The sequence below is a fragment of the Aeromonas sp. SG16 genome (genome assembly GCF_024436135.1).
GTDB classification, from domain to species: domain Bacteria; phylum Pseudomonadota; class Gammaproteobacteria; order Enterobacterales; family Aeromonadaceae; genus Aeromonas; species Aeromonas jandaei.
This window is the reverse complement of the sequence record NZ_JANFNW010000002.1, coordinates 516,745-573,510: the sequence shown is the minus strand read 5'-3', so window position 1 is coordinate 573,510 and position 56,766 is coordinate 516,745. Positions and strand designations below refer to the sequence as shown.

Here is a 56,766-nt window from a genome sequence, read left to right as displayed (position 1 = left end):
AGCCCATCGTGCAAGGGGCTGGCGGCATGCGCTTCTACCATCCCCGCTATCTGCAGTGGGTACGCGCCCTGTGCGACGAATTCGGCGTGCTGCTCATCGCCGACGAAATTGCCACCGGCTTTGGCCGCACCGGCCAGCTGTTTGCCTGCGACTGGGCCGGCATCACTCCCGACATCATGTGTCTGGGCAAGGCGCTGACCGGCGGCTATCTCACCCTCTCGGCGACCCTCACCACCGAGCATGTCGCCCGCACTATCTGTGACGGCAAGGCAGGAGTCTTTATGCACGGCCCCACCTTTATGGGCAATCCGCTCGCCTGCGCGGTGGCCAACGCCTCCATCGAGTTGCTGCTCGCCTCGCCGTGGCAAGAGCGGGTGCGCGCCATCGAACATCAACTGCGTACCGAACTGGTGGAGCTGACCCTCAACCCGGCGGTCGCGGATGTGCGGGTGCTCGGTGCCATCGGGGTGGTGGAGATGAAGAAGCGGGTTGACGTGGCGCGCATCCAGCGCAAGTTTGTCGAACTGGGCGCCTGGATCCGCCCCTTTGGCAAACTGGTCTACCTGATGCCTCCCTTCGTTATCACCCCCGAAGAGCTGCGGGTATTGACCGGTGCCATCAGCCAGGCGATTGCCGAGGGCGAGTTTTAAACATCATCGCGGGCGGCCTCACCGGTCGCCCGTCAGTGGCATCCCCATTTGATATATAAAGAGGGCAAGTTTATGCACCTCACATCCCGTTCACTTGCCGGAATGTGAGCAAAACACCAGACCTGAGGCGCCAAGAGGGGTAGACTGCTGCGGTTTTACCATCAAGAAAGATTGCCCATGCGCCTCTCCATTGCTGCCAAAATCAACTTTTTCCTGCTCTTCATCTTCTCCATGGTACTGGTCTTCTCCGCCGCCTATCAGGCGGTGCGCGAGCGCGATCTCATCCTGAGCCTCATCAAGGAGCAGAGTCAGGAGCAGACCGAAGCCTACTTCGACGGCCTCAACATGCTGATGCTGACCGGTAAGATGGATGCCCGCGACACCCTGCGCGCCAAGTTTCTCGAGCACGCTCATGTGGAGGATGCCCGCATCGTCCGTGGCGACGCGGTAAGCAAACAGTTCGGGCCGGGACGCCCCGCAGAGCAGGGCAAGGATGACTATGACCAGCTGGCGCTGGCGGGTAAAGGGAGCCTGGAGGTGGTGCACAACGGCATGCACAGCCGGCTGGTAGTGACCCGTCCGCTGCTGGCCAAGAAGGATTTTCGCGGCACCGACTGCACCAGCTGCCATCTGGTACCGGAGAATACCGTGCTCGGCGCAGTCCGTTTTGATTACTCTCTCGACTCCCTCTTTACCCGGGTCGAGCAGAATATCCTCACCTCGGCGCTGATCCTCACCGGTATCTTCGGGCTGGGACTGCTGCTGACCCTCTGGGTCATCCGCACCTGGATCGTCCGCCCCCTCAACCAGCTGACCCGCTCGATGGAAGAAGCCACCGACATGCATGACTTCGGCCACCGGCTGGAGGGAGACGATGGCGACGAGATTGGCCGGCTGGCGCTGGCCTACAACCAGATGCTCGACAGCGTGGAGCGCCAGCTTGGCAAGCGTCCCGCTTGCAGCAAACGGGATCATGAACAGACCCGAACTACGGGCCAACCAGAAGACTAGAGATAGTAGAAGAGCAGGCTGGCGATAAGGATAAGCAGGAGGATCGCCAGATGGACGTGCCGGGCATCCTCCCGGCGGCGATGGCGCTTGCGGCCAACAAATAGCGCAACCAGGGTCAGCAGGCAGCAACCCCACAGCCCGTGCAGCAGCCAGGGGGTAAAAACCGGATCCCATCCGGCCCGCACGCTCTCGCCGCCATAGACCAGAAAACCGTAGGCTCGCTCGGGGCGGGCGTGGTGATAGATAGAGAGCAGCACGATAAAGCCACCCCAGCAGAGCAGTACCAGCCCCTGCAACAGCCGTGTCAGCCAATCGGGCCCCTGCCGCCGATCTTTCACTCGCCTCTCCTGCCCCGCGACCCCATATCGGGTGAACCATGCCGAAAACCCCACCAGAGTCCGACATTTTTGCTTGTTTATCAAACCCGCGCGGGTAAGATTAACGGCTTAGTCTGCCATCATGGGCCAATGATTGCCCGGGCCAGACCCATAGCGCTGCAAAGAACAAGCTGGAGACAATATTTCGATGACGCACGCATCCGTAGTTGATGTGCTGACCGGTAAACATGCGGTTGGCACCACCCTGACTGTACGAGGGTGGATCCGGACTCGCCGTGATTCCAAGGCGGGGATCTCATTTTTGGCCATTTCCGATGGCTCCTGTTTCCATCCGGTACAGGCCGTCGTCCCCAATACCCTGGCCAATTACGAGAATGAAGTGCAGCGTCTGACCACAGCTTGCTCCGTGGAAGTGACTGGCGTCGTGACCGAATCTCAGGGCAGCGGCCAGGCGTTCGAACTGCAGGCCACCGAAGTCAAGGTTGTCGGCTGGGTCGAAGATCCGGACACCTACCCGATGGCCGCCAAGCGCCACAGCATCGAGTACCTGCGTGAACAGGCTCACCTGCGCCCGCGCACCAACATCGTTGGCGCCGTGACCCGGGTTCGTCACTGCCTGGCTCAGGCCATCCACCGCTTCTTCCACGAAGAGGGTTTTGTCTGGGTAGCGACCCCGCTCATCACCGCCTCTGACACCGAAGGTGCCGGCGAGATGTTCCGCGTCTCTACCTTGGACATGGAAAACCTGCCGCGCACCGACGCCGGCAAGGTGGACTACAACGAAGATTTCTTCGGCAAAGAGGCCTTCCTGACCGTATCCGGCCAGCTGAACGCCGAAACCTATGCCTGTGCCCTCTCCAAGGTCTACACCTTCGGCCCGACCTTCCGCGCCGAAAACTCAAACACCAGCCGTCACCTGGCCGAGTTCTGGATGGTGGAGCCGGAAGTGGCTTTCAACAATCTGGAAGATAACGCCGCGCTGGCCGAAGCCATGCTGAAGTACGTCTTCAACGCCGTACTGACCGAGCGCCGCGACGATCTGGAGTTCTTTGCCCAGCACGTGGACAAGGATGCCATCGGCCGTCTGGAGCGTTTCGTCTCCTCCGACTTCGCCCAGATCGACTACACCGACGCCATCGAAGTGCTGCAGAACTGCGGCAAGAAGTTCGAGTTCCCGGTCTCCTGGGGTATCGACCTCTCCTCCGAGCACGAGCGCTATCTGGCCGAGGAGCACTTCAAGTCTCCGGTAGTCGTGAAAAACTACCCGAAAGATATCAAGGCCTTCTACATGCGCCTCAACGACGACGGCAAGACCGTTGCCGCGATGGACGTACTGGCTCCGGGGATCGGCGAGATCATCGGTGGCTCCCAGCGTGAAGAGCGTCTGGAGGTGCTGGATGCCCGCTTGGCCGAGATGGGCCTGAAGCAGGAAGATTACTGGTGGTATCGCGACCTGCGTCGCTACGGCACCGTGCCGCACTCCGGTTTCGGTCTGGGCTTCGAGCGTCTGGTGGTCTACGTGACCGGTATGGGCAACGTCCGCGACGTGATCCCCTTCCCGCGTACCCCGCGTACCGCCGAGTTCTGATAACGACAACCTGTCGCACAGATCTGAAAAGCCGACCTTCGGGTCGGCTTTTTTATTGCCCGCTTTATGGCGATACTCAGGATCAATCGGCACAAGGGATCTGTAGCCCATGGGATATCGTCTGCTTCTGTTACTGTTACTGCTCTCTCCCCTGCGGCTTATGGCCGAAACCGTCCGTCTGACCACGCTGGAGTGGCCCCCGTTTACCACCCAAAGCCTGCCCGATGGCGGCCTCACCGGTCATATCGTCAAGCGCGTCTTTGCCGAGGCGGGGCTGGAGGTGGAGTTCGATTTTTTCTCCTGGCAGCGGACGGTGTGGCTCGCCTCCGATCCGGCCCACGGCTATATCGGCTACTTCCCCGAGTATCTGGCCGACAACCAGAGCGACAAGTGGCGCATCTCCGCCAGCGTGGGGGACAGCGTGCTGGGGCTGGCGCAGAAGGCGGGCAAGCCCATCCCCTGGCAACGGCTTGAGGATCTGGTGCCCTACCGGATCGGCGTGGTGGCGGGCTACGTCAACACCCGGGAATTTGACGCCATGATGGCGAGCCAGCAGCTCCACACCTTTGCCGTGGATGGCGATCATCTCAACCTGCGCAAGCTGCAGCGCGACCGGCTCGATCTCGCCGTCATCGACCGGGATGTCTTCTATTGGCTGATCCGCCACGATGACAAGCTCCATCCCGAGCAGCTCCAGTTCAATCCGAAGATCCTCGAGCACAAGAGCCTGCACATCATGTTCCGCCCCGATCAGCAGGCATTGCAACAGCGGGTGGACAAGGCACTGGCCAGACTCGATATCCTGAAACTGAGCGAGGAGTACCAGCGCCGCTATCTAGCCGATAAATAAGGACTCTTTCGGAATGAGCGGCAAAAGGCCGCCACTGCCGAAAAAAACATCCGAAGAGCCCCCTTTTTACCCCTCTTGTCCTCCTGCCAACCATCTGCAACCCGTTTTCATTTGTCTCCCTTCTTCCATGCTTTTACACCACCCCATCGGGCAAGCTGCCCCTGCTTAAGGGATGGCAACCGGATGAAAAATGATGGATTTGTTATTAGGTGGTTTTTAAGTGGTTTAATCAAAAATTCATCGAGTTATTGAAGTAACTCAATTTTTTCACTTTTGCAGGGGAGCAAAATAATAACTAACCCTTTTGGGCTAATTAAAAACAGACAATGACAATTCATGGTTCAGGCTACCCGCGGCAACATGGGTTGAATCACACGAGGTAATGGAATGATCTTGATGGAATTTTTGGTGGTACTCGGCTGCTTGCTGCTCGGTACCCGCTTTGGTGGCATGGGGCTTGGTCTCATCAGTGGTATTGGTCTCTTCCTGCTGACCTTCGTTTTCGGTCTGGTTCCGGGCGAACCGCCGGTGCAGGTAATGCTGACCATTCTGGCGGTGATCGGTTGTGCCGCCACCCTGCAGACCGCCGGCGGTCTCAACCTGATGATGCAGGTAGCCGAGCGTCTGCTGCGCCGTCACCCGCAATACATCACTATCCTGGCACCGCTCACCACCTGGACCCTCACCTTCCTGTGTGGTACCGGCCACGTGGTCTACACCATGTTCCCCATCATCGCCGACATCGCGCTGCAGAAGAACATCCGTCCCGAGCGCCCGATGGCTGTCGCCTCCGTTGCTTCCCAGATGGCCATCTGCGCTTCACCGGTATCGGTTGCCGTGGTCTCCATGGTCTCCATTCTGGCGGCTGGCCACGGTATCGGTCAGGCCTATGGTCTGCTCGACATCCTGATGGTCGCCATCCCCTCCTCCCTGACCGGTGTCATCGTGGCAGCCCTGTGGAGCCTGCGTCGCGGCAAGGATCTGGACAAGGATGAGGAGTTCCAGGCCAAGATCCAGGATCCGGAGCAGCGCGCCTTCATCTACGGTGGTGGCGAGACCCTGCTCAACACCAAGTTCCCGAAAGAGGCCTACTGGTCTACCTGGATCTTCTTCGCCGCCATCGCTGCCGTGGTGCTGCTGGGTGCCGATGAGGCGCTGCGTCCCGTCTTCACCATCAAGGACAAGACTGGCCCGCTCTCCATGAACCTGGTGATCCAGATGATGATGCTGATCGCCGGTGCCATCATCCTGATGCGCTGTAAGGTCAAGCCGGGCGAGATCGCCAACGGCGCCGTCTTCAAGGCCGGCATGGTCGCCATCTTCTCCGTATTCGGGGTTGCCTGGATGAGCGAAACCTTCTTCCAGGCCCACATGCCGCTGCTCAAAGAGACCCTGGCCCACGTGGTACAGGCCCAGCCCTGGACCTACGCGCTGGTGCTGTTCCTTATCTCCAAGCTGGTGAACAGCCAGGCCGCCGCCCTCACCGCCATCGCCCCCATGGGTCTGGCACTGGGTGTGGAGCCGAAACTGCTGATCGCCTTCCTGCCGGCAAGCTACGGCTACTTCGTGCTGCCGACCTACCCGAGCGACCTGGCCTGTATCGGCTTTGACCGCTCCGGTACTACCCGCATCGGCAAGTTCATCATCAACCACAGCTTCATCATTCCGGGGCTGATCGGGGTGGTGACCTCCTGCTCGCTGGGCTTTATCCTGACCAGCATCCTGCTCTGACCGGCGATCGCTGATCAATCACTGCCACAGGCCCCCGCACGGGGGCCTGTGCTTTTGTGGCGCACACCATACTGCTTTGCCAACCGCCCGCACTCTGGGTAGCATGACCCCTCTTTTCTTTGCGGAATCTTCCCCATGTCTCGCGTCATCGTGCTCTGGAGCGGCGGCAAGGATGCCATGCAGGCCCTCTGCCATGCCCGTGAAGCGGGCCATCAGGTGGTGGCACTGGCTACCTTTGCCCCCCCTGCCCCCCGCTTTCTGGCCCATCCCCTGTCGCAAGTACGTCGGCAGGCGGCAGCCCTCGCGCTGCCCCATCTGCTGGTCACCATAGAGGCGCCGTTCGATCTCGGCTATGAGCGGGCGCTGGCCAAGCTTAAGGAGGAGTGGCAACTCGATGGGGTAGTCACCGGCGATATCGACAGCGTGGGCGGCGCGCCTAACTGGATCCGCGAGCGCTGCCGCCCGCTTGGTCTCACCGTGCATACGCCGCTCTGGCAGCTATCCCGCGAGGCGCTGCTGGCGGATCTGCTGGCCCGCGGCATCGTCGCCCATCTCTCCTGCGTCGATACCCGGGAGCTGGCCCCCGAGTGGGTGGGACGCACGCTCGATGCCACTACCCTCGCCGAGTTGCAGCAGCTGGCGACAAGCCAGGGCTTCGATGCCTGCGGCGAGCAGGGGGAATACCACACCATGGTGACCGACGGCCCGGGCTTTGCGGCGCCGCTGAAACTCGGCCACTGGCAGCTTGCCCGTCAGGAGCAGCTTGCCTATCTGCTGGAGGATGAGGGTTGAGGGTGCAAGAAAAACTGCTCTGCGGGATGAATCTTCGCAGGCACGGCAGATAAAAAACGGGAGGCAATGGCCTCCCGTTTTGCTTGTCCTTAACGCCGACCTATTTGGCCAGCTTGCCCAGCACCCGCTTCAGCAGGCGGATGCGCGGCTCGATGCTGTCGAGCAGCAGGAACTCCGCCTCCGAGTGGAAACCGCCGCCCATGGGGCCGAAGCCATCCAGCGACGGCACACCCGCCGCTGCGGTAAAGTTGGCATCCGAGCCGCCACCGGCCTCCAGCCAGTTGAAGGTGATCCCCTCCTCCTTGGCTGCCGCCTCCACCAGCGCCATCACGGCCTCGGTGTCGCCACTCGGGCGCATCGCCGGCTTGAAGGTCTGGCGATCCACCTCGACCCGACAGCCCGCAAGGAAGGGGTTATTGGCCATAAAGGTGAGCCGCTCGTGCACCGCTGCGGCCTCTTCGTTGCTCCAGAAGCGCAGATCGACGATCGCCTCGGCAAAGTCGGGCACCACGTTGACGCCGGTGCCGCCCTGCACCACCCCCACGTTCATGGTGGTGCCGGTCTCCATATTGACCTGTTCGTTGATGGCCAGCACCCAATGAGCGAGCTCCGTGATGGCGGAGACCCCTTCGGTCAGCGCCGAACCGGCGTGAGAGGCCTTGCCGTGGAAAGTAATACGGTACTTGGCATTGCCCTTGCGGGCGCTGATGAGATCGCCGCTCGGGCGCGCCGCTTCGGCCACCAGCACGCAGCCGCTCTGCCTGGCTTTTTCCACCAGCCAATCTTTGGACCAGGGGGAACCAATCTCCTCGTCGCAGTTGCAGCAGACCAGCACCTTGAGCTTGGCCAGCTGCGCCGGATCCATCTCTTTCAGGGCATACCAGGTGGAGAGCAGGCCGCTCTTCATGTCCGAGACGCCGGGGCCAAAAGCCTGATTGCCTTCAATCTTGAGCGGGCGCTTGGCCGCCGTCCCCTCGGGGAAGACGGTGTCCATGTGGCCCACCAGCATCACATCGTAGTGATCGGCCCCCGGGGCATTGGTTGCCTCAAGGCAGGGGCCGCACTCGGCGGCGAACTGGTGACGAGTCACCTGCCAGCCGATGGCCTCATATTTCTCGGTCATGATGTCGGCCACTTTGGCCACCCCGGCCGGGGTGCGTGTACCGCAATCGAGATTGATGAGCGGGGCCAGATCGGCCAGATAGGTATCGAGGGAAAACGGGCCCGTGAGGTTGGTCATTATCTTCTCCATGAAACAATCTGCGATAAAAGCAGCTTGTTTTTGCAACAATGCGGAACGGCGGGCTGTTACACCCGCCTTGCCAACAGCGGTCGACACCAGCCCGAACCGGGTGGCCGACCGCCCTGTAAACCACAGCTTTTACATGAACAGCAGATAGTTGAGGGTCAATGCCGTCACCAGCGCCCCCGCCATGGGCACGCAGGTGCGCTTGACCACCACGAAGGGGGAGACCTTGGCGATGCCCGCACAGGCGATCAGCACTGCCGCAATCGGGGAGACGGTGCGGCCGATACTGGAGGCGAGCTGCATCGGCAGCAGCATGGTCACCGCCGGTACGCCGAACTTGGCTGCCACGGCAGGAGCCAGAGTCGAGAAGCTGAGGAACGCCGCGTTGCCGGAGCCCATGATCACCGCTGCCACCATGATGAGGCCCACCATCACCAGGGTCATCAGGCCGCTGCCGATACCGGCATTGCTGGCTGAGTGCAGCAGGGTATCGATGGCGCCGATGGCTTTGAGAGATTCGGCAAACAGCTCGGCACAGACGATCAGCGCCACCACAGGGCCAAACACCTTGCCCATGCCGTCGAGGAAGCTCGACAGCCCGGCAAAAGTGGTGCGCACCGAGCGGGTACGCAGCAGCTCACACAGCATGCCGATAAAGACCGACAGCAGCATGGCCACTTCCACACTGACGCTGATGGTGGTCACCAGCAGTTTGGAGAAGGTCATCATCAGTACGAAGGGGATGATGGGCAGCAGGGCATACCAGGTGGGCGCCGCTACCGCGTCGGTGCCCTTCTCATCCAGCTCGGCGTGTTCGCCGCGATGCAGGGCCGGATCCCAACCATCCTTGCGGTCACAGTGCCGCTGCCAGAAGAAGTGCAGCACCATGGTCACCAGCAGCATGGGAGCCACCAGCCAGATCTGGTAGTCAACGAAATAGCTGGTGGGATCCATGCCGGATTGGCCGGCGGAGAAGATAGCGTTGGTCTGGGTCGGGCTAATCTCGAACGCCTGGGAGGTGGCGATGACGCCGCAGGCGGAGGCCGGGCTGATACCGAGGTTGCGCATCACCGGATACATGGTGACCATCAACAGCAGACCAAGGCCGGTGGCGGAGGTGACGAACAGGGAGACAAAGACCGCCACCAGATAGCAGATGGAGAGCATCAGGTAGCTGGACTGAATGCCTGCCACCGGTTTGACCGCCACCCGCACCAGCGCCTGGGAGGCACCGATATGGGACATGTAGGTGGCAAAACCGGCCACCGCCATGATGGTGAGGCCGAGGCCCGCCGCACGGTAGGAGAAGATCCCCTTGAACACTTCGAACAGATCGAATAGGGCGAAGCCGGTGCTCTTGTCAGCGGGCAGAATGGGGTGCAATCCCAGCCAGTAGGCCAGGGTGAAAATGGCCATACCGGCCAATGCCAGCACCGCCTGCGGGTTGTAATCCTTGATGATGCCGTAGACCACGGCCACCAGTACGAGCAAGACGAAGACGAGTTCCAATATTCACTCCTGATAAATTTATCGAAGAGCGAAATCTAGTGATCTGACCAGAACTTGCCTTTGATCCCCATCAATAAAGGGGCCATCACCGTCATCAGACAGCATAATATGTCGAGCAGGTAACACTTTTTCATCATTCACACTACCGAGAACCGTTTTACACGGTTTAATCGGGAATTGTGTAACGCGACTCCCCTCTTTTTTGCGTTGGATCAACATAAGCCGCCCCCGAAGCGGCCAAGATGCGCATCGACAAGAGCGACCATTTCGCGCCGGAGAGAGTTATGACAAACCAAGCCACCGCAGGTGTCTCGACCTGCGATTATCAGCTGTGGGATATCCTCGTCGAGTCTGCAAAGGAACGCACCACCATTCGTTACTCCAAACTGGCCAAACTGGCCGGACTGGAGCAGCGTCAGGACGAACTGCGCACCCTGCTGCAGCGCGTTCGCATGTACTGCACCGAAAACCATCTGCCAATCCTCTCCGCCATCGTGGTGGACGATGTGGGCAAATACAGCGGCCTCTCCTCCAGTCTGCCCGACGCCCCCTGGGAGCGCGCCCGGGTTTTTGATCACCCCTGGCATCCGCTGCACTGATCCCGGCTGCCCCCGGCAGCACAGAAGAGACACTCTTCTGCCTCTCCAGAGCGCGCCACCCGGCGCGTTCTGGCTATCTGGCTCCCCGCTTTTCCTCCTCTCGCCCCCTTCCGACAGCGCCATCAGCGTTGCCATGGGATCGCCACAATGCCAGAATCGGGCCCTTGCACTCTGTTGATTCGGATTTTCGGGCGTAGCCCATGGCTAGCGCCCACAAGAGAAGGACTCCCTATGGCCACCACCCTCTATGGCATCAAGAACTGCGAGCAGTTTTTTATGAAAGAACCAAAAAAAAGCTCAAGTTACCCTTGAGCTTCACAAACAGTATTTGTAGAAACTATTTCGTTCAGCGAATCATTCTGAGGTGGTGCAACTAACCCCCCCGTTCCTCTCAACACAATTAGTTTGAGATGTACGTCGATTTTTTTGAGCCTCAACACTCTCCCTTTGTTGATCTAGGCGAATATTGTGAATAACTTCAGCATCATACGATATTTTTTGACATTCATCTTTTTTAGGTTCGGTTGTATTAAAAGCTTTTGTATATGCCTCTTGTTCCAAAGCGTTATCAATATATTTCACATACCAAGATATATCTGACGTGTATAATCCGAACTGTTGTGGCGATAAGTATTCTTTGCATATCTCCAACGTTTTTGCATATTGCCCCAATGCAGCTGCTGACTCAGGGGAAGAAATATAATCCTTACCTAGGACACCTTCCGTAGCCCCCTTTACATATGAATCAACAAACCCAGATGCACACCCTTGAGTAAACAGTGCATACAATATTGCCAATATGGCTCGACTATTTACAATCCAATTTGCTGCCATTTATTCTCCCACTGTACAATTCTTTTCTTAGCGATTGCATGGTGTTTTGAAAAGACATTGTTAGGCCGCCTACCATCATGCCCATTTAAATATTTTCCATGATGATAGGCGATGTCGTTCTTCATCCACCACATTGGTACAACATAGAAGTCAGAGTCATCGTTTGATATATCAACAAAAACCCAATACTCATCCTCATTTTTATTTTCACAACATACTTCGCCATAAGTAATCGAAGTTTGCCATGTTCCACGCATCTTAGCTCTAGTCGTAACACGGTACACTCTGCCATTATCAGAGGTAAAGACTATAGCTCGCCTATTACCAGTTTTGATTTCACAAATATCTTTAGCTCCAAGGGATTTTATTTTTTGATAAACCTTTGAAAATCCAATGTCTTTTGTTTGTTCTTTCAAAACCAACCTCCTTATCAGCTATATGACTAAGAAGTGACATGCTGTTCAACCAAGTCAAGCTATTGAGTCGGTTTTGTAACAGCAATCCGATGGATACTCGACACACTGATACCTAGCCGCTTTGCCACTGATGCCTTAGCGATGCCTTGTGATAGAAGATGCAGCACCTCCTCCCGCTTCTCCATCGCTGTCGGCTTGCGGCCCTTGTAGACCCCTTTTGCCTTCGCCAAGGCGATCCCTTCTGCCTGACGCTCTAGCATGATTTCCCGCTCGAACGTGGCGATGGCTCCGATCATGCTCAACATCAGCTTACCTGTCGGGGTAGCCGTATCGATGCCCTGATTCTGAATTTGCAATGTTACCCCTTTGACGTGTAGCTAGTCTGTGATCTCCAACAAGTGCTTTTGTTCCGAACGCGACGGACCAACCCGCATGAACTCCGAAAATCCCCTCTCGTTTTCATAAATGATGTTCACCTGTATGCTACTGACCAATGTACGGAACAGGCTGAATATCCATGGATAACATTCAAGCGCCCGAGGCCATCCTCTACGGGATTAAAAACTGCGACACCATCAAGAAAGCCCGCAAGTGGCTGGATGAGGCCGGCATCGATTACCGCTTTCACGACCATCGCGCCGATGGCCTGAGCCCGGACGATCTCGACCGCTGGCTGGCCAAGCTCGGCTGGGAGGCGCTGCTCAACAGCCGCGGCACCACCTTCCGCGCCCTGCCGGATGAGGCCAAACAGGGGCTCGACACCGCCAAGGCGCGCGCCCTGCTGCTGGAGCACCCGGCGATGATCAAGCGCCCGCTGCTGGATCGTGACGGCGAGCTGACCCTGGGTTTCAAGGCCGATCACTACCAATCCCTCTTCTCCCGTTAAGGACAACTAAGGACAACTGATGTCGGATGTCATCGCACTGGCCAAGGATCTGATCCGCCGCCCCTCCGTTACCCCGCTGGATGAAGGGTGCCAGACCCTGATGGCGGAGCGCCTCGCCAAACTCGGCTTTGTTATCGAGCCCATGGTGTTCGAAGACACCACCAACCTCTGGGCCCGCCGCGGCAGCGAGGGGCCGCTCTTCTGCTTCGCCGGTCACACCGACGTGGTGCCCGCCGGCCCGCTGGACAAATGGCACACCCCGCCGTTCGAGCCGACCATCAGGGATGGCGTGCTCTACGGCCGTGGTGCCGCCGACATGAAGGGCTCGCTGGCTGCCATGGTGGTGGCGGTCGAGCGCTTCGTGGCCGAGCATCCGGATCACGCCGGGTCCATCGCCTTCCTTATCACCTCCGATGAGGAGGGGCCCTTTATCAATGGCACCACCCGGGTGATCGATACCCTGGAAGCGCGCCACGAGAAGATCACCTGGTGCATCGTCGGCGAGCCCTCCTCCACCGCCGTGGTCGGGGATGTGGTGAAAAATGGCCGCCGCGGCTCCATCACCGGCGATCTGCTGGTGCGCGGGGTGCAGGGGCATGTCGCCTACCCCCATCTGGCGGACAACCCCATTCATAAAGCAGCGCCAGCACTGGCTGAACTGGCCGCGACCGTGTGGGATGAGGGCAACGCCTACTTCCCGCCCACCAGCTTCCAGATTGCCAACATTCAGGCGGGCACCGGCGCTTCCAACGTCATTCCGGGCGAACTGCACGTCCAGTTCAACTTCCGCTTCAGCACCCAACTGACCGACCTGGATATCCGCGAGCGGGTCGAGGCGTTGCTGGATAGACATGGTCTCGATTACCAGCTGAACTGGACCCTCTCCGGCCAGCCGTTCCTCACCGACACCGGCAAACTGCTGGCGGCGGCAGTCTCCGCCATCGAGGCGGTCAATGGCCAGCAGCCAGCCCTGCTCACCACCGGCGGCACCTCGGACGGGCGCTTTATCGCCCCCACCGGTGCCGAAGTGATCGAGCTCGGCCCGGTCAACGCCACCATCCACAAGGTGAACGAGTGCGTGAAGGCGGACGATCTGGATCTGCTGGCCGATATGTACCAAGGGGTGCTGGAGCGACTGCTGGCATGACGCAGGAACAACTGATGGGGCTCGACGAGAGCCACCTTATTGTGGTGGGGCGCGGCCCCCACCGCCTGACCCCGGCGGCGGCAGCCTCCTTCAACGACATGCAGGTGGCAGCCGCCCACGCCGGTTTCAACCTGCAACCGGCGTCCAGCTGGCGCGGTTTTGATCGCCAGCTCGCCATCTGGAATGGCAAGTGGCGCGGTGAGCGGCCGCTGCTCGATGCCAACTGCCAGCCCATCGATGCCTTGCAGCTGAACGATGAGGAGCGGCTGCACGCCATTTTGCGCTGGAGCGCTCTGCCCGGCACCAGTCGCCACCACTGGGGCACCGATCTCGACATCTATGACCCTGACTGCCTGCCCGCCGACACCAAACTGGCGCTGGAGCCCTGGGAGTATGAAGCCGGAGGCTGGTTTGCCGACTTGAGCGAGTGGCTCACCGACCATATGGGGGATTTCGGTTTCTTCCTGCCCTATGCCAAACCGGTCGGTGCAGGCAGCGGCGTCGCCTACGAGCCGTGGCACATCAGCTTCGCCCCCGAAGCGGGCGAGCAGCAGCTCGACCCGGCGGCGCTGGCACTTTGCCTGCAACAGGCGGATATTGAAGGCAAGGCGACCATTCTGGCCAATCTGGACAAGATCCTGGCTCGTTACGTCACCTTGCCATCCACTGAATTGCCCTGCGATGAAAGGAGTAGCACATGAATCTCTGGCTCTGGATAGGGCTGCCACTGCTCTTTCTGCTCGGGCTGTTTCTCAACGCCATCAAAGACATGAAACGGCTGGAGAAGCAGTTGCCCAAATACAAGGACAAGATCCGTGAAGTGAAGGACGATGACGACGACTGAGTCGTGCCATCCGGGGAGCACCAGTGTGCTCCCTTCTCTTTTTCTGCTGTTTATCTTCTCCCCTTGCCTCTACGCCCCCGGCGTCAGGTTTCCATATGACCATCACCGCCAACATCCCCTCTCACCCACTCTGCGGGGTCAGAAGATGGCGCGCGAGTGGTGAAAAAATGTCAAAAGATGCAAATTAATGCACGATTAAACCACACAAGGGGGTCTTAACTGCATATAATGTGCCTACTTTGCCGTTAGTCAGAAAGGAGTTCGCCCTTGGATGCAGTGACCATCAACAGTTTCTTTTTTGTCGGTGCCCTGTTGGTTGGAGCCAGTGTCCTGCTAAGTGCGCTCTCTTCCCGTCTCGGTATTCCCATTCTGGTCATCTTCCTCGCCGTCGGTATGCTGGCGGGGGAAGATGGCCCCGGCGGCATCCACTTTGCCGACTACTCCATCGCCTATCTGGTGGGCAACCTGGCGCTTGCCATCATCCTGCTCGACGGCGGCATGCGCACCCGGGTCTCCTCGTTCCGGGTGGCGCTCTGGCCAGCCCTGTCGCTGGCGACGGTCGGGGTAGCCATCACCACCGGCCTGACGGGGCTCGCCGCCGCTTGGCTGTTTGACCTCAACCTGATGCAGGGGATGCTGATCGGCGCCATCGTCGGCTCCACCGATGCCGCAGCAGTCTTCTCCCTGCTCGGCGGGCGCAGCCTCAACGAGCGGGTGAGCGCGACGCTGGAGATAGAATCGGGCAGCAACGACCCCATGGCGGTCTTTCTCACCGTCACCCTGATCGAGGTGCTGGCCAGCAGCCAGCAGGATCTCAACGCCGGTTTTCTGCTGCTGCAGCTCATCAAACAGTTCGGCCTTGGTGCCGGGATCGGCCTTGCCGGTGGCTGGCTGCTGTGGCGGCTGATCAACACCGCCCGCCTGGCACCGGGGCTCTATCCGCTACTCACCGTGAGCGGCGGCCTGCTCATCTTCGCCCTCACCACGGCGGTGGGTGGCAGCGGTATCCTCGCCATCTATCTCACAGGTCTCTTGCTCGGCAACCTCTCCCTGCGCAGTCGCAGCACCACCTTGTCGGTGCTGGATGGCCTGACCTGGCTCAGCCAGATCGGCATGTTTCTGGTGCTGGGGCTGCTCGCCTCGCCCCACAAGCTGCTGCCCATCGCCCTGCCGGCGCTGGCACTGGCGATGTGGATGATCCTCTTTGCCCGCCCCATCTCGGTCTGGATCGGGCTGCTGCCGTTCAAGAACTTTGCCCCGCGCGAACGCTGGTTTATCTCCTGGGTTGGCCTGCGCGGCGCGGTGCCCATCATTCTGGCGGTCTTCCCCATGATGGCGGGGCTGCCCAACGCCCAGCTCTACTTCAACGTCGCCTTCTTCGTGGTGCTGGTCTCGCTGATTTTGCAGGGCAGCTCGCTGCCGCTGGCCTCAAAACTGGCGCGGGTGGAAGTACCTGCCCCACCGTCGCCCATCAATCGCTCCGGGCTCGAGATCGATCTCGACAGCCAGTGGGAGACCTTCGTCTACCAACTGGGGGAAGAGAAGTGGTGCATCGGCTCGCCGCTGCGGGATCTGCGCATGCCTGCCGGTACTAGGGTCAGCGCCCTGTTTCGCGGCCGCGAGCTGCTCCACCCCTCGGGCAGTACCTGCCTGCAGGCGGACGATATCCTCTGCGTCATCGGCCACGAGCGCGATCTGCCCGCCCTTGGCCAGCTCTTTAGCCAGGCGCCAGAGCAGGATCTTGGCCCGCGCTTCTTCGGTGACTTCCAGCTGGATGCCGCGGCGCGACTGGTGGATCTCGCCCCTATCTACGGGCTGGATGTGAGCGAGGTGGCGGATCAGACACTGGGCGATTTTATTGCCAGCCAGCTTGGCGATAATCTGGTAGTCGGTGACAACATCGAGTGGCAGGGCCTGATCTGGACCGTGGCCGAAATGGATGAGAGCATTCCCGTCAAGATCGGGGTTCGTTTTCAGGAAGAGGATCCGGTCTAGACGACCGGCCCGTATCAAGTCCCCCAGCAAGAAGGGAGAGAGTTATGCCATATCAGAGTTTGCAGTCCGGTCTGCTGCCCCCCTCTGCCAATCTGGGGGTGATCGAGGGCTTTTTTGGCAAGGGATGGAGCTGGCAGGCCCGTGCCCGCTACGCCCAGTGGCTGCCGCGCCACGGCTACGGCTTCTATATCTACGCTCCGAAAGAGGATGGCTATCTGCGCAAGCACTGGGCCCTCCCCTGGCCCGAGCAGCAGCTGGCGGATCTCGCCGAACTGGCGCGCCAGTGCCGCGCCAACGGCCTCGCCTTCGGGGTGGGCTTGAGCCCCATGGGGGCGCATCACGACTATGATCGCAAGCGCCCGGCGCTGCTCGAGAAGGTGCGCCTTATCGATGAAGTGCTGCAGCCCGACATTCTGGCGGTACTGTTTGACGACATGAAGGGGGATACCCCGGACCTGGCCCGGCACCAGCTCACCATCGCCCACGACATTGCGGCCCACAGCAAGGCGAGCCGCCTCATTTTCTGCCCCAGCTACTACTCGACCGATCCGGTGCTGGAGAAGGTGTTCGGCGCCATGCCACCGCGCTATCTGGAGGAGATTGGCGAACAGCTCGACCGCCGTTTCGAGATCTTCTGGACCGGCCCCAAGGTCTGCTCGACCGAGTATCCGGCGGTACACCTCAAGCAGGTGACCGAGCTGCTCGGCCGCAAGCCCTTCCTGTGGGACAACTACCCGGTCAACGATGGCAGCAAGGCAAGCAGCTACCTCTATCTGCGCGCCTTCGAGAACCGCCCCGCCGAGCTGGCGGAGCTGCTCTCCGGCCATGCGGTCAACCCGATGAAGCAGGCGGCACTCTCCGCCCTGCCACTCGCAACCTTGCCGATGAGCTACAAGCTCGGCAAGCAGTATGATCCCGACAAGGCGCTGCACGCCTCCCTCAACGCCACCTGCGGCCCGCAGATCTCGGCGATGATTGAGGCCGACCTGCCGCTGTTTCAGGATCTGGGGCTGGCCCGACTCACTCCCGAGCAGATTGCCGCCCTCAAGGCGCGCTACCTGCCGTTTCGCGATCAGGCTTGCGTCGATGAAATCGTGCGCTGGCTGGACGGCGAGTATGTGTTCGACCCGGACTGCCTGACCGATTAAACCGCCCCGCGGGGCTGGAAGGAGGTTGTATGGATGCACACCTGCTTTATCAGAATCTGGCGGTGATCGCCGCCTTTTTACTGCTCTACAGCCTGATCGCGGGGCGCTTCGAGTCAAAACTGGTCAACGGCCCCCTGCTCTTTCTGCTGACCGGCTGGCTGCTGGGGCCGGGAGGGCTGGAGCTGCTCTCCCTCTCCATCGACAGCGCCGGCATCAAGCTGCTGGCAGAGCTGACTCTGGTGATCGTGCTGTTCAACGATGCCGCCAACACCAACTGGCAGGTGCTGCTGGCCAACCGCCAGCTCCCCATCCGGCTGCTGCTGATCGGCCTCCCCCTCACCCTGCTCTGTGGCGCCCTGTTTGGCCACTGGATCTTCCCCGACCTGCCGCTCCTGGAGATGGCCATCCTCTCCACCATTCTCGCCCCGACCGATGCGGCGCTCGGCAAGGCGGTGGTGAGCAATCCGGCGGTACCGGCACCACTGCGCGAAGGGCTCAATCAGGAGAGTGGCCTCAACGACGGCATCTGCGTGCCTGTGCTGCTCCTGCTGCTCGCTCTTATCGCCCCCACCGAGGAGCACACCGGCACCGCAGCGCTGGCCATCACCCTGATGCTGGAGGAGATCGGTATCGGTCTTTTGGTCGCCTTCGTGCTGACCGCCCTCACCGTCCGGCTGCTGAAAGTCTCCTATCTCAACGGCTGGCAACTGCCGCTCTGGCGTCAGCTCACCATGCCGGGGCTGGCGCTGCTCTGCTTTGCGCTGGCACAGACTCTCGGTGGCAGCGGTTTTATCGCCGCCTTCGTCGGTGGCCTGCTGATGGGACGGCGCCTTGGCGAGCACAAGCACGCCTATATGGATAGCTGCGAAGGGTATGGCGACCTGCTCTCGGTGGTGATCTGGATGGTGTTTGGCGCCACCCTGATGCCCATCCTGCCGGAGCTGCTGCACTGGCAGTTCTGGCTCTATGCGGCAGCCAGCCTCACCCTGCTGCGGATGGTGCCGGTCTGGCTGAGCCTCATCGGTACCGGCCTCAAACCGGAACTCAAGCTCTTTATCGGCTGGTTCGGGCCGCGGGGCCTTGCCAGCATCGTCTTTGCGGTGATGGTGCTGCAAAACGAGCCGGCCATTATCGGCCAGCGCCCCATCATCGCCACCGTGCTCTGCACCATCATATTGAGCGTCATCCTGCATGGCCTCACCGCCAACCCCTGGGTCGAGCGCTTCAAACCGCGCTGAGCCACCCGGCGCCCATAAAAAATGCCACCTCGCGGTGGCATTTTTCTTTGGTGGCGTGTGCCACTGATGGCTCTTACCCGAGCGCCAGCCAGACTCCCACTCCCAGCATCAGGGTACCGGCAATGCGGTTCATCAGGGTGACGTTGCCGCTCTTGGCGAGGAAGTGGCGCAGAGTACGGCCACCACTGGCGTAGAGCAGCAGGCAGGAGAACTCGATGACCAAAATCAGCGCCACCAGCGCGGTGATCTGCGGCGCCATCGGTCGGCTGGCCGAGATAAAAGGAGGCAGCAGGGAGATCATGAAGGCCCACCCTTTGGGGTTGGCGATGGCGGTGACAAAGCCCTGCAGCGCCAGCCCCATGGGGCTGCTCTGCTGCCCGGCCGCGAGATCGGCCGGAATGGCCATCTTCCCCTTGGCCTGCCACATCTGGATACCGAGCCAGATGAGATAGGCACCGCCCACATATTTGAAGGCGGCGAAGATAGCCGGGTAGTTAAGCATGATGGCCGCGACCCCGATCACCGAGAGCACCGACACCAGCCCGACGCCGATCAGCTCCCCCCACATCATGTGCAGGGTGCGGCGCACGCCAAGACTCATCCCCAGCGTCATCGCCAGAGTCATGCACATGCCCGGGGTGACGGAGACAAAGAAGAAGGTGGGGATAAAGAGCGCCAGAATGGCCGGATCAATCCAGCTGGACACGACAAACCTCCATGGCAAAACAGGGTAGCAAACGAGGATCTGGCAGCCGTAAACAGCGCCGGATTGTTATTTGAGCAAGCCTGTCATCTTGCCCATCCCGCGCTTTTCAGACAAGAAAAAACCTTTGCTTTCAGCATATTTCAGCAACAAAAGGCTGTGACACCCCCTGTCGCGGCTGTGTAAGATAACGCCTCCTTCATTTTCGGGGTTACGTCTCATATGTCATTGAATAATCTATCAATAAGAATTCAGGTACTGATACCGCTGCTGCTGGCCAGTCTGCTGATGATGGTGATGATTACCATCAGCAAACAGGGTCTGGACGAAGCCATTAGTGACATAGATGAGACGACCCAGAGCGTGGTGCGCAACAAGGACGACATTGCCAAACTGATCCACGCCACCTACCGGCTGCGCACCAGCGCCATCTACGGCCTCTACGACGCGGCCCAGTTTGCCGCCCTGCCCGCCAACCTCAACAGTGCCGAGCAGGAGATCACCACCATCCTCGGCCGTCTGGTGATCCCGGGCGCTGAGCAGGATAACCGTCAGGTGGCGGCTGCCCTGCAGGCCTACCTTGGCCACACCCGCAACAACATGCTGCCGCTGCTGACTCAAAAGCATCAGGGGGGTGGCGATGCCGCGGCGTATGAGGCCGCCCGCCTCCAGTTCCGCGAGCTGGGCGAACAGCTCATCAAAGAGATCGACACCATGTCGGCCCACATCAACCAGCTGACCCAGAGCGAGCTGGCACAGGAGCAGGCCCACTACCATGCCACCCTGCTGCGCACCCTGCTGCTCACGGCCGTCGCCCTGCTGGCGGCACTGCTGTGTGGCTGGTGGCTCTCCGGCCGCATCGTCAGCCCCATCGGCCAGCTGCAGAGCGTGATGCATGCCGTCGCGCAGGGTCGCTTCAACGTCCGCGCCAAGGTCGAGGGTGACAACGAGCTGGCCCAGCTGGCCAAGGATATCAACCTCACTCTGGGGCAGCTTGGCAGCACCATCGAAACCCTGACCGGCATCAGCAACAACGTCGCCTCCGCCGCCACCGAGCTGGCCGCGGTGATGACCCAGGCCGAAGCCAACGCCCAGCAGCAGCGCGGCGAGATTGAGCAGGTTGCCTCGGCGGTGACCGAGCTCTCCAGCACCGCCGACAACGTCAACCACAACGCCGCCGTGGCCGACGAGCTGGCGCGCGATGCCAACAGCCGGGTTGAACAGGGGCTCGCCCTGTTTGGCGAGAGCATTGCCGCCAACAGCCGGATGGCGGGCAGTCTGGAAGATGCCGCCGCCATCGTCGCTCGCCTCAAGACCCAGTCCGAGCAGATCGGCAAGGTGATTGAAGTGATCCAGGGGATCTCCGAGCAGACCAACCTGCTGGCCCTCAACGCAGCCATCGAGGCGGCCCGTGCCGGCGAAACCGGACGCGGCTTTGCCGTCGTCGCCGACGAGGTGCGGATGCTGGCGGCCCGAACCCAGGACTCCACCAAGGAGATCCAGGCCATCATCGAGCAGTTGCAGAGCCAGTCCCAATCCGCCAATCAGGGGGTTCAGGAGACGCTGGAGATCCTCGAAAACAACCAGCGCCTCTCCGCACAGGTACAGGATCTGTTGAGCGGTATCACGGGGGCGGTGCGCCAGATCAACGATGCCAACGCCCAGGTGGCTACCGCCGCCGAGGAGCAGTCCTGCGTCACTGCCGACATCAACCGCAACATCACCAACATCCACGAGATCGTGAGCCAGAGCTCCGCCGGCATCAGCCAGAGCGCCAGCGCCAGCCATGAGCTTTCGGAGCTGGCCGAGCAGCAGCGCAAGCAGCTCTCTCACTTCCAGCTCTGATACGCGGCCGGAAAGATAACAAGAGGCCTTCACAGGTCTCTGGATAACAATAAAGCCCCTTATTTTATAAAGAAGGGGCTTTATTTATTCGGCCACATATCCCTTCACACACGCCCCTTACGCCTCCATACAGTGTCAATCAACACGTTTTTCCCCTCCTCCGATAACCGTCCGAACAACGCATTACGACAGGTTTAACCACGATGTGTGGTGCAGGAGGCAGTTGTTTTAAACGCCATTTTTTGGCAGTTGGTGCCATAAGGGGCTGGGCTGTGGGGGCAAATGTGAGTATGGTAGAGGCACGTCACTCCCCCTCACGTGAGACCATCATGAGCCTGAGATTCAAGAAACCCGCTTTTATCGCCCTGGGGCTCATTGCCCTCGTTTCCGCCACCTGGCTCGACTACTACCTGCCGGAGCACACCATCGCTACCATTACCGGGGTGGAGGTGAAGCGCACCGACAAGGATGGCCCCATCAGCCAGAAGAACCCGGCTGACGGCCCCACTACCGATGTCTACTACATCTACACCGAGCGCCCCGGCGAGAAGATCCGGGTGTTCCGCAACGAAGATACCGAGTGGGGCTGGCCCTTCTACTTCAAGTTCAACGCCGCCGACGTACAGGCAAAGGCCAAGTCGATGGAGTTTGAAAAACGGCTCGCCATCATCACCTCCTACGGCTGGCGCATCAACATGTTCTCCATGTTTCCCAACGTCACCAAAATTGAGAGCACCGAGCCTGACGCCTCCACCTGGAGCTTCTTCCGCTGGTTCTGGTTCGGCCTCTGGGCACTGGTGATGGGCAAAGCCGCCATCGCAACCTGGCGCTACTTCGATCGTCTCGAGGACGAGCTATGAGTGAGCCGAGCAAGACCCGCACCAGCTTCTACCGCCGCCTCTACGTGGCCTGGCTGATCAGCCAGGGCACGGATACGGTGCCGGCCATCATGGAGGCGACCGGCATGCCGCGCCGCACCGCGCAGGATACCCTGACGGCGCTGGCCGAACTCGATATCAGCTGCGCCTTCGAGCAGACCGAGGGGGCTCGCCACCTGCAGGGGCACTACCGCATCAGCGACTGGGGCCCCATCAATCCGGCGTGGATCAAGGCCCAGCTGCCTCTTATCAAGGAGACGCTGAGCTACCCCTGATCCTTCATGAGAGCGGCTATGCATCGACAAACAAGGCCCCTTCCGGCCCACATCAGGTGGCACTAATGAAGGCTATACGCATCATTTTGCAACTCGTGATTCTTGCCACCGGGAGTATCATGCTTGCTGCTCTCTTTGCTGGGCCCGCACCAGACTTCACGGCCATTGTCGTTTTACTTGGCTTTGTGGCACTTCTCCTTGCTCTGACGCTGGTACTAAAAGAGCACACGGAAAACCGCTTAAGCCCTGACCATAGGTTAAGTGTCAAACCAATGGGAATGGTTCTGATCTTGTCTGGTGTGTTTGCCATGATCTACGGCATGAGCATTCTCAGCGGATATCAACCTCTACCTAATGGCAGCGATACATGTCGTGCTATGTGCGGGATCATCTTGTTAGCATCCGAAGCATTTGGCCAAGCAGTTGCCAAACTGTTTGCCTTCGGCCTGTGGTCAGGAGTGGGACTATTTCTTTGCTTTATTGGTTACCACTTGGTGAGGGGAAGAAGATAGCCTTACTGAATGCAATCATGTAAGCCTTGTTAACTCATTGTCTTCATGGAAAAAGAGGGGCCAGCCGGCAAGGCTGGCCCCTCTTTATTCAGGCCGATGGCGTGACAGGTCGCCCTACTCGGGCATGGCCGAATCCTCAAGCTCCCCGTCAGACTCGCCGCGGGTGCAGTCGATGATGGAGCGCTTGGGGTTATTGGGATCGCGCAAAAGCAGGGGGGCAGAGCCCTCGTTGTGCTTCTGCTCGTCGCTAAACTCGCTGCCGTAGGCGTTGTGGGTCAGCCGGCGGGCATTGGCGATGGGGGTATCGACAAAGAGGGCGTGCACTTCGAAGCTGGAGGCCGGCACGATAAAACCGACCACCGGCAAGCCGTGCAGCTCCTCGTGCACCTTGTACCAGGCAAAGCCGTCGCTCACCTTGTAGGGGGTGTAGTTGTTGAGCTGCAGATTGGCCGGCCGTTCCGTCTCACCGTCGATGTAGAGATCGTTAAAATCACAGGTCGCCAGCCCCTGCCACATCCGCTCGAATGGCGTCGCGCAGCCCGTCAGTTGCAACCCGGCCAGCAGCGCCAACCCTGTCTTCCACATTCCCTGCCCCTTCTTGCAAAAAGTGAATCGGCGCTCAGCCAAAGGCCCGCAGCCGCTCGACCAGCAGATCAATAAAACCTGCCCGATCCAGCCCCAGCAACACCAGCGCATTGGCTGGTTTGCCGGAGAGACCATAGCGGTCCACCACCGTCATCCCCACGGTATGCTCGCCCCGGGTCTCGATATCGACCCGGCACTCCACGCCATGGAACAGGGCGGGATTGAGCAACCAGGCAATGGTACAGGGGTCGTGCAGCGGCGCGCCAGCAAATCCCCACTTGGGATCCCGATGGTAGATCATGAAAAAATCGAGCAGGCCGGCCACACACTGGGCCACCGGATTGGTGATGGCGCGTACCCGTTCGATATCCTCGTCCATTACCTGCGCCTCGTGGGTCACATCGAGGCCGCACATGGTGATGGGGATGCCCGACTTGAAGACCATATCGGCCGCTTCCGGGTCCACATAAATATTGAATTCCGCCGCTGGTGTCCAGTTACCGGCCCCTGCGGCGCCCCCCATCAGCACGATGCGGGCAATCTTGCTCTTTAACTCGGGGTGAGCCGCCAGCAGCAGGGCGATATTGGTGAGCGGGCCGGTCGGCACCAAAGTCACGGGCTCCGCGCTCTCGCGCAGAGATCTGGCCATCAGCTCGATCCCCGTCATCGCTTGCGGGGCAAAGGCGGGATCCGGCAGTTTGGGGCCATCGAGACCCGATTCGCCATGGACGTTGTCGGCGATAATCAGCTCGCGGGCCAGCGGTTTCGGCGCCCCGGCCGCTACCGGAATATCGTCCCGCCCCAGCAAGGTGAGGATGCGCAGGGCATTGTTGAGGGTCTTGTCCGGTGTCTGGTTGCCCGCGCTGGTGGTGACCGCCAGCACCTTCAGTTCAGGACTGGCCAGCGCCAGAATCAGGGCGATGGCGTCGTCGTGGCCGGGATCACAATCAAGAATAACGGGCAGTGCCATGGAGAGACTCCTTACAACATCAAAGGGAGCCCTACCTTAGCAAGCTCGCGGCGGCTGAACTCGGGAGGGGGTCACAAAACGGTTCCTGATTTTTTTCAATCAGTTACCTTCGTACTGTCACAGCCGACCAGCAGCAGGCCGCAATGAGGGGATGGTGTGGCGAGCGCATCCGCTACGCCGATTCGCGCCTTACCCGCCACTTGGGTATGATGGCCCCCCGTTTCCAGCCCGTGCGCCCTATGTCTGTTATCGTCGACACCTTTATCGCCCCGCCCTGCAAGGCCGCCATCGAGATCCTGTTCGAGGATGAACACCTGCTGCTCATCAACAAGCCGAGCGGCCTGCTGAGCCTCTCTGGCAAGAATCCGCAAAACCTCGACTCGGTGCACTATCGCCTGGTGCAGGATTACCCCGGCTGTACCCTGGTGCATCGCCTCGACTTCGGCACTTCTGGCATCATGGTGGTGGCCAGAAACAAGGCCATCAATGCCCTGCTCTGCCAGCAATTCAGCCAGCGGGCGGTGAGCAAGGCCTACAGCGCCCTGCTCTGTGGCCATCTGATTGACGACGAAGGGCTTATCGATGCCCCCATCGCCAAGGATCCGACCATTTTCCCGCTGATGAAGATCTGCGCCGCCAGTGGCAAACCCGCCCGCTCCCGCTATCAGGTGATTGAGCGGCTGGAGCAGCAGATGCAGGGACAAACCGTGCCTTTGACCCGGGTACGACTGGAGCCGGAGACCGGCCGCACCCATCAGCTGCGCATCCACAGCCAGCTGCTGGGCCACCCCATCCTCGGTTGCGATCTCTATGGTGGCCTGCTGCCACCCGGCTGCGAACAGGCACCGCGGCTGATGCTCCATGCCAGCGAGCTGGATTTTGCTCATCCGGTGAGCGGCGAACCGATGCAGATCCGCTGTGCACCTGCGTTTTAGAAGCAATGGGTAGAGACAACAAGTGCGAGTACGACGGGAGCAGTGGAAGGCGTGACGGGAGAGGAAAAGCGGTAAACGGCGGATAAAGATAGGGGCCGCGCTTTCGCAACGGCCCCCACCCCCCACTCTTTGTGGTGCTATCAGATCAACTTGCGGGCAGCGCCCAGTACGATCTTGATGGCATCAGATTCGGTCTTCGCCATGGTCTCGGCGTTCGGGATCTCTTGCTGGGTACGGTTGACGATAACGCCAGCCACCATACCGGCACGCAGGCCCTGGCTGGAGCACATGGTCAGCAGGGTTGCGGACTCCATCTCATAGTTCAGCACGCCCATGGCTTGCCACTCTTTCATGGAACCCTGGAAACGGCTCACTACGCGGCCGGATACGGTGTCGTAACGCTCCTGACCCGGGTAGAAGGTGTCGGAGGAGGCAGTCACACCGATGTGCAGCTTGGAGCCCATCTCTTTGGCGGTGTTGACCAGCGCGGTGGTGCAGTCGAAATCGGCAACAGCCGGGAACTCCATCGGTGCGAAGTGCAGGCTGGCACCGTCGAGACGCACGGAGCCGGTGGTCACGATCACGTCACCCACGTTCAGGTGCGGCTGGATGGCGCCGGTGGTGCCGATGCGCAGGAAGGTGCGGATACCCAGCTGGGCCAGCTCTTCTACTGCGATAGAGGTGGACGGGCCACCGATACCGGTAGAGCAGATGATCACGGCCTTGCCGTCCATCTCGCCACGCCAGGTAGTGAATTCACGATGGCTGGCCAGGTGTACCGGGTTATCCAACAGCTCTGCGATACGCTTTACACGCTCGGGGTCACCGGGGACGATCGCCAGGGTGGCGCCTTGCAGATCCGCTTTCTTCAAACCCAAGTGAAATACATCAGACATATTGGACTCCTGGTTGCCCCCTGCCAGCATGGTCAGGACGCAAATTAAGATGATTCTTTATGATACTTTCAAGCCTTTACCCCCCTCTTCGGGGAGGCGCCAACTATGGTCGAAAGCGCTTTCCAATTCCTTGAAGCGCCTCACACTTCCACGCATTGACAACATCAAAGAGCAGGCAAAACGTTTTCTAACCTGATGAATTAATTGAAAAACGTTTTTCAGGAAATCGGGATGTAACAGGGAAAGTCAAGCCCGGTTCAACGCTTAATTAATGTCCCGTGATCGCCCCCGTAAAGTTGCAAAACAGATGCTTTTGCATCCCCCGCAAGATGGTAACGTGGCAGCCAATTACCACTTAATGGCTAACTATAGGGAGTCCATCATGGCTACATTCAAGTTCTATATTCCTGCAATCAACCTGATGGGTGCCGGCTGTCTGCAAGAGGCTGCCGCCGATATCAAGGGTTACGGCTACCGCAAGGCGCTGATCGTCACCGACAAAATTCTCAACCAGATCGGCGTGGTCGCCAAGCTCACCACCCTGCTGGCTGAACATGGCATTGAAAGCGCAGTTTTCGATGAGACCAAACCCAACCCCACCACCAGCAACGTCGAAGCAGGTCTGGCAATGATCAAGGCCAACGGCTGCGACTGCGTCATCTCGCTGGGTGGCGGCTCGCCCCACGACTGTGCCAAGGGCATCGCCCTGGTTGCCGCCAACGGTGGCAACATCAAGGATTACGAAGGGGTGGATCGCTCTGCCAAGCCGCAACTGCCGCTTATCGCCATCAACACCACCGCCGGTACCGCCTCCGAGATGACCCGCTTCTGCATCATCACCGACGAAGCGCGCCACGTGAAAATGGCCATCATCGACAAGCACGTTACTCCGCTGATGTCGGTCAACGATCCCGAACTGATGCTGGCCAAGCCGGCCGGTCTGACCGCCGCCACCGGTATGGATGCCCTGACCCATGCCATCGAGGCCTATGTCTCCACCATCGCCACCCCGGTGACCGATGCCAGCGCCGTGATGGCCATCGAGCTGATCGCCAAGCACCTGCGCACCGCAGTCAACCACGGCGATGACCTGCATGCCCGCGAGCAGATGGCCTATGCCCAGTTCCTGGCCGGCATGGCCTTCAACAACGCAAGCCTGGGCTATGTGCACGCCATGGCCCACCAGCTGGGTGGTTTCTATGACCTGCCCCATGGCGTCTGCAACGCCGTGCTGCTGCCCCACGTTCAGGCATTCAACGCCCAGGTGAGCGCGGCTCGTCTGAAGGATGTGGCCCGCTATATGGGTGTTGACGTGAGCGCCATGAGCGACGAACAGGGCGCTGCCGCGGCCATTGCCGCCATCAAGCAGCTGGCACTGGATGTGAAGATCCCGGCCGGTCTGGAGCAGCTCGGCGTCAAGGCCGATGACTTCGATACCCTGGCCAGCAACGCCCTGAAAGATGCCTGCGGCTTCACCAACCCGAAACAGGCGAGCCACGAAGAGATCGTCGCCATCTTCCGCGCCGCCATGTAACGGCCGCCGGATTGCCAGAAAGGGTCGCAGTGCGGCCCTTTTTATTGGCTGATGGATCAATGGCTTTTTACTTCCGTGGAGGGAGTCGGTATGATTTGCCGAGCCAAAAAAGACTGTATGGATGATCTGAACTCGTTATGCGGATGAAACACCTGATTGCCGCGGCCCTGACCGCCCTCACCCTCTCCGGTTGCAGCCTGGTCTATCGTATCGATATTCCACAAGGCAACTATGTGGAACAAAAACAGGTCGACAAACTGCGCCAGGGGATGACCCGCGAGCAGGTCAGCTATGTACTGGGGACCCCCATGCTGCGTGACGGCTTTGACCCCAACACCTGGTACTATCTCTATGAATTCCAGCCAGGCCACGGTGACAAGGAGCGCAAAGAGCTCACCGTCACCTTCGCCAACGACAGGCTCACCACGGTAACGGGTGACTTCCCGCTGCCAGCGGCATTCCACACCCCGCTCTGAGATCTCGCAAAACCGGCCTCGCGCCGGTTTTGTTTTATCCCCCGGCAAGCAAGTGCAGATTGCAGAGAGCTGCCGTTTGCCCGATGCTGACACTTCCTACCGGAGCGACACAGGAAGAGAATCATGAGCCGGATCCTGATTGCCGGAGCCAGCGGCCTGATTGGCCGCGAGCTGATCAAACAGTTGCCCGCCGAACATGAGCTGACCCTGCTCTGTCGCAAACCGGGCAAGGAGGCGCACCACTGGCTGCCGGTCGATTTTGATGATCTGGCCAGCGTCACCCTGCCCCGACCGGTCGATATCGCCTTCTGCGCCCTCGGCACCACCCGCAAGGATGCCGGTTCAGCCGAGGCGTTTCGCCGGGTCGATCTCGACTATGTGATCGCCTTTGCCGAACTGGCCCGCCGCCACGGCTGTCAGCGCCTTATCGTGGTCTCGAGCATGGGGGCCAGTGCCAGCTCACCGGCCCTCTATCCACGTACCAAGGGGGAGATGGAACAGGCCCTGCTGGCCCAATCCTGGCCGCGGCTTGCCATCGTGCGGCCAGCCATGTTGCTGGGGGATAGACAACCGCTGCGCCGCTCGGAGCAGATCTTTCAGGCCATCTATCCGCTGTTTCGACCGCTGCTGGTTGGCAAGCTCGCCCGCTGGCGCGCCATCGAGGCCAGTCAGGTGGCCCACGCCATGATTACCCTCTCCCGGCAACCCGCCGGATGCGAGATTGTCGAGAACGAGCAGCTGCTGCGCCTCTGAACAAGCCATCCCGACCACTCATCAACAACAAGGGCAAGCCGATTGGCTTGCCCTTTTGATACCGGCCTGTCTGGTATCGACTCAAGGCTGGTCAGTTCGTGATCGCACAGCCGTTAACCGCGGATATGGTCGATAAAGGCGTCGATCTGCTCGCGAGTGCAGGCGGGGTTCATAAAGACCGCCTTCTCCCCGGCGATGTAGGAGTATTTGCCGCGGGCGTCATAGTCGGAGTGGGCCACCGCCTCCACCCAGTTGGTGTAGAGCCCGACTTTGCCACGCCCCTTGAACAGGCTGCGGTGATAGTCGGTATTGCGCTGCAGCCGCGCCTTGTAGGCAGGATCGCTGGAGCGGGCCAGCTCGAAGGCGAACTCGGCCTCCGGATCGCTCACCCACTCGGGGTTGTAGATCTTGAAGCCGACGCTCGGCCCCTGATTCTCCTGCGCCACCAACTTGACGTTGCCAAGCTGACTCAGGCGATAGCGGAAGTAGTTGGCATTTTGCAGGCAGTGGGCCAGCACGATGCGATACCCCTCCACTCCCATGTAGTTGAGCGCCGCATAGGCACCGAACAGGCCGCTCGCGCCGCGGGAGCACTCGATGGTGGATTGCAGGTGGGTCTGACCCTGAATGTCCCGCTCGAAGTAGGAGAAGTTCTCCGGGTCGTTCTCCATCGCCTTGAGGTCATCCTGCTCCTTGAGCATCACCAGACTGGAGGTGTAGGGCACATAGCCCCACTTCTGGAAGTCGACGGTAAAGGAGTCGGCATATTTGAGCTCGGCAAAGCGCGCCACGTTGCGCTCGATCCCGGCCAGGGTCGCGGCATTGATGCCAAGCGGGTTGGCGGCAAAGTCGTAATCGAGGAAGAAGATCATCGACCAGCCGATGGCGGCATCGACGTGAATGTGCGGTTTGACTGCCACTTCGAACTGCTCGCAGAGGCGATTGCGCAGCTCGAACACGGGTTTCACCTGATCCACCCCGAAGGTGTCGGTGGTACCCATGGTGAGCATGATGGCGGGCACCACGTGTTTCAGGGCAAAACAGGCTGTCAGGGTGCGTTCGAGGTGGTCGAGATCGATGTCGTTGTTCTCGCCGACCTGAATGCGGATGGTCTTGTTCTCGATGTCGACCCCAAGCAGGGAGAGGTTGGTGATGTTGGAGTAGTGACCGCCCTGGGAGTTGATGATGCGGTAATCCTGATAGTGGCCGAGCCCCTTGTGCTTGGCTTCCGGCAAGCTTTTGCGAATGCCGAGCAGGTAGCCATAGAGGTTACAGAAGGTCCCCCCCTGGGTGAAGATGCCGGTGGCCCGCTCGGGGTCATAGCCTGCCAGCAGGGCAATCTGGCGCACCACCTTCTTCTCCAGCTCCTCGGCGACCCCGGCGTATTCGGAGTAGACCAGATTGGGGTTGGCCAGAATGCCCAGCTGGGCCCCGTAAATGGCGGGATCAGCTGACATGGTGATGACGTTCTCGACGCTGGAGGGGTTCTCCCAATCCTTCGACAGCGCGGCGGCAAACAGCAACTCGGCCATCGGCTCGCCCGGAGTGCGCATGGTGGCGGGCACCGGCATGGTCTCGCAGAGATCGGCCAGGCGGGCGCGGCCATCTGGCCAGGCATTCAAACGGGCATCGGGCGCCAGGCCACGGGCCCGAAATTCATTGAGGGAGGCGAATCCGGGCTCGCGAAAAACTGGCCAGAGATTGGGATTACGTGAGAAAAAATTGGCTTTAACGCTGGCAAACCGGTTGGCAAACAGGGGGGAGACTGCGTTGACGCCTTGGTCTTGAAGAAAAACTAAGTCACTCATTTTTATACCATTAGTACAGCAAATGTGCGGCCCTTATACTCCCGGGCCAGGCGCATCAACAGAGACAATAACTAATGGCCTGCCATACTTTTTGTTATGTTTTAGCCATGGCAAGGGGCAGAAAAAAGGCGCTTTTTATGCGCCTCTTTATATTTCGTGATCCCGATCACTTCAGCAGTTGTGCCTTCAGCGCAGCGCCGCCAGCAGCCAGTCGGCAAACTCGCTCAACGCCTCACCACTGGCCGGGAACTCCCCCTGCCACCCTTGCAAACAGCTGGCGATCGCATCAGAGCGATAGGGACAACTCACCAGCAGTTGGGCCAGCCGATCGAAGGGTGCCGGATCCAGGGTGTCGCTGAAAATCTGCGCCCGCACTATGCTCCCCTTCTCCACATCAAAATGCAGCTCCACCCCGCCCCAGCCAAAGCGCTCTTCCAGCAGATGGGTGAAGGCGGGCGCGTGGCCAAAGTTCCACTCCCAGCTGCGCTGGCGGGCGAAAGTCTCGGCAAAACCGGGCAGATCGGGCATCTGCTCCGGGGAGATGTGCTCGGGCTGCACCCGCTCGCCATAGTGCTCAAAAAAGGCGGCAGCCAGCGCGTCGCTCACCTGATGGTGGTCAATCCCCGGCAGCAGTTCGCACAGATTGGCCACCCGACCGCGTACCGAGCTGATCCCCTTGGCCGCCAGCTTCTTGGGGTCGGGGTTGAGGTAGTTGGCGAGCCGACCGAGATCGGCGTCCAGCAGCAGGGTGCCGTGGTGAAATCCGCGATCCAGGGTCTCCCTGTAAGCCGAACCCGATACCTTGCGCTCCCCGTCCGGGGTCGCCACCAGCAAGTCGTTGCGACCGGAGGCAAAGGCCTCAATCCCCAATCGCTTGAGCCCGTCCAGCACGATGGCGGTGGAGACGCTCTTGTCATACTCCGGCTTGCCCGCCATGAAGGTGAAGCAGCTGTTGCCAAGGTCGTGAAACACGGCGCCACCACCGCTGCTGCGGCGAGCCAGCGTCACCCCGTCCTCTTCCATTCGGCGGGTATTGCACTCCTTCCACGGGTTCTGGGCACGGCCAATCACCACGGTATTGGCGTTGCGCCAGAGGAACAGCACCCGTTGACGGGGATCCATCTGGCGGAAGATGCACTCCTCGACGGCGAGGTTGAAGAGGGGGTCGTGAGAATCGGAGACAAGCAGACGCAAGCGGGACATGAAACAGCCTTATCCGGAACAGGGGGGAACATCATAACACCAGAGCTCGCCAACCGGGCGACGAGGCTGATTTAACCATCAACAAACAACCGGAATACATATTTCCCTCATGTGGAAAACATCGCAGAAGTATCGCGTGATATGACGACACAGGCTGACGCTTTCCCGACAAAAAGCGGCAATTTAAACGAAGATTCGGAGGAAAAAACGGCATGATAATGGCTAAAATGCAGCCATTTTCGCAAGCCATATGACTCCGGGATGGGGCAGGCAAGTTGTGAAAACAGACTTCGCAGGCAATTAGTGTGATGAAAAACACAAAAACAAATTCTTATACCGCTACTGCCCTGCTCCGCTAGCCTTTTTCCCCTATTGCAGGTTACAAAAAATTGTTTGACTCTAGCTCTGATACCGCCTCCCGAGAGACACCCTGTATGACGGAGCTCGAACCCTCCCCACGCTGTACGTTCTGGTTCCTGCCCATGCTGGCCAGCTGGATGTTCTCTGCGCTTGCAAGCGTGCCACTGAAGGCCGAAGAGCAAGTCACACTCCAGCTCTCCTGGCAGCATCAGTTCCAGTTTGCCGGTTACTACGCCGCCATCGCCAAGGGCTACTACCGAGAAGCCGGGATCAACGTCACCCTGCGCGAAGCCACGCCCCGCACCGATGTGGTCAAAGCAGTGACCAGTGGCCAGGCGCAGTTTGGCATCAGCGGCAGCGACTTGCTGCTGGCCCGCGCCGCCGGCAAGCCGGTGGTGGTGCTGGCAGCCATGTTGCAGCACTCTCCCCTGCTGCTGCTGACGCTCGATCGCCCCGATATCCGCAATGCCGCCGATCTCGCCGGCAAGCGGCTGATGCTGGAACCCGGCTCCGGCGAGCTGCTCACCTATCTCAGCAAACATATTCCCGCCCGGACGTGGCAGATCCTCCCCTACGACAACGGTGTCGAAGCGCTGCTCTCAGGCAAGGTGGATGCCATCAGTGCCTATAGCACCACGGAGCCCTTCTACCTGCAGCAAAAGGAGATCCCCTATCGGGTCTTCAGTCCCCGCAGCGCCAACAACGACTTTTACGCCGACAACCTCTTTACCTCCGAACGGGAGCTGGCGACCCGCCCCGGCCGGGTCTTTGCCTTTCGTCAGGCGAGCCTGCGCGGCTGGCGCTATGCCATGGATAATCCGGAGGAGATGATCGACTGGATCATGGAGCACTACCCTAGCGGGGCTGGACGGGAGCAACTCACCTTTGAAGCGCGCGAGACCCGCTCGCTGATGCAACCCGACTTTGTCGAGCCGGGATACATGCAGCCAGAGCGCTGGCAGCAGATCGCCAATATCTATCGGGAGGCGGGCCTGCTCGCCTCCGACATCAGCCTCGATCGCTTTCTCTACAATCCGGCCACAGAGCGGCTGCGCCAGCAGCGGCAGCTGCTCGACAAGAGCGTGGCCATCGCCATGCTGATCACCTTTACCCTGTTGATCCTGCTCGGCATCTTCCTACACCTTTACCTGCGTCTGCGTCAGGAGTCGCGCGACCGCCAGCGCCTCACCCGCGAGCTGGCCCAGAGCGAGCAGCACTACCGCTTCGTGGCGGAGAACAGCGCCGACGTGATCTGGACCATGGATACTGCCAGCCTGCGCTTTCGCTACATCAGCCCGGCCATTCAGCCGCTGAGCGGTTACAACGCGAGCGAGCTGTTCGCCCTGCCGTTCAAGAAGCTGCTGCCCGATGCCGCACGCATAAAACTCAAGGAGGAGATCACCGCCACCCTCGCAGCCTGGTATCGCGGTGAACATGAGCAGACTCGCAGCGTCATTCGCACCGATCTGCGCCACAAGGATGGCCATCTGGTCGCCACCGAGACCATCACCACCCTGCATGGCAACGAGCAAGGGGAACCAGAGGCCATTCTGGGGGTAACCCGCGACATCACCGAGCGGGCGGCCCGCGAGGAGATGATGCGCCGCCTCGCCTTCTACGATCCCCTGACCGGTCTGCCCAACCGCCGCCTGCTGCAGCAACGGCTGAAAGAGGCGCTGGAGCACAACGCCGACCAGCCATTGGCACTGATGTTCATCGATCTCGATCACTTCAAGCCGATCAACGATACCTTCGGCCACGAGACCGGCGATGTGCTGCTCAATATGGTGGCCAAGCGGATGCGCTACTGCGTGCGGGAGCATGATCTGGTGGCACGCCTTGGCGGCGACGAATTTGTTATCCTGCTGCCAGACACCAGCGACGAGGCACTGACCATCGCCGACCATCTCCATCACAGCCTGCGCCACCCCTTCAGGATGAGCGACGAGCAGGAGCTGCGCATCTCCAGCAGTATCGGGATTGCTCTCTATCCGGAGCACGGCGAGGATGCCAAAACCCTGATGCACCACGCGGATCAGGCGATGTATCAGGCGAAAAACCGCGGCCGTGGCCGGGTCTGTCTCTATACCGCCGGGCTCGACCCCGCGCAGGGCTCGCTGGTGTGGCAAGGTAGCCACGAGTGCGGCCATCCCCGTATCGATGCCGAACATCGCCAGCTCTTTGTGCTCACCAACCGGCTGCTGGAGCGGATGAAGGATCACGAGGCCCATCCCGCTCTCTATCTGGAGAGTCTGGAGAACCTGTTCGAGATGGCACACCACCATTTCACCTTCGAGGAGAGCCTGCTGGCCGAGCTCGATTACGCCGAGCTAGAGACCCACCGTCAGGACCATCAGCAACTGCTGCAAAAAGCGGCCCAGCTGATGAACGCCGCCCGCGCAGGCACCCTCGGCAACGACGAGTTGCTCAACTTCATCATTCAGGAGCTGGTTGTCGGCCATATGAGTCAGGCTGACCGGCGCTACTTCCCGCTGCTGAAGGGACGCTGACTCAGCGCCCCAGCCACCTGAATGTGTGAAACGAGAAGGGCCACCGAGGTGGCCCTTCTGTCATTGTGCGCCCGGCTCGTTTGCCGTGATCGCGACCCCACGGCGCGACATCAGGCTGTAGTAGAGCAGCGGGATCACCACCAGAGTGAGCAAAGTAGAGACCAGGATCCCGAAAATCAGGCTGATGGCCAGCCCGTTGAAGATGGGATCATCGAGGATAAACAGGGCTCCAATCATGGCGGCCAGCGCCGTCAGCATGATGGGTTTGGCCCGCACCTGCGCCGCCGCAATCACCGCCTGCTCGAACGCCACGCCACTCGCCCGCTGCTGTTCGATAAAGTCCACCAGCAGGATGCTGTTGCGCACTATGATGCCGGCCAGCGCGATCATCCCGATCATCGAGGTAGCGGTAAACTGGGCCCCCAGCAGGGCGTGGCCCGGCATCACCCCGATGAGGGTGAGCGGAATGGGGGCCATGATGATGAGCGGCACCAGATAGGAGCGAAACTGGGCCACCACCAGCAGGTAGATGAGGATCATCCCCACCCCGTAGGCTAGCCCCATGTCGCGGAAGGTCTCGTAGGTGATCTTCCACTCCCCGTCCCACAACAGCGCCACCTCCCCCAGCTTGTCGGGCTGCCGCACGTAATATTGGGGCAGGTCGATATCGGCACCGGCGGCAAACATGCCGTAGAGCGGGCTGTCGGTATGGCCGCCCATGTCGGCCACCACCATCACCATGGGCTGCATGTTCTTGTGCATGATATACCCGGGGGCCAGCTCATCGCGGCGACTCACCAGCTCGGAGACCCGCACCAGCTGGCCGCTCTGGCTGCGCACCTTGAGGGCCAGTACGCCCGCCAGATCCCGTTTGTCACCTGGAGCGAGCTCGATGCGGATCGGCACCGGATACTTGGCGCCATGCCCCTGCAGCCAGCTGGCATCCTGATAACCCACCCCGCCATTGAGGGTGTTCACCAGCTCCCCGAGATCGACCCCGAGCAGGGCCGCCTTGCTGCGGTCCACCACCAGCCGCCACTTGGGCTGCGGGTCGGTCAGATAGATATCCACGTCCACCAGATCCGGCGTGGCCACAAAACGGGCCTGTACGGCGCGCGCCGCCGCTTCGCGGGCAGCCTGAGTCGGGCCATAGATCTCGGCAACGATGGGTGACCAGACCGGCGGGCCGGGCGGCACCTCAACGACTTTCAGGTTGCCACCCACCGCACTGGCGATGGCCTGTAGCGGTGCCCGCACCGATTGGGCGATCTGGTGACTGCTGCGATGGCGCTCATGCTTGTCCACCAGGTTGACCTGAATATCCCCCACGTTGGCACCGCTGCGGATAAAATAGTGACGCACCAGCCCGTTGAAATTGATGGGGGCTGCGGTACCGGCGTAGATCTGGTAATCCTTTACTTCCTCCACCTTGGCAAGCTCCCGCCCGACCGCCAGCAAAGTGCGCTCGGTCTGCTCCAAGGTCGCCCCCTCCGGCATATCGAGCACCAGCTGGAATTCCGACTTGTTGTCAAAGGGAAGCATCTTGAGCACCACCCACTGCACCATGGGCATGGCGGCGGCTCCCGCCACCAACAGCAGGATGGCCAGCCAGAGCTTGTGTCTCGCTCTCCTGGCGCCAGCGCCAATCAGGAAAGGGGTCATCAACCGCTGGAAGAGGCCGGCCTTGGCCTCGCCGTCGGTACCGTGCACCGAATCCTTGAGCAAATGGCTCGCCAGCCAGGGTGAGAAGATAAAGGCCACCAGCAGGGAGATGAGCATCCCCATGCTGGCATTGATGGGAATGGGGCTCATGTAAGGGCCCATCAGCCCGCTGACAAAGGCCATCGGCAGCAGGGCCGCAATGACTGTCAGGGTCGCCAGTATGGTCGGCCCCCCCACCTCGTCCACCGCCCCCGGTATCAGATCCTTGAGCGCCCCCTTGCCCAAACCGCGATGGCGGTGGATGTTCTCCACCACCACAATGGCGTCATCCACCAGAATGCCGATGGAGAAGATCAGCGCAAACAGCGACACCCGGTTGAGGGTAAAGCCCCAGGCCCAGCTGGCGAAGAGAGTCAGTGCCAGGGTGATGACGATGGCAACGCCAACTACCAGCGCCTCGCGCCAACCCATGCTCACCAGTACCAGCAGCACCACCGCCGTGGTGGCAAAAATCAGCTTGCCGATGAGGGTGTTGGATTTGGTCTCGGCGGTGACGCCGTAGTCTCGAGTCACCGTCACCTCGACCCCGGCAGGGATAAGCCGATTCTTGAGACTCTCCACCCGCGCCTCCACCCGCTTGGCCACCTCGACCGCGTTCTGGCCCGGCTGCTTGCCGATGGCCAGGGTCACCGCCGGATAACTGGCTTGCCCCTGCCCCATCCAGCTGCGTTTGGTCGGGGTCTCCTGACCCAGAGAGACCTTGGCCACATCCCCCAGATAGACCGGCTTGCCGTCGTGCAGCCCCACCACCAGCTCGCTGGCCTCCTGCTCGCTTTGCAGGAACTGCCCCACCTGCACCTTGATCTCCCGGTTATCTTGCTCGATGGCCTGTGTCGGGCCCACCTGATTGGCGGCCGCAAGGCGCTGGCTCAGCTCGCCCCAGCTGATGCCGTGGGCGCTGAGGGCCACCGGATCCGGCATCACCCGCAACACGGCACTCTGGCTGCCCAGCGTGTAGATATCGCGGGTACCGGGAATGCGCTTGAGCTCGGTCTCCAGCTCATGGGCGACTCGGGTCAGCTCGGGAGCCCCCAGTCGCTTGCTCCCCTCTTTGCTCCATAAGGTGAGACTGACGATGGGGACATCATCGATCCCCCGGGGTTTCACCAGTGGCTGACCGACCCCGCTCCCCTGTGGCAACCAGTCACGGTTGGAGTCGAGCTGGTTGTTGAGATCGACAATAGCCTGCTCGCGGCTCACCCCCACCTTGAACACCACCACCAACAGGGCGCCATCAGGGCGAGAGAAAGAGTAGAGGGTATCAATACCCTTTATCTGGGAGACCACCTGCTCGGCAGGGGTGGTGACGAGAGACTCCACCTCTGCCGGCGTGGCTCCCGGGAAAGGGATATAGACATCGGCGAAGGTGACATCAATCTGCGGCTCCTCCTCCTTGGGGGTCACCAGCACCGCAAACAGACCGAGCAGCAACCCCACCAGCGCCAGCAGCGGGGTGATGGCCGAGCCCTGAAACAGCGCAGCCAGCCGACCGGCAGGCCCCAGCCTCTCCTTGTTGCCGTTCAGCTCGCTACTCATGAGCCACCTCCTGCTGCTGCGCCCAGCCATCGGGGGCCAGCTTGTCACCGGCTTGCAGCCCGGCCAGGATCTCGCACTGCCCCGCCAAGCAATGGCCGACCCGCACCGGCGTCAGGGCCCAGCCAGAGGGTTGCTGCAGATAGACGCCGTTGAACTCCCCTTGCTTCAGCAGAGCGCGATCCGGTACTTGCAGCACCTGACGCTCACCCTGTTTGAGCTGCACCTTGAGCCACATGCCGGGCAATACCCCGGTGGTTTGCGGCGGCAAGTCGAGGCGCAACCTGAAGGCGTGGCTCTGGCTGTCGGCATAGTTGAAGCGGGTCAATTTGACCGGGGCAACGGCCCTGCCATCGGGCAGCAGCACCTGCACATCCGCAGGCTCACGAGCTAGCGTCAGGGCGGATTGGGGCAACTCCACTTCTACTCGCAAGGTGTCGAGGGAGAAGCCGGAGAGCAACGGGGTACTGGGGGCGACAGTCTCCCCCAGCTCCACCAACCGCTTGGTCACCACCCCGGCGTAGGGAGCCAGAATGCGGGTATAGCCGTAGGCCTCGCGGGCCTGAGTGAGAGCCGCATCGGCCGCATTGACCTCGGCGCGGGCAGCGCGATCAGTCGCCTGGGCATTGTCGAGCTGGGCGCGGGTGATCACTCCCTTGGCGATAAGTGCCTGAAAGCGGGCAAGCTGGCGCTCTGCCTCCACCTGCTGGGCCTTGGCTCTGGCCAACCGCGCCTCGGCACCCGTGACGGCGGCAAACTGCTCCTTGCCGCTGATCTCGAGCAGCGGCTGTCCCGCCTGCACCTGATCGTTCACATCCACCAGCATACGGGAGACCCGGCCGCTGGTCTGGGCCGCCACCGTTCCCTGATGGATGGCACTGACGGTGCCATCCAGCGTCAGCCAGTCGGTCACCTGATGGGGAACCAGAGTCAGGGTGGCATCACCATTCGCCTCGGCAGACCATGTCATCGGAGAGACAAGAGCGGAGGTCACGGCCAGCATGGCGGCCCCCAACAAGCGGATCTGTTCCATGATATTCCTCCTTTCCCGACATCAGGGGCAATCCATTCAGGCAGAGCGGGGGTGGCAGCGCTTCTCCCGCACCTTCACCAAGACCCGATCAACAAGCAAAATCCCGGCCACCATGGCCGCGATAAACAACAGTATCATGGGCTGGCCACTGGAAATGAGACTCAAGGCAGGCCCCGGGCAGATACCCACCAATCCCCAGCCGATGCCAAACAGCGCAGCACCACCAACCAGATTGCGATCCAGCTTTGGGGCAGGTACGGCCGCGATGGGCTCGCCCAACACACTCTGACGACGAGGTTTCACCAGCAGAAAGTAACCCGGCATAAAGACCAGCAGGGCGCCCCCCATCACGAAGGCGAGGCTGGGATCCCAAGCCCCGGCCAGATCGAGAAAACCGGTGACCCGGGCGGGATCCACCATGCCGGAGATGGCCATCCCCAGTCCAAACAGCAGGCCCGCAAACAAACTTGTCAGCAATTTCATGGCGATCAGTCCTTTACAGCAGATGATGAGTGACGAAGACGGTGATAAAGCCAACCGCCATAAAGGTCAGGGTGGCGACGATGGAACGCAGGGAGAGCCGCCCCATGCCGCAGATGCCGTGGCCACTGGTGCAGCCATTGCCGACACGGGTACCGATGCCAACCAGCAGACCGGCCAGCAGCACAACGGGCCAGCCGGGCAAGGTGGTGAATGCAGGCATACTGGCCCAACCCAGAGTCAGAGCCAACCAGGCGCCCGCCCCCAGCCCCAGCAGAAACAGCACCCGCCAGGGCGCACGGTGTTGCAGCGCACCGGCCAGAATGCCGCTGATCCCGGCAACCCGGCCGTTGAACAACATCAGGATCAGGGCTGACAGCCCCGCCAGCATGCCGCCGCCCAAAGAGAGCAGCCATTGGCTTTCCATCATCAAGATTCCTTATTTTCTGAGTGACAAAAATGGGTTTGCAGCGCCCCCAGCACATCGGCGGCCGCCTCGCTCACCAGCGAGTAGTAGATCTGCTGGGAGACCTTGCGCGAACGGATCAGGCCGTAGCGCTTCAATACCGAAAGTTGCTGGGAGAAGGCCGACTGCCCCAACTGGCTGTGGGCCAGCAGCTCCCCGACCCCCTTCTCCCCCTCCACCAGCTGGCAGAGCACCATCAGGCGTTCAGGGTGAGCCAACGCCTTGAGCAGGGAGGCGGCGGCTGTCGCATGTCTGTTCATCTCGTCGAATTGGCTCATAGAAGTAAATTAGCAATTGCTGATATTTGTTCTATTGTATAAAACAACACTAAATTAGCAATATCTAAAACAGATAGGGAGAAAGGCTATGACAGTAGATAACGGAGTCAGAATCGTCGCGGGTTGCATGTTGCTGCTCTCTTTGATCCTTACCACCTGGGTTCATCCGGGTTTTGTCTGGTTGAGCGCCTTTGTCGGGGTCAACCTGATCCAGAGCGCCTTCACCGGTTTCTGCCCGGCAGCGATGATCCTCAAAAGGATGGGATTGAAATAACCGGGTCGGATGACCCTGCTCACATGAGCGTGTAATAAACGCAGGAGGCTGAACATGGCAACGGTAATCGTCATAGGCGCGGGTCTGGGGGGCATGTCCGCCGCCTACGAACTCAAGGCCGAACTGGGCAAGCAGCATGAGGTGATCCTCATCAACGACAAGCCGGACTTTGAATTCACCCCATCCAATCCGTGGATTGCCGTCCAGTGGCGGGAGCGCAAGGAGACCTCGATCCCCATCGAACCCCATGTGAAGAAAAAGGGAATCCACTTTATTCATGCGGCCTTGACAGGATTGCAACCTGGCGAACAGCAGATTGCCCTCTCCGATGGCCAGACCCTGAGTTACGACTTTCTGGTGCTCTGCACCGGCCCGGCGCTCGCCTTTGACGAGGTAGCGGGGGCTGGCCCCGAATCCGGTGGCACCACCAGCGTCTGCACCCTCTCCCACGCCGAAGAGTGCCGTCACAGCGTCAGCTCACTGGTCGATGAGCCCGGCTCGGTGATTGTCGGCGCCATGCCGGGGGCCTCCTGCTTTGGCCCGGCCTACGAGTACGCCTTCATCCTCGATCGCCACCTGCGCGACAAAAAGGTGAGAAAAAATGTGCCCATGACCTTTGTCACCAGCGAGCCCTACATCGGCCATCTGGGTCTGAACGGCGTAGGCGACTCCAAGGGAATGCTGGAGAGCGAATTGCGGATGCGCGATGTGCAGTGGATCTGCAATGCCCGCACCGTGGCAGCAAAGGATGGCAAGATGACGGTGGAGGAGCTGGACGATGAGGGCAACATCAAGCGCACCCACACTCTGCCCTACAAACACGCCATGATGCTGCCCGCCTTTGTCGGCATTGCGCCGCTGCGAGGCATCGAGGGGCTGGTCAATCCCCGCGGTTTTGTCATCGTCGACGAACACCAGCGCAATCCCGCCTTCCCGCAGATTTACGCCGCCGGGGTCTGCATCGCCATCCCGCCCCAGCATAAAACCCCGGTGCCAACCGGCGTACCCAAGACTGGCTACATGATTGAGGCGATGGTTCGCACCCTTAGCCACAACATCAAGGCGGAGCTCAGTGGCCAGCCGCCGGTGACCAAGGCGGTGTGGAATGCCATCTGTCTGGCGGACATGGGGGACACCGGCGCCGCCTTCGTCGCAATGCCGCAGATCCCGCCGCGCAACGTCGCCTGGTTCAAGAAAGGGAAGTGGGTCCATCTGGCCAAGATCGCCTTCGAGAAATACTTCCTGCACAAAATGCAGGTGGGCGATACCGAGCCCATCTATGAAAAACTGATGCTCAAATACCTTGGCATCGACAAGACGGAGTAAGCCGCAAAGGGCGGCCCTGCCAACCTCGCAGGGCCGTCAAGCGGTCGCGGCGAAGTGAGAGCTCAAATTTGTTTCAGGATGTTTCCGCCACTGGCTCGGGGTTTACCCTCTGCGTCAGCTCGGCTATCATTCGAGCCTCTTATCAATAGCGGAGACCATCAGTGGGCAACTCATCAAGTGACAGTTGTAGACCGGCCCTGTCAGCCGGTACCAAGGTCGCGAGCTAGCCGCAGGTCTTTCTCTGCCGCATGCTCGCAGCCCTGCGAGAAGCGGAAATCCACTCCCCTCTTCTCTTTTTACACTTGACGTCTGGCGACCATTGGCCAAAAGCCGTGGCCGTCATGCCTGCATAGTTTCTGCTTCCCACAAGGAGGCTGCTATGCGTTTTGTATCAACCAAGTCCGTTGCCAACCCGATGATGGCAACACAGGCTCATCCCCTGCTGAGCAAGCTGGGTCGTGGCTGGCTGCCACTCTGGCTGCGCGGCAAACAGCGCCAGCACCACTACCGGCTGCAGATCCGCTGCGAGGATCGCGCCGATATGGAGCAGGTGCTGGAGATGGTGAACCACACGCTGCAACCCGCCGGCCTGCAGCCCATGCAGTCGATGCGGCCGGGACGCAGCGGTGGCCGGGAGCTGGTGCTCAATGTGCACTGCACACCGCCCCAGCGCCGCTATCTGGTGCAGTTTGTCCATCAGGTGGGCGTTGCACATCCGGTGCGCTGGGAGTTGCGGCCACGCAGTGATGGCAATCCCCAGCTCAACTGAGCCAACCCGTTAACCTCGGGGCTTGCCAGCCCCGTTCAATCCGAGTGAAAAAGTGCCTGCTTCTCCGTGCAAACGGGAGAGGCAGGCCCATTTGACGTGCGTGCTCATCCCCTTTGTGATGGCCTTCACCACGCGCGTCTACTCATCTGCCCGGGTTATATCTGACAGCCCGCTCATCCCGAAGGCCATCGGCAACCAAGAAGGAACAGGCCATGAAAATGTGGCAACAACTTGATCTGATCTCCCTGATCGATACCCTCGCCAGCCTGCTGCTGGCCTTCGTGCTGGGGGCGCTGGTCGGGCTGGAGCGTCAGTACCGCCAGCGTACCGCCGGCCTGCGTACCAACGTGCTGGTCGCCGTGGGTGCCGCGCTGTTTGTCAATCTGGCCCAGCGTATCTATGACCTCCATGGCGGCAGCTACAGCGTGGTCCACGTAGTGGCTTATATCGTCTCCGGTATCGGCTTTCTCGGCGCCGGTGTCATCATGCGCGAGTCGGGCAATATCCGCGGCATCAACACCGCCGCCACCCTGTGGGGGGTGGCCGCCGTCGGTGCCGCCTGTGGTGCCGGGCTCGCCATCGAGGCGATTCTGGGCGCCCTGTTCGTGCTCGCCGCCAATACCCTGCTGCGGCCGCTGGTCAATCAGATCAACCGGCGTCCGGTGGACAATCTCGACACCGAGGTGACCTACAAGGTGACGGCGCTCACTCCGCGCGAGCACCAGAAAGAGGTGCTGCACTGGCTCGAAGAGATGCTGGAGCAGGCCAACTACCCCCTGAGCGAGCTCGATATCGAGCCCTTTGGCGAACGGGATCTGGAGATCTCGGCGGTGCTGCTCGCCACCTCTATCGATGGCGACGAGCTCGATGCCCTGATGGGCAAACTGGGTATTCACCCGCATATCAAACAGGTCTTCTGGCGCGCCAGCACCACGGATTGACCGAAAAAGGCCAAAAAAAGAGCCGGCACAAGGCCGGCTCTGTTTATTCGGGTCGCTGAAATCAGCTGGTCAGATCGTCGAAGAAGCGTTTCACCCCTTCGAAGAAGCCTTCCGATTTCGGCTTGTGGGTCTTGGCAGCAGCACCGCTGAACGACTCGTCCAGCTGGCGCAGCAGCTCTTTCTGCTGCTCGGTGAGGTTGACCGGAGTCTCGATCACCACCTTGCACATCAGATCTCCCACCTGGCCGGAGCGCACTGACTTCACGCCCTTGCCACGCATGCGGAACATCTTGCCGGTCTGGGTCTCCGGAGTGACCTTGAGCTTGACCCGGCCATCCAGGGTCGGTACTTCGATCTCGCCGCCCAAAGCTGCAGCGGTGAAGCTGATGGGCACTTCGCAATAGAGGTTGTTGCCGTCACGCACGAAGATCTCGTGCTCTTTGACGTGTACCTGTACGTAGAGATCCCCTGCCGGAGCCCCCGCTTCACCCGCTTCCCCTTCACCGGAGAGACGGATGCGATCGCCGGTATCAACACCTGCCGGGATCTTGACCGACAGGGTCTTGGTGCGCTGGTAGCGACCTTCACCGTGGCACTTGCGGCACGGATCCTTGATGATCTTGCCGCGACCGTGACAGTGCGGGCACGCCTGCTGCACCGCGAAGAAGCCCTGACGCATCTGCACCTGACCGGAGCCGTGGCAGGTCGGGCAGGTCTGGGCGCTGCTGCCGGTATGGGCACCGGAGCCGTTACAGACTTCACAGTGAACCAGGGTCGGCACCTTGATCTCCTTGGAGACCCCGCGTACCGCCTCTTCCAGCGTCAGCTCCATGGTGTAGCGCAGGTCGGAACCACGAGCCGGGCCACGACGACCACCGCCACGGCTGCCACCGAAGATGTCACCGAACACATCGCCAAAGATGTCGCCAAAGTCGGCACCACCGCCGAAACCACCGTGGCCACCGCCACCCTGGCTCGGGTCGACACCGGCATGACCATACTGGTCATAACGGGCGCGCAGGTTGGCATCGGTCAGGATCTCGTAGGCTTCCTTGACCTCTTTGAACTTCTCTTCGGCACCGGCATCGCCCTGATTACGGTCAGGGTGATACTTCATGGCCAGACGCTTGTACGCCTTCTTGATCTCGCGCTCGTCGGCATCTTTCGATACCCCCAGCACCTCGTAGAAATCGCGCTTCGACATACTCATCCTGTGGTTACGCAGACGGGCGTTGGTCACCCAACGCCCGTGAATTCATAAACTAAACCGATGGGCGAAGCCTGCTTCGCCCATCTGGGTCGGGCTTACTTCTTGTCGTCTTTCACTTCTTCGAACTCGGCGTCGACTACGTCGTCGTCAGCCTTGGCAGAAGAGGAGGACTGACCGGCGTCAGCACCGGCGGCACCTTGTGCCTGAGCCTGCTGCTGGGCAATCTCCATCAGCTTCTGGGACGCTTCCAGCAGAGCCTGCTGTTTGGCCTCGATGGCAGCCTTATCGTCACCCTTGATGGCGGTTTCCAGCTCGCTCAGAGCGGCTTCGATCTTGGTCTTGTCGTCGGCAGGCAGGGCTTCACCGGCTTCGGTGATCTGCTTGCGTACGGAGTGGACCAGACCATCAGCCTGGTTGCGGGCATGCACCAGCTCTTCGAACTTCTTGTCCTCGGCCGCGTTGGCTTCGGCTTCGCGTACCATGCGCTCGATCTCGTCATCAGACAGACCAGAGGAAGCCTGGATGGTGATCTTCTGCTCTTTGTTGGTCTCTTTGTCTTTCGCAGAGACGTGCAGGATACCGTTGGCATCGATGTCGAAGGTCACTTCGATCTGCGGCAGACCACGCGGAGCCGGACGGATGCCTTCCAGGTTGAACTGGCCCAGAGACTTGTTGTCGCTGGCGCGCTTGCGCTCACCCTGCAGCACGTGAATGGTCACGGCAGACTGGTTGTCTTCGGCAGTGGAGAACACCTGGGACTTCTTGGTCGGGATGGTGGTGTTCTTCTCGATCAGCGCAGTCATCACGCTGCCCATGGTTTCGATACCCAGAGAGAGCGGGGTAACGTCCAGCAGCAGTACGTCGGTCTTGTCACCGGACAGTACGGCACCCTGGATGGCAGCACCCATGGCCACGGCTTCGTCCGGGTTGACGTCTTTACGCGGCTCTTTGCCAAAGAACTCGGCAACGGTCTTCTGAACCAGCGGCATACGGGTCTGACCACCCACCAGAATCACGTCGTCGATCTCGCCAACTGCCAGACCGGAGTCTTTCAGGGCGACACGAACCGGCTCCAGAGAATCTTTCACCATGTCTTCTACCAGGGATTCCAGCTTGGCGCGGGTCACCTTGATGTTCATGTGCTTCGGACCAGTGGCATCGGCAGTGATGTACGGCAGGTTGACGTCGGTCTGCTGGGCAGAAGAGAGCTCGATCTTGGCTTTCTCGGCGGCATCTTTCAGACGCTGCAGAGCCAGCTGGTCGTTGCGCAGGTCGATGCCCTGCTCACGCTTGAACTCGTCTACCAGATAGTTGATGACGCGGTTGTCGAAGTCTTCACCACCCAGGTGGGTGTTACCGTTGGTCGCCAGTACTTCGAAGGTGGTTTCGCCTTCAACTTCGTCGATCTCGATGATGGAGATATCGAAAGTACCGCCACCCAGGTCATATACGGCAACCTTGCGCTCGCCCTTGACCTTGTTCACGCCGTAAGCGAAAGCAGCTGCGGTCGGTTCGTTGATGATGCGTTTAACATCCAGACCGGCGATGCGACCGGCATCCTTGGTAGCCTGACGCTGGGCGTCGTTGAAGTAGGCCGGAACAGTGATAACTGCTTCGGTTACCGGCTCGCCCAGGTAGTCTTCGGCGGTCTTTTTCATCTTTTTCAGCACTTCGGCAGAGATCTGCGGCGGTGCCATTTTCTTGCCCTTCACCTCAACCCAGGCGTCACCGTTGTCGGCCTTGGCGATGGCGTACGGCATGATTTTCAGGTCACGCTGTACTTCGTCATCTTCAAAACGACGGCCGATCAGACGCTTGATGGCGAACAGGGTGTTTTTCGGGTTGGTGATGGCCTGACGCTTGGCCGGCTGACCAACCAGGATCTCGCCATCATCGGCATAGGCAATGATGGACGGAGTAGTACGATCGCCTTCTGCGTTCTCGATCACGCGAGCAGTGTCGCCGTCCAGAATGGCAACGCAGGAGTTGGTAGTACCCAGGTCAATACCGATGATTTTACCCATTTGAGAAATCTCCAAATACTTTGAATAAACTGGCGAGGAACTCGCCTTAATGCGTTAACGGCTAGGTGGGGCCTGCCAATCTGGCTTTCAAGCTCCCGGCATCAAAATTTTTGTGCCGCCGTGGCCTTGCATCCTATATGGGGTCGCAAGCGGCCACTTCAAGCCCTGCCCCGCAAAAACCCTACCTTTTGTCGTGATCAGTCCATGACAGACCAGACAGATAAACAAAAAGCCCGCCAAGCGGCGGGCCTGGGCATCAAGTGCCGACTCAGTCGGCGGCCTTGGATACCATGACCATGGCCGGACGGATCACCCGACCGTTCAGCTCATAGCCTTTCTGCATCACTGCGATGACGGTGTTCGGCGCGACATCGGCACTCGGCACCATGCTCATCGCCTGATGAGCATTGGGGTCAAACGGCTGGTTGGTCGGATCCAGCGCAACCAGACCGAACTTGGCCACACCGCTCTGCATGGATTTGAGGGTCAGCTCGACACCTTCCACCATCGGCTTGAGGGCGTCGTTCTCCTTGTCGGCGAGCTCGATGGCGCGCTCCAGGTTGTCCAGTACCGGCAGCAGCTCGGCAGCGAACTTCTCCAGCGCGAACTTGTGCGCCTTCTCCACGTCCAGCTCGGTACGACGACGCAGATTCTCCATTTCGGCAGCGGTACGCAGGGCGCGTTCGCGCTCTTCCGCCGCCTTCTGGATGGCGGTCTCCAGCTGCTCTTCCAGTTCGGCGATACGGGCCTGCTCGGCTGTCACTTCACTGTCTACATCGGTCGGCTCGATTGGCTGGGCTTCAACTTGCTCCATCGCTTCAACCTTTTGCTCTTCGTGGTTCATGACATCTCCAGATTCCGGGGTTACTTACGAGGGCCTTGACGTCTGGCTGAGCGACCAGTGACATCAGACCGACTATGTTGGCGCTATTATGGGGATGGATCCCTGTCTTTCAAGGGGAAAAAGGGCAATCCGGGTCACGCAAACAGGACTATTGGCACTTTCCTTGCTGCATCTCTGGCAATCCAGCTCAGCTTTTAACCAGCAGCGTCAAGGAGATAGCCCTCCCACCTCTGCAAGGGAAGCGCGCGGGAGGACGTCACAAGCGTGACAAACCGCTGTATACTGCCCCCAATACTCACCCAGACCCGACAGACTATGGATTCTCCGTTCAAAACCATCGCCCTGATTGGCAAACCCCACCATGAGGGGGCCAACCAGACGCTGACCGGCCTGCATCAATACCTGACCTCACGCGGTTTCCGGGTACTGGTGGAGAGCCGGGTTGCCCAGACCCTGAGCATCCTCGATGAAAACGTCATGGATCTGGTTCAGCTCGGCCAACAGGCTGATCTGGCCATCGTGGTCGGCGGTGACGGCAACATGCTGGGGGCGGCGCGGGTACTGTCGCGTTTCGATGTGGCGGTGATCGGGGTCAACCGGGGCAACCTTGGCTTTCTGACCGATCTCTCGCCGCAGGATTACCTGCTGCCGCTAGAGCAGGTGCTCTCCGGCCACTACAAGAGTGAACACCGCTTCCTGCTGGAAGCCTCGGTCTATCGCCACGGCGAGCGCAAATCGAGCAATCTGGCGGTCAACGAGGCGGTACTGCACCCGGGCAAGATCGCCCACATGATCGAGTTCGAGGTCTATATCGATGGCAGCTTTATGTATAGCCAGCGCTCGGACGGCATCATAGTGGCCACTCCGACCGGCTCAACCGCCTACTCCCTGTCGGCAGGTGGCGCCATCCTCACCCCCAAGCTCAACGCCATCACGCTGGTGCCCATGTTCCCGCATACCCTGAGCAGTCGCCCCATCGTGCTCGATGCCGACAGCGAAGTGCGGCTGCTGGTCTCGCCGGACAATCAGGATGATGCCATGCAGGTCAGCTGTGACGGTCAGGTGACCCTGGCGGTCCACCCGGGGGACGAGATCCTCATCAAGAAGAGCCACCATCAGCTTCATCTGGTGCATCCGCTCGACTACAGCTACTTCCACGTGCTGCGCAACAAGCTTGGCTGGGGCAGCAAGCTGTTTTAAGCTGCCGGATCAGGCTGCGCAGCAGTGCTCTGACTGAGTGCCACCTCGCTGCGAAGCCAGTCGCTGAAGGCGCGAAAACGCGGCCGCTCGCGGTTCTCCCGCGGCGAGATCAACTCGTAGTTGCGCCCGGCCGCCACCGCCGGGCCACCAACTGCCACCAGCGAGCCCTGTTCCAGCAAGCTGCGAACCAGCACCTGCCGCCCCATCGCGACCCCCATCCCCCCTTGTGCCGCCTGCAGAGCCATCTGATAGTGATTGAAACCATAGTGGCGCTGTTCATGGGGCAGTGTCATGCCAGCGCCATCACACCAGAGCCGCCACTCCGAGAAGAGTTGCTGCACATCGGTCGATTCAGAGGCATGGATAAAACAGGCCTCCGCCAACCGGGCCGGCTCTCTCAGCAACCCCAGCCGCTCGGCATAGGCGGGGGAGCAGACAGGAACCAGGCGCTCCTCCATCAACAGCTCACGGTGCAGATCACTGCAGCGGGTGGCACCGTAGTAGATGGCCAGATCTACCCGCTCCTCGTTGAAATCCACCGCCCCGGCACGAACCCGCATCATCACATTCAACCCGGGCCAGCGCTGCTGGAAGCGCGGTAATCTGGGTATCAGCCAGTTGAGCCCCAGCGTCGGCGCAACCCCCACATGGAGTGTGCCGCGCAGATCCTGAGCACGGATATCTTCAATCTCCTCATTGATCTGGCGCAGGGAGTGGCTCAGGGTCGCCAGCAGTCGTGCCCCCTCTTCCGTCAATGCGAGCTTACGGGTCAGGCGAATAAAGAGGCGAAACCCCAATAACCCCTCCAGATGGCGAATACGGTGACTGATGGCCCCCTGGGTAAGATTCATCTCCTCGGCAGCGCGGGTGAAGCTGAGGTGGCGGGCCGTGCTCTCGAAGGTGTGCAGCAGGGCAAGAGTGTTCTGTTGAACCAGCATGGATAACCTCATGATGACGCGCGTTGCGGTGCAGGGCATCAGTATGCCATTTCCCCTCATGCATGAAACAGGCTAATCCATGCTACCCCATATTTCGTTTGTCGGCCCGCCCTAGCCTCTCTTTAATAGGGTCAAACCCTATCCCTGCTAATGAGGTGGACAATGAAAAACGGACTCAAGATTGTAGTCATCGGTGCCGGCTCCAGCTACACACCGGAGCTGATCGAGGGGTTAATCCAGCGCCAGCACGAGTTGCCGCTGCGCGAACTCTGGCTGGTCGATATCGACGATGGCCGCGAAAAGATGGAAATCATCGCTGCCCTCACCCGCCGCATGCTGGCCAAAGTCGGACTGGGGGTACGGGTTGAAACAAGGCTGGATCGGGAAGAAGCGCTGCGCGGTGCCGACTACGTCTGCTCCCAGTTTCGCGCCGGGTGCCTGGAAGCCCGCATCAGCGATGAGCGGATCTCGTTGAAATATGGCCTGATAGGGCAAGAGACCAACGGACTGGGCGGCTTTGCCAACGCATGCCGGACCATCCCCATCGCCTTGCAGATCGCCGCCGACATGGAGCGCCTCTGCCCCGATGCCTGGTTGCTCAACTTCACCAATCCGTCAGGCATGGTGACCGAAGCCGTCATGCGCCACAGCAAGATCAAGGCGGTGGGCTTGTGCAACGTGCCGGTGATCATGCAAAAAGGGGTCGCTACCCTGCTGGAGAGCCACGATGAGCAGGAGTTCATCATGCAGGTGGCCGGACTCAACCACTTTATCTTCGTGCGCCAGATCCAGCATCAAGGCAAGAATAAACTCGGCGAAGTGATTGCCCGACTCGCACAAGGACACGATCCACTGGTTCCGCGCAATATTCCCCCCTTTGTCTGGCCCAAGGATTTGCTGACCCATCTGGGCATGATCCCTTGTGCCTATCTGCGTTACTACTACATGAGCGACGATATCCTCAAGCAGGAACTCGGTGAGGCCAGTGGCGAAGGAACCAGGGGCGAAGTGGTCAAGGCCATCGAACAGCAGCTGTTCGATCTCTATCGCAACCCGGATCTCGCAGAGAAACCGAAAGCACTGGAGGGGCGAGGTGGCCAATATTATTCCGAAGCGGCTTGCGAACTGATGAGTGCTATCCACAACGACAAGCGCATCATCATGCACGTCAACACCCGCAACAATGGTGCCATCAACGGCCTGCCGGACGAATGTGCAGTGGAAGTTAGCTCCCTCATCACCAAGTCGGGCCCGCTGCCGCTCAACGTGGCGCCTTTCCCGCAAGATACCCTGCGCCTGCTGCAATTAATGAAGGAGTTCGAACAGCTCACCATCGAGGCAGCCATCACCGGCAACCGCCATACAGCCTGGCGCGCTCTGGTGCTCAACCCCCTCATCACCAGCGGCAGCAAGCTGGAACAGGCTCTGGACGAGGTGATCGCAGCCCATCCGGATCTGATGTCAGTTTTTCACTGACGCTCACCTTGTTGTGCTCCCGCAGGCCACCAATCTGGTGGCCTGCATTCGTTAAAAATGACGGAACCCTCTTTACTGTATATAAGACCAGTATATACTGGATACATACACAGTAATGTTGACCTATACAGGATGAGACCATGCTGACCCAGCTGACCGTCAACAACTTCGCCATCGTCAAGTTTCTCGAACTCGATCTGCAACCGGGGATGACCTGCATCACAGGTGAGACCGGTGCCGGTAAATCCATCGCCATCGACGCTCTCGGTCTCTGTCTGGGTGAGCGGGCCGAAGCCGGCATGGTGCGACCCGATAGCGACAAAAGCGAGGTCAGCGCCCGCTTCCTGCTCGACAACAACCCGGCCGCCCGTGCCTGGCTCGCCACCAACGAGCTGGAGAACGAAGGTGAGTGCATCGTGCGGAGAGTCATCTCTGCCGAGGGGCGTTCGCGCAGCTATATCAACGGTGTGCCCGTCCCTCTCACCCAGCTCAAGAATCTGGGCCAGCTGCTGGTCAACGTACACGGTCAGCATGCCCACCAGATGCTGCTCAAACCCGACAACCAGCTCGCCCTGCTCGATGGCTATGCCGGTCACCATCTGCTGCTCGACGAGGTTCGCCAGCACTATCAGCAGTGGCGCCAACTGCAAAACGAGCTGAACCGGCTCAAGGCCGAGCAGCAACAGCGGGAGGCCCGCCGCCAGCTGATCGAGTACCAGGTGCAGGAGCTGGACGAATTTGCCCTGCAACCGGGGGAGTTCGAAGAGATAGAAGAGGAGCACCAGCGTCTGGCCAACGGCACAGAGCTGATGCAGGAGTGCGGGGCTTGCCTCGATCTGCTCTATGACAACGAAGAGACCACTATCGCAGGGTTGCTGCAATCAGCCGTCGATCGGGCCGAGGGGCTGGTCAGCATGGACAGCCGCCTCACCCCGGTACTGGAGATGCTGAACGAAGCGCTGATCGGGGTACAGGAGAGCCACAGCGAACTGCGTAGCTACCTCGATCGGCTGGAACTGGATCCCGAGCGTTTTAACGAGCTTGAGGCCCGCCTCTCCAAGGCGATCAATCTGGCCCGCAAGCACCATGTCAAACCGGCAGATCTGGCCCAGCATCATCAGGAGCTGGCCTCTGATCTCGCCCGCCTCAACTCAGACGAGGAACGGCTAGAGGGCATGGAAGACGAGCTGGCCGAGGCCCGTCAGGCGTTTGTTCAGGCCGCCGAGGCCCTGAGCCTGAGCCGCCAGCGTTACGCCCAGGAGTTGGGTGCCAAGGTGACCAGCAGCATGCACGAACTGGCGATGCCCGATGGTCGCTTTGCCATCGAGGTGCGCCCCGATGCCCAGAGCAGCCTCTCTCCGCTGGGTATAGATCGGGTCGAATTTATGGTCACCACCAACCCGGGTCAGCCCATCCAACCGCTTGGCAAGGTGGCTTCGGGCGGTGAACTGTCGCGTATCAGCCTTGCCATCGTGGTGATCAGCGCTCGCAAGGTCTCCACTCCGACCCTGATTTTCGATGAAGTGGATGTGGGGATCAGCGGCCCGACCGCCGCCGTGGTGGGTCGCCTGCTACGTCAGCTTGGCGAGTCGACTCAAGTGATGGTGGTCACTCACTTGCCGCAGGTAGCGGGCAATGGCCACCAGCACATGGTGGTGAGCAAGCACACCGACGGCAAGACTACCGAAACCCGGATGGATGCGCTCGATCAGAGCGCCCGGCTCAACGAGCTGGCCCGCCTGCTGGGGGGCGATCAGATCACCGACATTACCCTGGCCAATGCCCGCGAGCTGCTGCACCATTAATTCCCTGGCCAGCCTGATGGCAACATAACCACCGGCAGGCTCTGGCTCTGGAAAAGCATCCTGAGTCAGTAGGGCAAATGCCTCCCCAGCCATTTGTCAGAGCGGTGAGATCACCGACCCAGATCAATAAAATGGTGGATTTGGCCAAGCAGGCAGCAACATCTGCCGGGATCGGGTTGCCTTGACGAGGGGGATTTCGCATAGTGTTGCCCCCTTTATGGGTATCCAATTGTGAGGCTTTGTCTATGATCCACGTTTTTGGCCACAAGAATCCCGACAGTGACAGTATCTGCAGCGCTCTGGTGATCGCTGACTGGCTCAATGCACAAGGCCGTCAGGCCACCCCATGGCGCCTCGGCGATCTGCGTACCGAGACCCGCTTCATTCTGGAGCAGGCTGGTGTTGCCGAGCCCGAGCTGCTGACTCAGGATCTGACCGATAAAGATGTCTGGCTGGTCGACTTCAGTGATCTGGAGCAGGGCCCAGCCACCCTCTCCCAGGCCAATGTACTGGGACTGGTGGATCACCACCGTCTCGGCTCCCTGATCACCCAGTCTCCGCTGGATGCCTGGATCCGGGCCGTCGGCTGCACCTGCACCATCGCTTTTGATCTGCTGAGCCAGCAAGGTACCGTGACCCGCAGCCAGGCTCGCCTGATGCTGGGTGCCATCATGAGCGACACCCTCTGTCTCACCTCGCCAACCACCACCGAGCAGGACAAGATCGCCTGCGAGCGTCTTGCGCCGCTGGCCGAGGTGTCGCTGGCCGAGTTTGGTCAACAGCTGCTGATGGCAAAAACCGATCTGAGCGGTCTCACTCCTGCGCAGTTGCTGCAGCAGGATGAGAAAGCATTCCAGGCCGAAGGTCTGAACTTCATCATGAGCCAGATTGAAGTGGGCAGCGAACAACAGCTTGCCGACCAGATCGACACTCTGCAGCAAGAGATGGCACACCGTGTTGAAGGCGAAGGGCTCGACTTTTTCGTCCTGATGGTGACCGACCTGACCGCCGCCGCCAGCCGCATCTACTTTACCCGCCACGCCAAAGTACCGGCAGAGTCCAGCTACCACCCGGGCTTTGTCAGCCGCAAGAAGCAGGGTCTGCCCTGGGTGATGGAGTTGCTGGCCAAGGCTTAAGCACGCCTATCACCAAGCCTCAGCAAAAGCCCCGCCTCTGTGCGGGGCTTTTTTATTTCACCACAGCTAGAGTCGTGACTTGCCCCCCAATTGACAGGTAACACCATAACTTTGCTTACATATTTTCGGCTGTTATTTACCATGGCTTTGCTGCACGATTGTCGCCCTGTAACCCTTTCGTGTTCTGATTTCATTCAGGTGTTCAATGAAAATAAGCTCCAAGCTGAGAACCCGAGCGCTCTTCACTCTGCTCGGGCTGGCACTGATCGGCTGGCTGGTATGGCCAAGCGATCCTCCCAAAGCGATCCTCAAAGCGCCGGTTACCCGGGAAGATATTGCCCAGACCGTGCTGGCCAGCGGCGTGCTGCAAGCCGTTGAACAGGTTGATGTCGGCGCTCAGGTTTCCGGCCAGGTCACCAAGCTTGCCGTCGAAGCAGGCGATCGGGTCAAGAAGGGGGATTTACTGGCGGAGATTGATCCGCTCATCGCCCAGAACAACCTGAAAACCGCCGAGGCCGAGCTGGCAAGCAACCGCGCCCAGCTCAAGATCAAGCAGGCTCAGCTCAAGCAGTATCAGCTGGCATGGCAGCGCCAGTTACAGATGTTCAAGCAGGAGGCTAGTTCGCGCGCCGATCTGGAGAGCGCCGAAGCGCAGCTGGCCGTCACCCGGGCTGATCTGCAAAGCAGCCAGGCCAACATCGACAACGCCATCATCAAGGTGGAGCGGGCCAAAACCGAGCTCGGCTACACCAAGATCCTGGCGCCGATGGATGGCACCGTGATTACCATTGTCACCCGCCAGGGCCAGACACTGGCAGCTAGCCAGACGGTACCAACCGTGCTCAAGCTGGCCGACCTCGATACCATGACGGTCAAGGCACAGATCTCCGAAGCGGATGTCACCAAGGTGAAGGCGGGCATGCCGGTATATTTCACCCTGATTGGCGATCCGGACACCCGCTATCAGGGGAAATTGCGCGCCGTGGAGTTAGCGCCCACCAACATTAACGATCAGGCTGCAACCGGTACCACCACCAGCAATGCGGCCGTCTACTACTACGCCCTGTTCGATGTGCCAAATCCAGACCATACCCTGCGGGTGGCAATGACCACCCAGGTGACCATAGTGCTCGGCGAGCGCAAGCAGGTACTCACTGTACCGCAAACTGCCCTCGGCAAGTCGCTGGGAGAGAACGAGTATGAAGTCACCGTGATCAAGGACGATGAGACGACCGAAACCCGCCATATCAAGACCGGCATGAAAGATGAAATCCGGATCGAAGTCGTGAGCGGTCTGGACGAAAAAGAGCAGGTGCAGCTCAATCACGGCGCACCTGCCGCTCAGGATGATGTGGCGGTCATGCTATGAGTGAGCCCCTGATCCAGCTAAAAGGGATCGAGCGGCGCTACCAGAGCGGCGAGCAGGAGGTGACCGTCCTCCATCCCCTCGATCTCGTTATCGAAGCCGGAGAGATGATCGCCATCGTTGGCGCCTCCGGCTCCGGTAAATCGACTCTGATGAACCTGCTGGGCTGCCTCGATCGTCCCAGCGGTGGCCAGTATCTGTTCCGGGGAGAGGATACCGCGACGCTCGATGCGCTGGCGCTCGCCCGCCTGCGCTGCCACCACTTCGGCTTTATCTTCCAGCGCTATCATCTGCTGCCCCATCTCGATGCGGCCGCCAACGTCGAGATCCCGGCGATCTATGCCGGAACCAGCCGCCATGACCGACAAGCACGGGCACGTCAGCTGCTCGGTCGTCTCGGGCTCGCTGAGCGCAGTCACCATACACCGGGACAACTCTCCGGCGGCCAGCAGCAACGGGTCAGTATTGCCCGGGCGCTGGCCAATGGTGGCGAGGTGATCCTGGCGGACGAACCGACCGGCGCGCTGGACAGCCAGAGCGGCAAGGAGGTGATGGCGATCCTCAAAGAGCTCCATCAGCAGGGGCACACCATCATTCTGGTGACCCACGACATGGAGGTGGCCAGCCACGCCGACCGGATCATCACCCTCAAGGATGGTCGGGTGCAGGAGGATAGCGGACGCAAGGTTGCCGGCAATCAACCGGTGCTCAACGTACCACCAGCCGCTGGCGAAGGGGCCAGTTATGACTGGGATCGCTATCGGGAAGCGGGGCGTATGGCGGTTCACGCCATGCTGGCCCACCGGATGCGCACCTTCCTCACCATGCTCGGCATCATCATCGGCATCGCCGCAGTGGTGAGCGTGGTCGCGCTGGG

General features: G+C 60.3%; 54 protein-coding genes and 1 pseudogene (2 of these 55 cut by a window edge). 33 read left to right on the top strand and 22 right to left on the bottom strand.

Features of this window, described 5'->3' with window-relative positions; translation table 11 throughout:
• Positions 1-650, top strand: partial view of an adenosylmethionine--8-amino-7-oxononanoate transaminase gene (gene bioA, locus NOM67_RS09750; RefSeq protein ID WP_198037926.1) — the 3' portion only. Its footprint begins 625 nt before the window's first position; 650 of the gene's 1,275 nt are visible here — the last part of the coding sequence; its start codon lies beyond the left edge, outside the window; the stop codon is at positions 648-650.
• Between the two features lie 177 nt (positions 651-827).
• Positions 828-1,661: a HAMP domain-containing protein gene (locus NOM67_RS09745; RefSeq protein WP_156852154.1), complete on the top strand. Its 834-nt coding sequence runs from the start codon at positions 828-830 to the stop codon at positions 1,659-1,661.
• Here the strand turns inward: NOM67_RS09745 and NOM67_RS09740 are convergent.
• The gene (locus NOM67_RS09740) at positions 1,658-1,999 is read right to left on the bottom strand and encodes a hypothetical protein (RefSeq protein ID WP_043851311.1); all 342 of its coding nucleotides are present in this window, start codon (positions 1,997-1,999) and stop codon (positions 1,658-1,660) included. The two genes, NOM67_RS09745 and NOM67_RS09740, sit on opposite strands and share 4 nt — an antisense overlap.
• Positions 2,000-2,186: 187 nt before the next feature.
• Here NOM67_RS09740 and asnS point away from each other — a divergent pair, with 187 nt between their 5' ends.
• From asnS to NOM67_RS09720, 4 genes are all read left to right on the top strand, one after another.
• Positions 2,187-3,587 carry an asparagine--tRNA ligase gene (gene asnS, locus NOM67_RS09735; protein WP_042032530.1) on the top strand — a complete coding sequence of 467 codons (1,401 nt, stop codon included), beginning with the start codon at positions 2,187-2,189 and terminating at the stop codon, positions 3,585-3,587.
• 109 nt (positions 3,588-3,696) lie between these two features.
• A complete protein-coding gene (locus NOM67_RS09730) occupies positions 3,697-4,437 on the top strand; it encodes an ABC transporter substrate-binding protein (RefSeq protein ID WP_255936439.1) in 741 nt (246 codons plus the stop codon).
• 387 nt (positions 4,438-4,824) lie between these two features.
• Positions 4,825-6,168 carry an anaerobic C4-dicarboxylate transporter gene (locus tag NOM67_RS09725; protein ID WP_041208381.1) on the top strand — a complete coding sequence of 448 codons (1,344 nt, stop codon included), beginning with the start codon at positions 4,825-4,827 and terminating at the stop codon, positions 6,166-6,168.
• A gap of 135 nt (positions 6,169-6,303) precedes the next feature.
• A complete protein-coding gene (locus tag NOM67_RS09720; protein WP_255936438.1) occupies positions 6,304-6,960 on the top strand; it encodes a hypothetical protein in 657 nt (218 codons plus the stop codon).
• Between the two features lie 100 nt (positions 6,961-7,060).
• Here the strand turns inward: NOM67_RS09720 and NOM67_RS09715 are convergent, their stop codons facing one another.
• The gene (locus NOM67_RS09715; protein ID WP_255936437.1) at positions 7,061-8,200 is read right to left on the bottom strand and encodes a M20 family metallopeptidase; all 1,140 of its coding nucleotides are present in this window, start codon (positions 8,198-8,200) and stop codon (positions 7,061-7,063) included.
• A 141-nt stretch (positions 8,201-8,341) separates the two neighbouring features.
• A complete protein-coding gene (dcuC, locus tag NOM67_RS09710) occupies positions 8,342-9,718 on the bottom strand; it encodes a C4-dicarboxylate transporter DcuC (RefSeq protein ID WP_255936436.1) in 1,377 nt (458 codons plus the stop codon).
• A 284-nt stretch (positions 9,719-10,002) separates the two neighbouring features.
• Between dcuC and NOM67_RS09705 the strand changes: the two genes are divergently transcribed.
• A complete protein-coding gene (locus NOM67_RS09705) occupies positions 10,003-10,317 on the top strand; it encodes a hypothetical protein (RefSeq protein ID WP_033112827.1) in 315 nt (104 codons plus the stop codon).
• Between the two features lie 354 nt (positions 10,318-10,671).
• On the opposite strand, the gene NOM67_RS09700 is transcribed toward NOM67_RS09705, so the two are convergent.
• From NOM67_RS09700 to NOM67_RS21695, 4 genes and pseudogenes are all read right to left on the bottom strand, one after another.
• Positions 10,672-11,151 (bottom strand): hypothetical protein, encoded by a 480-nt coding sequence (locus NOM67_RS09700; RefSeq protein WP_255936432.1) that lies wholly within the window; start codon positions 11,149-11,151, stop codon positions 10,672-10,674.
• On the bottom strand, positions 11,130-11,567 hold the full coding sequence (locus NOM67_RS09695) for a hypothetical protein (protein ID WP_255936430.1): 438 nt from the start codon (positions 11,565-11,567) through the stop codon (positions 11,130-11,132). Before NOM67_RS09695 ends, NOM67_RS09700 begins: the two co-directional genes overlap by 22 nt.
• A gap of 59 nt (positions 11,568-11,626) precedes the next feature.
• Complete coding sequence (locus NOM67_RS21700; protein WP_305121655.1) at positions 11,627-11,797, bottom strand: helix-turn-helix domain-containing protein; 171 nt, start codon at positions 11,795-11,797, stop codon at positions 11,627-11,629.
• Positions 11,789-11,929 (bottom strand): annotated as a pseudogene (locus NOM67_RS21695) (recombinase family protein); the annotation flags it as partial. The pseudogene NOM67_RS21695 and the gene NOM67_RS21700, both read right to left, overlap by 9 nt.
• Positions 11,930-12,084: 155 nt before the next feature.
• On the opposite strand from NOM67_RS21695, the gene NOM67_RS09685 reads away from it, so the two are divergent.
• The 7 genes from NOM67_RS09685 (at position 12,085) to NOM67_RS09655 (ending at position 18,825) form a co-directional block, all read left to right on the top strand.
• On the top strand, positions 12,085-12,453 hold the full coding sequence (locus tag NOM67_RS09685) for an ArsC family reductase (RefSeq protein WP_255936426.1): 369 nt from the start codon (positions 12,085-12,087) through the stop codon (positions 12,451-12,453).
• A gap of 19 nt (positions 12,454-12,472) precedes the next feature.
• On the top strand, positions 12,473-13,600 hold the full coding sequence (dapE, locus tag NOM67_RS09680; protein WP_255936424.1) for a succinyl-diaminopimelate desuccinylase: 1,128 nt from the start codon (positions 12,473-12,475) through the stop codon (positions 13,598-13,600).
• Positions 13,597-14,301, top strand: a complete 705-nt coding sequence (locus tag NOM67_RS09675) for a M15 family metallopeptidase (RefSeq protein ID WP_255936422.1) — start codon at positions 13,597-13,599, stop codon at positions 14,299-14,301. Before dapE ends, NOM67_RS09675 begins: the two co-directional genes overlap by 4 nt.
• Positions 14,298-14,444 (top strand): hypothetical protein, encoded by a 147-nt coding sequence (locus NOM67_RS09670; protein ID WP_104015276.1) that lies wholly within the window; start codon positions 14,298-14,300, stop codon positions 14,442-14,444. The genes NOM67_RS09675 and NOM67_RS09670 overlap by 4 nt, the downstream gene beginning before the upstream one ends.
• 267 nt (positions 14,445-14,711) lie before the next feature.
• Positions 14,712-16,439, top strand: a complete 1,728-nt coding sequence (locus tag NOM67_RS09665; protein ID WP_041208372.1) for a potassium/proton antiporter — start codon at positions 14,712-14,714, stop codon at positions 16,437-16,439.
• Between the two features lie 44 nt (positions 16,440-16,483).
• Positions 16,484-17,587, top strand: a complete 1,104-nt coding sequence (locus NOM67_RS09660; protein ID WP_255936416.1) for a beta-N-acetylglucosaminidase domain-containing protein — start codon at positions 16,484-16,486, stop codon at positions 17,585-17,587.
• Between the two features lie 29 nt (positions 17,588-17,616).
• On the top strand, positions 17,617-18,825 hold the full coding sequence (locus NOM67_RS09655) for a sodium:proton antiporter (RefSeq protein ID WP_255936414.1): 1,209 nt from the start codon (positions 17,617-17,619) through the stop codon (positions 18,823-18,825).
• 73 nt (positions 18,826-18,898) lie between these two features.
• Here the strand turns inward: NOM67_RS09655 and NOM67_RS09650 are convergent, their stop codons facing one another.
• Positions 18,899-19,531 (bottom strand): LysE family translocator, encoded by a 633-nt coding sequence (locus NOM67_RS09650; protein WP_124243214.1) that lies wholly within the window; start codon positions 19,529-19,531, stop codon positions 18,899-18,901.
• A gap of 219 nt (positions 19,532-19,750) precedes the next feature.
• On the opposite strand from NOM67_RS09650, the gene NOM67_RS09645 reads away from it, so the two are divergent.
• From NOM67_RS09645 to NOM67_RS09630, 4 genes are all read left to right on the top strand, one after another.
• Positions 19,751-21,373, top strand: a complete 1,623-nt coding sequence (locus NOM67_RS09645; RefSeq protein ID WP_255936412.1) for a methyl-accepting chemotaxis protein — start codon at positions 19,751-19,753, stop codon at positions 21,371-21,373.
• A 329-nt stretch (positions 21,374-21,702) separates the two neighbouring features.
• Positions 21,703-22,233 carry a DUF1523 family protein gene (locus tag NOM67_RS09640; RefSeq protein WP_041208367.1) on the top strand — a complete coding sequence of 177 codons (531 nt, stop codon included), beginning with the start codon at positions 21,703-21,705 and terminating at the stop codon, positions 22,231-22,233.
• Positions 22,230-22,526 carry a helix-turn-helix domain-containing protein gene (locus NOM67_RS09635; RefSeq protein WP_005337957.1) on the top strand — a complete coding sequence of 99 codons (297 nt, stop codon included), beginning with the start codon at positions 22,230-22,232 and terminating at the stop codon, positions 22,524-22,526. Before NOM67_RS09640 ends, NOM67_RS09635 begins: the two co-directional genes overlap by 4 nt.
• Before the next feature lie 65 nt (positions 22,527-22,591).
• Positions 22,592-23,038, top strand: a complete 447-nt coding sequence (locus NOM67_RS09630; RefSeq protein WP_255936398.1) for a hypothetical protein — start codon at positions 22,592-22,594, stop codon at positions 23,036-23,038.
• A gap of 114 nt (positions 23,039-23,152) precedes the next feature.
• Here the strand turns inward: NOM67_RS09630 and NOM67_RS09625 are convergent, their stop codons facing one another.
• The gene (locus NOM67_RS09625) at positions 23,153-23,623 is read right to left on the bottom strand and encodes a hypothetical protein (protein WP_255936396.1); all 471 of its coding nucleotides are present in this window, start codon (positions 23,621-23,623) and stop codon (positions 23,153-23,155) included.
• 34 nt (positions 23,624-23,657) lie between these two features.
• Complete coding sequence (gene rihA / locus NOM67_RS09620) at positions 23,658-24,593, bottom strand: pyrimidine-specific ribonucleoside hydrolase RihA (protein ID WP_255936394.1); 936 nt, start codon at positions 24,591-24,593, stop codon at positions 23,658-23,660.
• A gap of 239 nt (positions 24,594-24,832) precedes the next feature.
• On the opposite strand from rihA, the gene NOM67_RS09615 reads away from it, so the two are divergent.
• A complete protein-coding gene (locus tag NOM67_RS09615) occupies positions 24,833-25,528 on the top strand; it encodes an RluA family pseudouridine synthase (protein WP_370689163.1) in 696 nt (231 codons plus the stop codon).
• A gap of 140 nt (positions 25,529-25,668) precedes the next feature.
• Here NOM67_RS09615 and udp read toward each other — a convergent pair whose 3' ends face one another.
• Positions 25,669-26,424, bottom strand: coding sequence for a uridine phosphorylase (gene udp, locus NOM67_RS09610; protein WP_005337975.1), 756 nt, complete (start codon positions 26,422-26,424; stop codon positions 25,669-25,671).
• A gap of 382 nt (positions 26,425-26,806) precedes the next feature.
• On the opposite strand from udp, the gene yiaY reads away from it, so the two are divergent.
• The 3 genes from yiaY (at position 26,807) to NOM67_RS09595 (ending at position 29,187) form a co-directional block, all read left to right on the top strand.
• On the top strand, positions 26,807-27,958 hold the full coding sequence (gene yiaY, locus NOM67_RS09605) for an L-threonine dehydrogenase (protein ID WP_071911816.1): 1,152 nt from the start codon (positions 26,807-26,809) through the stop codon (positions 27,956-27,958).
• A 137-nt stretch (positions 27,959-28,095) separates the two neighbouring features.
• Positions 28,096-28,434, top strand: a complete 339-nt coding sequence (gene bamE / locus NOM67_RS09600; protein WP_033113504.1) for an outer membrane protein assembly factor BamE — start codon at positions 28,096-28,098, stop codon at positions 28,432-28,434.
• A 123-nt stretch (positions 28,435-28,557) separates the two neighbouring features.
• A complete protein-coding gene (locus NOM67_RS09595) occupies positions 28,558-29,187 on the top strand; it encodes an NAD(P)H-binding protein (protein WP_255936389.1) in 630 nt (209 codons plus the stop codon).
• Between the two features lie 113 nt (positions 29,188-29,300).
• Here NOM67_RS09595 and NOM67_RS09590 read toward each other — a convergent pair whose 3' ends face one another.
• Both NOM67_RS09590 and NOM67_RS09585 read right to left on the bottom strand, forming a co-directional pair.
• A complete protein-coding gene (locus NOM67_RS09590; RefSeq protein WP_255936387.1) occupies positions 29,301-30,995 on the bottom strand; it encodes a pyridoxal-dependent decarboxylase in 1,695 nt (564 codons plus the stop codon).
• A gap of 186 nt (positions 30,996-31,181) precedes the next feature.
• Positions 31,182-32,198: a lipoate--protein ligase A gene (locus NOM67_RS09585; RefSeq protein WP_208736636.1), complete on the bottom strand. Its 1,017-nt coding sequence runs from the start codon at positions 32,196-32,198 to the stop codon at positions 31,182-31,184.
• A gap of 434 nt (positions 32,199-32,632) precedes the next feature.
• On the opposite strand from NOM67_RS09585, the gene NOM67_RS09580 reads away from it, so the two are divergent.
• Complete coding sequence (locus NOM67_RS09580; protein ID WP_255936383.1) at positions 32,633-35,068, top strand: diguanylate cyclase domain-containing protein; 2,436 nt, start codon at positions 32,633-32,635, stop codon at positions 35,066-35,068.
• A 60-nt stretch (positions 35,069-35,128) separates the two neighbouring features.
• Here NOM67_RS09580 and NOM67_RS09575 read toward each other — a convergent pair whose 3' ends face one another.
• From NOM67_RS09575 to NOM67_RS09555, 5 genes are read right to left on the bottom strand one after another with little or no spacing between them, the layout of a single operon-like run.
• Positions 35,129-38,326, bottom strand: coding sequence for an efflux RND transporter permease subunit (locus NOM67_RS09575; RefSeq protein ID WP_156852172.1), 3,198 nt, complete (start codon positions 38,324-38,326; stop codon positions 35,129-35,131).
• On the bottom strand, positions 38,319-39,356 hold the full coding sequence (locus NOM67_RS09570; protein WP_255936370.1) for an efflux RND transporter periplasmic adaptor subunit: 1,038 nt from the start codon (positions 39,354-39,356) through the stop codon (positions 38,319-38,321). The genes NOM67_RS09575 and NOM67_RS09570 overlap by 8 nt, the downstream gene beginning before the upstream one ends.
• A 36-nt stretch (positions 39,357-39,392) precedes the next feature.
• Positions 39,393-39,839: a YeeE/YedE family protein gene (locus NOM67_RS09565; protein ID WP_181268941.1), complete on the bottom strand. Its 447-nt coding sequence runs from the start codon at positions 39,837-39,839 to the stop codon at positions 39,393-39,395.
• Between the two features lie 13 nt (positions 39,840-39,852).
• A complete protein-coding gene (locus NOM67_RS09560) occupies positions 39,853-40,266 on the bottom strand; it encodes a YeeE/YedE family protein (RefSeq protein ID WP_198037927.1) in 414 nt (137 codons plus the stop codon).
• Positions 40,266-40,580 carry a helix-turn-helix transcriptional regulator gene (locus tag NOM67_RS09555; RefSeq protein ID WP_005338008.1) on the bottom strand — a complete coding sequence of 105 codons (315 nt, stop codon included), beginning with the start codon at positions 40,578-40,580 and terminating at the stop codon, positions 40,266-40,268. The genes NOM67_RS09560 and NOM67_RS09555 overlap by 1 nt, the downstream gene beginning before the upstream one ends.
• An 88-nt stretch (positions 40,581-40,668) precedes the next feature.
• On the opposite strand from NOM67_RS09555, the gene NOM67_RS09550 reads away from it, so the two are divergent.
• The 4 genes from NOM67_RS09550 to NOM67_RS09535 all read left to right on the top strand — a co-directional run bounded on the left by NOM67_RS09550 (position 40,669) and on the right by NOM67_RS09535 (position 43,890).
• A complete protein-coding gene (locus NOM67_RS09550; RefSeq protein WP_033136592.1) occupies positions 40,669-40,854 on the top strand; it encodes a DUF2892 domain-containing protein in 186 nt (61 codons plus the stop codon).
• Positions 40,855-40,908: 54 nt separating this feature from the next.
• Entirely contained in the window at positions 40,909-42,180 is a 1,272-nt protein-coding gene (locus NOM67_RS09545; RefSeq protein WP_156852174.1) for an NAD(P)/FAD-dependent oxidoreductase, read from the top strand.
• A 379-nt stretch (positions 42,181-42,559) separates the two neighbouring features.
• On the top strand, positions 42,560-42,949 hold the full coding sequence (locus tag NOM67_RS09540) for a hypothetical protein (protein WP_042032493.1): 390 nt from the start codon (positions 42,560-42,562) through the stop codon (positions 42,947-42,949).
• Between the two features lie 212 nt (positions 42,950-43,161).
• The gene (locus tag NOM67_RS09535; protein WP_033113492.1) at positions 43,162-43,890 is read left to right on the top strand and encodes an MgtC/SapB family protein; all 729 of its coding nucleotides are present in this window, start codon (positions 43,162-43,164) and stop codon (positions 43,888-43,890) included.
• A 61-nt stretch (positions 43,891-43,951) separates the two neighbouring features.
• Here NOM67_RS09535 and dnaJ read toward each other — a convergent pair whose 3' ends face one another.
• The 3 genes from dnaJ to grpE form a co-directional block, all read right to left on the bottom strand.
• Positions 43,952-45,094: a molecular chaperone DnaJ gene (gene dnaJ / locus NOM67_RS09530; RefSeq protein ID WP_033113491.1), complete on the bottom strand. Its 1,143-nt coding sequence runs from the start codon at positions 45,092-45,094 to the stop codon at positions 43,952-43,954.
• 101 nt (positions 45,095-45,195) lie between these two features.
• Positions 45,196-47,124 (bottom strand): molecular chaperone DnaK, encoded by a 1,929-nt coding sequence (gene dnaK / locus NOM67_RS09525; protein WP_041208341.1) that lies wholly within the window; start codon positions 47,122-47,124, stop codon positions 45,196-45,198.
• 268 nt (positions 47,125-47,392) lie between these two features.
• Positions 47,393-47,968, bottom strand: coding sequence for a nucleotide exchange factor GrpE (gene grpE, locus NOM67_RS09520; RefSeq protein ID WP_198506373.1), 576 nt, complete (start codon positions 47,966-47,968; stop codon positions 47,393-47,395).
• Between the two features lie 315 nt (positions 47,969-48,283).
• Here grpE and nadK point away from each other — a divergent pair, with 315 nt between their 5' ends.
• A complete protein-coding gene (gene nadK / locus NOM67_RS09515) occupies positions 48,284-49,168 on the top strand; it encodes an NAD(+) kinase (RefSeq protein WP_041208339.1) in 885 nt (294 codons plus the stop codon).
• On the opposite strand, the gene NOM67_RS09510 is transcribed toward nadK, so the two are convergent.
• Complete coding sequence (locus tag NOM67_RS09510) at positions 49,165-50,106, bottom strand: LysR substrate-binding domain-containing protein (RefSeq protein ID WP_255936352.1); 942 nt, start codon at positions 50,104-50,106, stop codon at positions 49,165-49,167. The two genes, nadK and NOM67_RS09510, sit on opposite strands and share 4 nt — an antisense overlap.
• A gap of 162 nt (positions 50,107-50,268) precedes the next feature.
• On the opposite strand from NOM67_RS09510, the gene NOM67_RS09505 reads away from it, so the two are divergent.
• The 5 genes from NOM67_RS09505 to NOM67_RS09485 form a co-directional block, all read left to right on the top strand.
• A complete protein-coding gene (locus NOM67_RS09505; RefSeq protein ID WP_255936350.1) occupies positions 50,269-51,582 on the top strand; it encodes a 6-phospho-beta-glucosidase in 1,314 nt (437 codons plus the stop codon).
• A 140-nt stretch (positions 51,583-51,722) separates the two neighbouring features.
• Positions 51,723-53,387 carry a DNA repair protein RecN gene (gene recN / locus NOM67_RS09500; RefSeq protein WP_255936348.1) on the top strand — a complete coding sequence of 555 codons (1,665 nt, stop codon included), beginning with the start codon at positions 51,723-51,725 and terminating at the stop codon, positions 53,385-53,387.
• Positions 53,388-53,632: 245 nt separating this feature from the next.
• Entirely contained in the window at positions 53,633-54,523 is an 891-nt protein-coding gene (locus tag NOM67_RS09495) for a manganese-dependent inorganic pyrophosphatase (protein ID WP_124243232.1), read from the top strand.
• Positions 54,524-54,728: 205 nt separating this feature from the next.
• On the top strand, positions 54,729-55,892 hold the full coding sequence (locus NOM67_RS09490; protein WP_156852180.1) for an efflux RND transporter periplasmic adaptor subunit: 1,164 nt from the start codon (positions 54,729-54,731) through the stop codon (positions 55,890-55,892).
• Positions 55,889-56,766, top strand: partial view of a MacB family efflux pump subunit gene (locus NOM67_RS09485; RefSeq protein ID WP_156852181.1) — the 5' end (the start) only. Its footprint extends 1,066 nt past the window's final position; the window shows 878 of its 1,944 coding nt (coding positions 1-878); the start codon lies at positions 55,889-55,891; its stop codon lies off the right edge, out of view. The genes NOM67_RS09490 and NOM67_RS09485 overlap by 4 nt, the downstream gene beginning before the upstream one ends.

Coding starts and splice junctions, on each gene's coding strand:
- NOM67_RS09640 (WP_041208367.1), top strand. CDS start 21,703: ATGAGCCTGAGATTCAAGAAACCCGCTTTTATCGCCCTGGGGCTCATT.
- NOM67_RS09510 (WP_255936352.1), bottom strand. CDS start 50,106: ATGCTGGTTCAACAGAACACTCTTGCCCTGCTGCACACCTTCGAGAGC.
- NOM67_RS09490 (WP_156852180.1), top strand. CDS start 54,729: ATGAAAATAAGCTCCAAGCTGAGAACCCGAGCGCTCTTCACTCTGCTC.
- udp (WP_005337975.1), bottom strand. CDS start 26,424: ATGTCTGATGTATTTCACTTGGGTTTGAAGAAAGCGGATCTGCAAGGC.
- NOM67_RS09555 (WP_005338008.1), bottom strand. CDS start 40,580: ATGAGCCAATTCGACGAGATGAACAGACATGCGACAGCCGCCGCCTCC.
- recN (WP_255936348.1), top strand. CDS start 51,723: ATGCTGACCCAGCTGACCGTCAACAACTTCGCCATCGTCAAGTTTCTC.
- NOM67_RS09540 (WP_042032493.1), top strand. CDS start 42,560: ATGCGTTTTGTATCAACCAAGTCCGTTGCCAACCCGATGATGGCAACA.
- NOM67_RS09720 (WP_255936438.1), top strand. CDS start 6,304: ATGTCTCGCGTCATCGTGCTCTGGAGCGGCGGCAAGGATGCCATGCAG.
- NOM67_RS09655 (WP_255936414.1), top strand. CDS start 17,617: ATGGATGCACACCTGCTTTATCAGAATCTGGCGGTGATCGCCGCCTTT.
- NOM67_RS09495 (WP_124243232.1), top strand. CDS start 53,633: ATGATCCACGTTTTTGGCCACAAGAATCCCGACAGTGACAGTATCTGC.
- NOM67_RS09570 (WP_255936370.1), bottom strand. CDS start 39,356: ATGGAACAGATCCGCTTGTTGGGGGCCGCCATGCTGGCCGTGACCTCC.
- NOM67_RS09630 (WP_255936398.1), top strand. CDS start 22,592: ATGAAGGCTATACGCATCATTTTGCAACTCGTGATTCTTGCCACCGGG.
- NOM67_RS09660 (WP_255936416.1), top strand. CDS start 16,484: ATGCCATATCAGAGTTTGCAGTCCGGTCTGCTGCCCCCCTCTGCCAAT.
- grpE (WP_198506373.1), bottom strand. CDS start 47,968: ATGAACCACGAAGAGCAAAAGGTTGAAGCGATGGAGCAAGTTGAAGCC.
- dapE (WP_255936424.1), top strand. CDS start 12,473: ATGTCGGATGTCATCGCACTGGCCAAGGATCTGATCCGCCGCCCCTCC.
- dnaK (WP_041208341.1), bottom strand. CDS start 47,124: ATGGGTAAAATCATCGGTATTGACCTGGGTACTACCAACTCCTGCGTT.
- NOM67_RS09635 (WP_005337957.1), top strand. CDS start 22,230: ATGAGTGAGCCGAGCAAGACCCGCACCAGCTTCTACCGCCGCCTCTAC.
- NOM67_RS09580 (WP_255936383.1), top strand. CDS start 32,633: ATGACGGAGCTCGAACCCTCCCCACGCTGTACGTTCTGGTTCCTGCCC.
- NOM67_RS09725 (WP_041208381.1), top strand. CDS start 4,825: ATGATCTTGATGGAATTTTTGGTGGTACTCGGCTGCTTGCTGCTCGGT.
- NOM67_RS09685 (WP_255936426.1), top strand. CDS start 12,085: ATGGATAACATTCAAGCGCCCGAGGCCATCCTCTACGGGATTAAAAAC.
- NOM67_RS09585 (WP_208736636.1), bottom strand. CDS start 32,198: ATGTCCCGCTTGCGTCTGCTTGTCTCCGATTCTCACGACCCCCTCTTC.
- NOM67_RS09625 (WP_255936396.1), bottom strand. CDS start 23,623: ATGTGGAAGACAGGGTTGGCGCTGCTGGCCGGGTTGCAACTGACGGGC.
- NOM67_RS09535 (WP_033113492.1), top strand. CDS start 43,162: ATGAAAATGTGGCAACAACTTGATCTGATCTCCCTGATCGATACCCTC.
- NOM67_RS09590 (WP_255936387.1), bottom strand. CDS start 30,995: ATGAGTGACTTAGTTTTTCTTCAAGACCAAGGCGTCAACGCAGTCTCC.
- NOM67_RS09545 (WP_156852174.1), top strand. CDS start 40,909: ATGGCAACGGTAATCGTCATAGGCGCGGGTCTGGGGGGCATGTCCGCC.
- NOM67_RS09745 (WP_156852154.1), top strand. CDS start 828: ATGCGCCTCTCCATTGCTGCCAAAATCAACTTTTTCCTGCTCTTCATC.
- bamE (WP_033113504.1), top strand. CDS start 28,096: ATGCGGATGAAACACCTGATTGCCGCGGCCCTGACCGCCCTCACCCTC.
- asnS (WP_042032530.1), top strand. CDS start 2,187: ATGACGCACGCATCCGTAGTTGATGTGCTGACCGGTAAACATGCGGTT.
- NOM67_RS09715 (WP_255936437.1), bottom strand. CDS start 8,200: ATGACCAACCTCACGGGCCCGTTTTCCCTCGATACCTATCTGGCCGAT.
- yiaY (WP_071911816.1), top strand. CDS start 26,807: ATGGCTACATTCAAGTTCTATATTCCTGCAATCAACCTGATGGGTGCC.
- rihA (WP_255936394.1), bottom strand. CDS start 24,593: ATGGCACTGCCCGTTATTCTTGATTGTGATCCCGGCCACGACGACGCC.
- NOM67_RS09615 (WP_370689163.1), top strand. CDS start 24,833: ATGTCTGTTATCGTCGACACCTTTATCGCCCCGCCCTGCAAGGCCGCC.
- NOM67_RS09705 (WP_033112827.1), top strand. CDS start 10,003: ATGACAAACCAAGCCACCGCAGGTGTCTCGACCTGCGATTATCAGCTG.
- NOM67_RS09700 (WP_255936432.1), bottom strand. CDS start 11,151: ATGGCAGCAAATTGGATTGTAAATAGTCGAGCCATATTGGCAATATTG.
- NOM67_RS09560 (WP_198037927.1), bottom strand. CDS start 40,266: ATGATGGAAAGCCAATGGCTGCTCTCTTTGGGCGGCGGCATGCTGGCG.
- NOM67_RS09730 (WP_255936439.1), top strand. CDS start 3,697: ATGGGATATCGTCTGCTTCTGTTACTGTTACTGCTCTCTCCCCTGCGG.
- NOM67_RS09675 (WP_255936422.1), top strand. CDS start 13,597: ATGACGCAGGAACAACTGATGGGGCTCGACGAGAGCCACCTTATTGTG.
- nadK (WP_041208339.1), top strand. CDS start 48,284: ATGGATTCTCCGTTCAAAACCATCGCCCTGATTGGCAAACCCCACCAT.
- NOM67_RS09565 (WP_181268941.1), bottom strand. CDS start 39,839: ATGAAATTGCTGACAAGTTTGTTTGCGGGCCTGCTGTTTGGACTGGGG.
- NOM67_RS09645 (WP_255936412.1), top strand. CDS start 19,751: ATGTCATTGAATAATCTATCAATAAGAATTCAGGTACTGATACCGCTG.
- dnaJ (WP_033113491.1), bottom strand. CDS start 45,094: ATGTCGAAGCGCGATTTCTACGAGGTGCTGGGGGTATCGAAAGATGCC.
- NOM67_RS09670 (WP_104015276.1), top strand. CDS start 14,298: ATGAATCTCTGGCTCTGGATAGGGCTGCCACTGCTCTTTCTGCTCGGG.
- NOM67_RS09505 (WP_255936350.1), top strand. CDS start 50,269: ATGAAAAACGGACTCAAGATTGTAGTCATCGGTGCCGGCTCCAGCTAC.
- NOM67_RS09595 (WP_255936389.1), top strand. CDS start 28,558: ATGAGCCGGATCCTGATTGCCGGAGCCAGCGGCCTGATTGGCCGCGAG.
- NOM67_RS09550 (WP_033136592.1), top strand. CDS start 40,669: ATGACAGTAGATAACGGAGTCAGAATCGTCGCGGGTTGCATGTTGCTG.
- NOM67_RS09575 (WP_156852172.1), bottom strand. CDS start 38,326: ATGAGTAGCGAGCTGAACGGCAACAAGGAGAGGCTGGGGCCTGCCGGT.